Genomic DNA, 44,379 nt, shown 5'->3' on the forward strand with positions numbered 1-44,379 from the left:
ACGGTCGTGACCGAATTGGCGATGAAGCAGGCCTCGTGCGCCTTGTGGTGCAGGTCCACCAGCAGCGCCGCATCCGCCACGACATCGACGGCGGGCCGCAGCGTGACTTTGAGGATGGCCATGCGCCCCTCGGCATTCTTGCCCAGCTCGCCCACGGCGCTATCCCGGTAGGACTGAACGTCGAGCCCGGCGCGCCGTGCGAAATCGAGAAACCAGAGCATGTGGCAGGAGGCCAGCGAGGCGACGAACATCTCCTCGGGGTCGACCGCCATTTCCGACGAGAACTGCGCCGGCACGTTCTGCGGCGCGCCCGACGCCTGGATCGTCGTGCCGCCGTCGAAGGCGATCTCGTGCACGCGGGTGTAGCGGCCCAGCGTGAAGTGGTCGTCCTCGTCCTGCTTCCATCTGATCGTGGCGGTGTGCTCGGACATGACGCTTACAGCCCCCGCGCGATCAAAAGCTTCATTATCTCGTTGGTGCCGCCATAGATGCGCTGCACCCGGGCGTCGCGCCACATGCGCGCGATGGCGTACTCGTTCATGAAGCCGTAGCCGCCATGCAGCTGCACGCACTCGTCCATCACCTTGCCCTGGAGGTCCGACAGCCAGTACTTGGCCATCGAGGCGGTCGACGGGTCGAGGCCGCCGGCGACGTGGCGGGCCACGCAGTCATTGTAGAAGACGCGGCCGACGGTCGCCTCGGTCTTCAGCTCGGCGAGCTTGAACTGGGTGTTCTGGAAGTCGATGACCGCCTTGCCGAAGGCCTTGCGCTCCTTGACGTAGTCGATGGTCAGCGCCAGCGCCTTCTCGACCGCCGCGATCGCCGTGCCGCCGATCTGGAGGCGCTCCTGCGGCAATTGCTGCATCAGCTGGACGAAGCCCTGCCCTTCCTCGGTACCGAGCAGGTTCGAGGTCGGCACGCGCACGTCGTCGAAGAACAGTTCCGACGTGTCGTTCGACTTCAGCCCGACCTTGTCGAGGTTGCGGCCGCGGCGGAAGCCCTCGACCTCGTCGGTTTCGATGACGATCAGCGAGGTCCCCTTGGCGCCCCGGGCTGGGTCGGTCTTGGTGACGACGACGATCAGGTTGGCGAGCTGACCGTTGGTGATGAAGGTCTTGGAGCCGTTGATGCGATAGTGGTTGCCGTCCTTCTCCGCCCGGGTCTTGATGCCCTGGAGATCGGAGCCCGCGCCCGGCTCGGTCATGGCGATGGCGCCGATGAGTTCGCCGGTCGCCATCCTCGGCAGCCACTTCCTCTTCTGCTCTTCCGAGCCGTAGTGGAGGATGTAGGGCGCCACGATCGAGTTGTGCAGCGCGATCCCGAAGCCGTCGACGCCGACATGGCTGATCGCCTCGATGATCGCGCTCTCATGCGCATAGGTGCCGCCCGACCCACCATACTCTTCCGGCATCGAGGCGCAGAGAAGGCCGTTCTCGCCGGCCTTTTTCCAGCTTTCGCGGTCGAAGATCTCGGCCTTCTCGAATTCCTCGTAGCGGGGCGCGATCTCGGCCTCGAGGAACTTCGTCGCCATGTCGTAGAGCATCGCCACGTCCTCGCCGGCCCAGGCGGGCTGCGGCAAGCCGAGAACGGATGCGGGGCTGGTGGTCATGCAGGTCTCCTCCTCGCGGACGTCGGCGAAAACGTTCAAGTGTGAACATTATCGCTCTTGTGAAGGCCCTGCGCAAGCGGGGCGTTCATCGATACCGCGCCCTGCTACGGCAGGACGCGGTCGCGTCGACCGTTTTAGAACGCCTCGGCCGGCAGCGCCATCATCGTCTCGGCGCCCGTCGACAGGCGGGCAAGATGCGCCGACGTTTCCGGCATCACACGCTCCATGTAGTAGCGCGCCGTCACCAGCTTCGTCTCGTAGAAGGCCGAGGAGCCGTTGGCGCCGGCGGCGAGCTTGGCCTGCGCAGTCTTGGCCATCTGGCCCCACATGTACCCGAGCGCGACGAGACCGAAGAGATGCATGTAGTCGGTCGAGGCCGCACCCGCATTGTCGGGGTTGGACAGGCCGTTCTGCACCAGCCACATGGTCGCCGCCTGCAGGTCGTTGAGGCCCTTCTTGAGCGGCTTGGTCAGCGGCGCCATCTTCTCGTTCGAGCGGTTTTCCTCGCAGAAGTCGCCGACCTCCTTGAAGAAGGCCTGCACCGCGCGGCCGCCATTGGCGCCGAGCTTGCGACCAACGAGATCGAGCGCCTGGATGCCGTTGGCGCCTTCGTAGATCATGGCGATGCGGGCATCGCGCACGAACTGGCTCATGCCCCATTCCTCGATATAGCCGTGGCCGCCATAGACCTGCTGCGCCATCACGGCGTGCTCGAAGCCCTTGTCGGTCAGAACGCCCTTGATGATGGGCGTCATCAGGCCCATGTGGTCGTCCGCCTGCTGGCGCTCCGCCTCATCGCCCGAACGGTGCGCCACGTCCGACTTGATCGCGGTCCACAGGATCAGCGCGCGGCCGGCCTCGTTGAAGGCCTTCATCGTCATCAGCTTGCGGCGGATGTCGGGGTGGACGATGATCGGATCCGCCTTCTTGTCCTTGTCCTTCGCGCCAGTCAGCGACCGGCCCTGGATTCGCTCGCGGGCATAGTTGGCGGCGTTCTGGTAGGCGATTTCGGAAACTGAGAGGCCCTGCAGACCAACGCCGAGGCGAGCCTCGTTCATCATCACGAACATGGCCTTCAGGCCGCCGTTCTCGGCGCCGATCAGATGGCCGATCGCCTCGTCGTAATTCATGACGCAGGTGGCGTTGCCGTGGATGCCCATCTTCTCCTCGATGGAGCCGCAGGACACGCCGTTCCCCTCGCCCGGATTGCCGTCGGCATCGAGCTTGAACTTCGGAACGATGAACAGCGAGATGCCCTTCACGCCTTCCGGCGCGCCCTCGATGCGAGCAAGGACGAGGTGGATGATGTTCTCGGCCATGTCATGGTCGCCGGCCGAGATGAAGATCTTCTGGCCGGAGATCTTGTAGGAACCGTCGCCGGCCGGAACCGCCTTGGTGCGCAGAAGGCCGAGATCGGTGCCGCAATGCGGCTCCGTCAGGTTCATCGTGCCGGTCCACACGCCTTCGGCCATCTTCGGGACGAAGGTCTGCTTCTGCTCTTCCGAACCATGAGCCAGGATGGCAGCGATCGCGCCTTGGGTCAGCCCGGGATACATCATCAGAGCCATGTTGGCCGATGAGAGAAATTCGCCGACCGCCGAATGCACCGTGTATGGAAGGCCCTGCCCACCATACTCGGCCGGAACGGCGAGCGACATCCAGCCGCCCTCGCAATATTGCTGGAAGGCCTCCTTGAAGCCCTTCGGCGTGGTGATGGAACCGTCCTCGTGGCGAACGCAGCCTTCCTGGTCGCCCGAGAGGTTCAGCGGATGCATGACGTTTTCGGCGAGCTTCGCGCCTTCCGCCAGAATTGCCTCCAGCACGTCGGGCGTGGCGTCCGAAAATCCGGGAAGGTTGGAATAGCGCTCGTAGCCGAGCACTTCGTTGAGAACGAACAGCGTGTCCTTTACCGGAGCGCGGTAGCTGGGCATGGTATCCTCCAGAATAGAGTCAGGGGCGCCCACACGCACGGGAAGGCGTCCAATCTCGCTGGGCCGTGACGTATCAAATATTGACGTTTGCGTAAACGTCAATTCCACATCGGCATCTTTATTTTTTCCCACCCGGACGCAAAACGGCGACCCGAAGGCCGCCGTTGGAAGGTCGCAGTAACCAGGAAGACGATGCCGCAAACCGCGACAATCAGGCAGCCGACTGGCGCTGCCGCTCCTCGAGCGTCCCGCGAACCACCTCCATGGCGGCGCGGAGCTGGGAGATGGCATCCTCGATCGACTCGCGCTGCTTCTCCAGGCGCGAAAGCTGCTTCTCCGACTTTTCGAGCGCGACGCGCAGCTGCTTGGCGTTGGTCCCCTGAGGATCGTAGAGGTCCATCATCTGCTTCACCTCGCGCAGCGAGAAGCCGACGTTGCGGCCAAGCAGGATGAGCCGCAGCCGGGCGCGCTCGCGCCGCGAGTACAGGCGCATGCTGCCCTCACGCTTGGGCTGCAGCAGCCCCTTGTCCTCATAGAAGCGCAGGGTCCGCAGCGAGACGTCGAACTCCTTGGCCATGTCCCCGATCCGCATCAGATCGTCGTCGGACTCGCAAAAGGCATCGGATGCATTGGTCATGGCCTCGATGGCCGAGACGGACTTCATCATGATCAGTGGTTCCTTCGGCGTGTCCGGCCCATGGCTCGGCGCACGCAAATCGGGGCCCTTGGGGCCAGTTTTTCTTCTTTGTTCAGATAGCCTGAAACAACGGCCTCAAAGCACGCACAGGCGTATGGCCACTCAGCATGGCGCGCACATAGTAGCCCTTGCGAATGAACGCAATTCAAGTTTGGACACAAACTGTTTCAAACCGAAACAGGGTAGCGCCGCTTTGGGCCGAGCCCACGACCTTCGGTGCGCGAAAACTTAAGGTTGGTTAACGGCTTGTTTACCACGTTGGGGGAATGGTTGGGCGTCGATTTTCCCGTAGGTATCCTGTCTCGCGTTCCTCACGGCCGTTTGCACCGAAAAGAGGGCTGGGCGCGATGTTCACCGAAGCGACTGATGCCTGCGCAGGATCGATGGCGGCGCCGACGCTGCAAGTCGGTCGCTGGACGCCGGGGCAGGTCTCGGGAAATCCATACGAACAGGCGTTTCGATGAGCAACAACCGGTCCTTTCTCGATACTTTGAATGCGGGTCGACAGCGCCGGACGCACGCGTCGCTGGACGACCTGAATCGCACCCTGGAGGACCTCGAAAACCGCTTCGGTTCCATGCAGCAGGGCCGTGCCGGCCCCGATGGCGCGGATCGGCGCGCCCGTCGCCTGGCAGACACGGTGCCCGCGCGCGAGCCACGAGCCGACCGCGTCTTGACGTCGCCCCCCCCTGAACGGCGCTCGGCCGAAGCGTCGACGCTTGCCAGGAAGGCGGACGACAACGCTGCGGCGATCGGCTCGCTGCGGCGCGAGATCGAACGCTCAAGGCAGCAGGCAGCAGGCGTGGGTTCACTCTCGGGCCTGTCCGAAGAGCTGAAGGCCCTGCGCGAGGACATGCGGCTGCATATGTCCACCGGCATGCGCCAGGAGTTCGACGCGTTGCGCGACGATCTCGGCCGCACCGCCGTCCAGCCGCAAACGGCTGCCGAAGGCCGAGAACTCGCGGCGGAGATGGAGCGTCTTTCGAGCGCCATCAACTCGATGGCGAGCCGCAGCGATGATCGCGGCCTGGAGATGCTTCGTTCCGAAATGGAGCAGGTGCGCGCAACGCTGGCCGAACTGGCTCGCGAGGATACTGTCCGTTCGATCGACGATCGCTGGTCGCAGTTCGAGAAACGCGCGGGCATTCGAAACGTCCCGGACCCGGCCATCCATGCCCTGACCCAGCGACTGGAGCAGATCGGCGAAGCAATCGGCAATCTGCCTGATTCGCGCGCCTTGCGGTCGCTGGACGAGAAAGTGCGCACGCTGGCCACCGCCGTCGACCACTTTTCGCACCAGTCCACCACCCCGGTCCATTCATTCGAGACCATCGAGCAGCGGCTCGACGAAATCTCGCGGGCGATCGTGGCGTCGACCGTTTCCGGCCGTTCCATGCCGGCAGAGCCCTTCGAGCGCATCGAGGCCCGCATCTCGGCGCTGGCCCAGCAGATCGACGACATGTCGTCCGAGGGCGTCGCCGGAGAGCTTCTCGACCGAATGAGCGGCTTGTCGCAGCGCGTCGAAGACATCGCGATCCAGGCAGCGCTTCCCGAAAAGGCGATCGAGCGCCTCGGGCGCCAGATCGGCATCATCTACGACCGGCTGGAGAACGAATCGTCCGGCGCCGAGCGCGAGCGAATCCTCGACAGCCTGGAGCGGCGCTTTGCCGAGATCGCGGCGCTGTTCGAGGAACGGCAGGAGCGCGCCACCGTGCAGGGCCAAGCGCTGATGCGTGACCTGGATCGCCGTCTGGAAGAGATGGCCGACCGTTTCCAGGCAGGCGGCGGCGGTTTGGATGTCGCCTTGCTTCACGCCCTGGACGAAAAATTCGCCGATCTGTCCAATCGGATCGACAGCGCTCGGGGCGAGAGGACCGATGCCCGACTGCTCGACGCGTTCGAGAGCCGTCTCGAGAGCATCGCCAGCCGCCTCGACGAGTCCGTCCGTCGCGCCGGTGATCCCGACCCGATCCTGTTACAGGCGCTCGACGAGCGGTTCGCAGATCTGTCCGATCGCATTGACGGCCGCGCCGACGCGGGAAACGTCTCCGCGCTTCGCGCGCTGGAAGAGCGGCTGGAGACCATTGCCGCCCGGATGGAGGACACGTCGAGGCAGGTCGCCGACATCGATCCGCATTTGATCCTGGGGCTCGAGAAGCAGTTGGCCGGGCTGACCGCCCATTTGTCGCGGCCAAATGCCAACGCGGCCGAGCTGGAGGATATCGCGCCTCGCCTCGATAGCATCGAGCGTTCGCTCTTCGACCAACGCGACGCGATCGTGGCGGCCGCGCAGGACGCGGCGCAGCGCGCCGTGGTCTCTCTGCGCGCCAGCGGCATCGACGACGAGGACGCGGGCGCGCTCGCGGAGGAACTGCGCACGCTGGAGACGCTCGCCCGGAAGTCCGACGAACGCAACAGCCGCACCTTCGAGGCTATCCACGACACGCTGCTGAAAGTCGTCGACCGGCTCGCCTCGCTGGAAATCCGCAACGCCGACATCGCCACGGCCTATCGCAGCCGCATCGACGCGGACGCCGTGCCGTCTCTCGCGCCGCATTCGGACGAGATGCCGCTGGCCATGTCTTCGGCTGCGTTATCGGCTTCCACCACCCTGTCGGGTGTGGCGTCCGCCATCGCTCCAGCGCTCCGCCAGCAACCGCCGCACGTCGCCGCCAAGGCTGCAGCGCAGGCCGCCGCGGCATCCTCCGGTGAAGCGGACCAGCCCGCATCGCCGAAGAAATCTCTCCTCGGTGGTTTTGCCCGCGCCTTCTCCGGACGTAAGGAGGCCAAGGCCGACCCGACGACGCAGCAGGAGCCGACACTGCCGGGAATGCCCGAGCCGCGGCTCGACGACCCGCTGGAGAGCGCGGTCATCGATCAGCCGCTGGAGCCGGGATCCGGCGCGCCAGACCTCAACGCCATCATGCGGCGCGTGCGCGACGAACGCGGAACCGCCGCTCCAAGCACCCCGGACGCGGGCGCGACCGGAAAGGCCGACTTCATCGCGGCCGCCCGGCGCGCTGCGCAGGCAGCCGCGGCGGAAGCGCAGAGTTTCCGCCAGTCGGATGGACCGGATGGCGGCAAGCGAAAGTTCAGCGCCTCCGAGTTCCTGCGCGCCAAGCGCAAGCCGATCCTGATGGCCGCCGCGGCGATCATGATGGCGCTCGCCGGCCTGCAACTCGGCAAGGCCTTCTTCAACGACGCCGTGCAGCTTGCCGACAAGTCGGCCGCGCCGGTCGCCTCCGATGCCTCGTTCGTGGCATCGGCACCGCCGGCCGACCTCTCGTTGCAGAGCGACCAGCCCGACGCGTCGGAAACGAGGACGATCCGTGCCGTCGACAAGCCCGCCCAGCCGATCGCGGAAGCATCGGCCGTCGCTGCACCCCTGCCGGCCATGCCGGAGCCAGACGATGTCGCAATGGACGAAACCGGTTCCGGCGATTTCGAGGCGACTGAGGTTGAGAGCGGCGACGACAGCGGCGAGCTTGCCTCGCTCGGCTTCGAGGCCGCTCCGATCGAGGCCGGACCGATCGCGCTCCGCGAGGCCGCCGATGCGGGGGATCCCAGAGCCATCTTCGAGATCGGAAATCGCTACGACGCAGGTCGCGGCGTCACCGCCGACCGGGCCATCGCGGCGACATGGTACGAGCGCGCCGCCGAGCAGGGCTTTGCGCCGGCCCAGTACCGGATCGGCAATTTTTACGAGAAGGGGATCGGCGTCGCGCGCGACGTCTCGAAAGCCAAGACGTGGTACCAGCTCGCGGCAGCCCAGGGCAACGCCAGCGCCATGCACAACCTGGCCGTTCTCTTCGCCATGGGCACCGACGGGGCCGTGGACAATGATTCCGCAGCGCGCTGGTTCGTCAAGGCCGCGGAACTCGGCGTGAAGGACAGCCAGTACAATCTCGGCATCCTGTCGGCGAAAGGTCTCGGCGTCCCGCAGAGCCTGGAGGAGTCCTACAAGTGGTTCGCCCTGCTCGCGAAGGACGGCGACAAGGACGCCGCCGCCAAGCGCGACGAGGTCGCCAACGCGCTGCGTCCAGAACAGCTTGCCAGGGCGCGCGCCGCCACCGAACTGTGGAAGCCGAAGCCGCTCGCCGAAGACGCCAATGTCGTCGACATCCCGGACCCCTGGCAGGAAAGCCAAGGCACGACGGCCAGCATCGACATGACGAAGGCCGTCATGACCATCCAGCTGATCCTGAACAAGAACGGGTATGACGCGGGCTCCGCCGACGGGGTCATGGGCAGCCGGACGAAAAGCGCCATCATGGCCTTCCAGCGGGACAACGGGCTGGCCCCCACCGGGGAAGTGAACGACGAGCTCGTCAGGATCCTGCTTGCCAAAAAGTGAAGCGGGCCGCTCCGCCGCGGCTTTGCCGCCGCCACCGGCAGACATGTCGCAAACAGCACAGCGGCCTGCGCGAATGATGTTTGACTCCGCCATTTTCCGGGCGCAACAAGCCCTTAATGATCCATGTGTTAGGCTCGTTCGGGTCGGGGCCGTTGCCGTGCGCAACATAGTTGAGTTGGACAGGTGGGCATTTATCTTCCCATCGCGGAAATGTCGGTCAATCTGTTCGTTCTCCTTGCGATGGGAGCGGCGGTCGGGTTCCTGTCTGGCATGTTCGGCGTCGGCGGCGGCTTCCTGATCACGCCCCTGCTGATCTTCTACAATATCCCCCCCGCAATTGCCGTCGCCACGGGCGCGAACCAGGTCATCGCCTCGTCCTTTTCCGGCGCGCTCGCTCACTTCAAGCGCGGAACCATCGACTTCAAGCTCGGGACTGTGCTGCTCGTCGGCGGCATTTTCGGTTCCTCGTTCGGCGTCTGGGTGTTCAAGCTGCTGCGCCAGCTGGGCCAGCTCGATCTCTTCGTCTCCCTTCTCTATGTCGGCCTGCTCGGCACGGTCGGCGCGCTGATGCTCATCGAAAGCGTCAACGCGCTTCGCGCCGCGCGCAAGGGCGACACGACCGGCCTGCGCAGGCCTGGCCAGCACAACTGGATTCACAAGCTGCCGCTGAAGATGCGTTTCCGCGCGTCCAAGCTCTTCGTCAGCGTCATCCCCGTGCTGGTGCTCGGCGCCGCCATCGGCTTCCTGGCGTCGATCATGGGCGTCGGCGGCGGCTTCATCATGGTTCCCGCCATGATCTACCTGCTCAAGGTTCCGACCAACGTCGTCATCGGCACCTCGCTGTTCCAGATCATCTTCACCTCGGCCTATACGACCATCATCCACTCGGCCACGAACCACACCGTCGACGTCGTGCTGGCGCTCGCCTTGATGGTCGGCGGGGTGGCCGGCGCGCAATATGGCGCGAAGGCGGGGCAGAAGCTTCGCGGCGAACAGTTGCGTGCGCTGCTGGCCCTGCTGGTCCTGGCCGTGGCCGTGCGCCTGGCGCTCGATCTCTTCATCCAGCCGCCGAGCGTCTATTCGCTCTCGCCCCTCGTGGTGTTCTGAGCCATGGCGATGCGGCGAACCGCACTCGCGGCAACCCTCTTCCTCTTCGGCAGCCTTGCCGCAGCAGCCCAGGGACCGGTTCCAGGACCGGCGGCGCCGACCGCGCCCACGCCCGGGACCCCCGCCCCGCAGCAAACGCCCGCGACCATCACGGAAAGCATCCAGATCGGCCTTTCCACCGATCGCATCTCGATCACCTCGGATTTTTCCGGCGCCGACCTGACGATCTTCGGTGCACTCGACAACGCCGACCCGTTGGTTTACCGGCAAGGCCGTTACGATGTCATCGTGGTGCTCGAGGGCCCGATGCGTCCCGCGGTGGTACGCAAGAAGAAGCGCATCCTCGGCGTCTGGCTCAATGCCGATTCCGAAACCTTTGCCAGCGCGCCGGCCTCCTATTCGGTCGCCACGACCCGCGCCCTCCAGGACATCACCGACCAGAACAACTTCCGCCAGTTGGCGCTCGGCACCGAGAACATCTACATCGCCCCGATGGACCGGACCGGCGACCGGGCCAAGATCGCCGAGTTCGAGGCCGCGCTTCGCAGCCTCAAGCGCACCAGCGGCCTGTACTCCGAAAACATCGGCGGGGTGCATTTTTTGACGCAGAGCCTTTTCCGCGCCTCGCTGAGGCTGGCGCCGAACGTACCCGTCGGAACGCACAAGGCGCGCGCCTTCCTGTTCAAGAACGGCATCTTCATGAAGGAGAATTCGGCCCAGCTTGCGATCCAGAAGGCCGGTTTCGAACAGACGCTGTTCCGCTTCGCCAACAATCATGGCTTCGCCTACGGCGTGCTCTCGGTGCTTCTCGCCATCGTGACCGGCTGGCTGGGCCGGGTGATCTTCAGGCGCGACTGAGATGGACGAGCGATCCGCCAAACATGTCGAGCAGGAGGCGCGCACCGAAAGCACGGCCCGCTTCCTTGCGCTGTTCGGCTTCGTGCCCATCCTCGTCCTCGTGCTGTGGCTGACGGGGATCGACGCCGAGCACGAAGCGAGAGACGCCACGCTGGCGCTTCTGAAGAGCTACTGCGCCATCATCCTGTCCTTCCTGGGCGGAATCCGCTGGGGGCTGGGCATGGTCTTCGGCAAGGGCGGCACCCCCCGCGATCTGGTGGCAAGCTGCATACCGCCGCTCGTCGGCTGGGGCGCGTTCTTCGCGCCAGAGCCCTACACCTTCGGCCTGTTCGCGGCCGCCTTCGCCGCACAGGGCGCCTGGGACAATTTCGCCGTCCACGCCAGGGTGGCGCCGCGCTGGTACGGCCGGCTGCGGATCCTGCTCACCGTCCTGGTCGCGGCATCCATGATGCTGGCCTTCGTCGCGACCGCCTGAGCCTCAGCCAGGTGACAGCATCTTCCCGTCGACTGGATAGACCTTTCCAGTGCCGAGCATGTAGGCCCGGAATGCATTCCATTCGAAGAGCCGCAGAAAGGCGCGATCGCGCACGTTGAGCACGCCGGTGAGCGCCCCGAAGGCCGGCATGACGAGCCTGCGGCCGTCGGTCGCGAAGCAGGGCCGGCGCACCGAGCGCCCCCGACGGACGATGCGGGCGCCAGGGTGCAGGTGTCCGGCGACCTCGCCGTCGCAGGCGCGCGCGGCCGGCTCGTGCCGGAACAGCAGGTTGCCGACGGCGATTTCGCTCACGGTGCGGCCGGGCAGCCCGGCGGGAGGCTCGGGATCGTGATTGCCCACGATCCAGAACCAGTCGCGGCCGCTCATGATCGCGCCGAGCCGCTGGCGGAACGGCTCGGGCATGTGGCGGGCCCCGACGACGTCATGAAAGGAATCGCCGAGGCTGATGACCGCCGCCGGATCATAAGCCTCGACCACGCGAGCCAGCCGGTCGAGCGTCGCGGCCGTATCGTAGGGCGGCATCATGACGCCGCGCCGCGCGAACGCCGCCCCCTTCTCCAGATGCAGGTCCGAGACCACGAGTAGACCATGGGCAGGAAGAAACAGCGCGCCTGCGGGATCGCAAAGTGCGGCCTCGCCTGCGACGGACACATACGCCGCGCCGCCTTCGATGCGTGTCGCGATGGTCATGGCGTCTCGCCGGTCATCGTTGGCCCGCAGCCTCCTCGATCAATTCGTCGGCCACTTCGGCCAGCAGCATGTCGCTCGTCTCGCCGTTCACCGACTCCTTGCCGATCTCCAGCATGATCGGAACGGCGAGCGGGGAAATCCGATCGAGGGCCTTATGTCTGATTCGCCCCTTGATCCGCGACAACATATCCGACAGCCGCGCCACGTCGAGCAGCCCGGTCGCCGCGTCCGCGCGCGTCGCCTGCATGAGGATGTGGTCGGGCTCGTGGCTGCGCAGGACATCGTAGATCAGGTCGGCCGAGACCGTCACCTGCCGGCCCGTCTTCTCCTGACCCGGGTACCGCTTCTCGATCAGCCCGGCAATCACCGCGCAGTTGCGGAAGGTGCGCTTGAGGAGCCAGCTTTCGGCCAGCCACGCGTCGAGATCGTCGCCCAGCATGTCCTCGTCGAAGAGCGCGGCAAGCGGCGCCGCGCCCGATGTCGCCATGGCGCCCATGTCGCTCAGACCCCAGATCGCCAGCGCATAGTCGCTCGCCACGAAGCCGAGCGGCCGCGCCCCGGCCCGTTCCAGTCGCCGTGTCAGCAGCATGCCGAGGGTCTGATGCGCAAGCCGTCCCTCGAATGGATAGGCGACCATGTAGAAGCGCTGCCCGCGCGGGAAGGTCTCGACCAGCAACTGGTCGCGTTTCGGCAAGGCCGACACGTCGCGCTGCAGCCGCAGCCAGTCCGATACCTGGTCGGGCAGCGCCTGCCAGCGCGCGGGATCCGCCAGCATCGCCCGCACCTGCTCGGCGAGATAGGTCGACAGCGGGAACTTGCCGCCCGCGTAGGAGGGCACCATCGCGTCGGTTCCGGCCGCGTTCGACACGAAGGCCTCGCTCTCGCGGATTCCCTCGAAGCGCAACACCCGGCCGGAGAACATGAAGGTGTCGCCCGGCGCGAGCGTCTCGAGGAAATACTCCTCGACCTTGCCCAGCACCGCGCCGCCGCGCCCCCCTGCCGACCCGCGACCCGACCGGACGTAACGCACGTTGAGCATCGGCGCCTCGATGATGGTTCCGACGTTGAGCCTGTACTGCTGCGCAACCCGCGGATGGCTGACGCGCCACAGCCCCTCCTTCGTCTGCCTTATGCGGGCATAGCGCTCGTAGGTCTTGAGCGCGTAGCCGCCGGTCGCGACGAACTGGACGATCCGGTCGAATATCTCGCGATCGAGCAGCGCGTAGGGTGCGGCCGTACGCACCTCATCGTAGAGTGCGTCGGCGGCGAACGGCTCGGCGCAGGCGCAGCCCAGCACGTGCTGGGCCAGCACGTCGAGCGCCCCGTCGAGAAGCGGCGGCGTGTCCTGCGCGCCGAGATAGTTGGCCTCGATCGCGGCGCGGCACTCCATGACCTCGAAGCGGTTGGCCGGCACGAGGATCGCTTTCGAAGGCTCGTCCATGCGGTGGTTGGAGCGGCCGATGCGCTGGGCGAGACGGCTTGCTCCCTTCGGCGCGCCGACGTGAACCACGAGGTCGACGTCGCCCCAGTCGATGCCGAGATCGAGCGTCGAGGTCGCCACGATGGCCCGGAGCGCATTGCTCTCCATCGCCTTTTCGACCCGGCGCCGCTGAGCCACGTCGAGCGAGCCGTGGTGCAACGCGATCGGCAGGTTGTCCTCGTTGATGCGCCACAGTTCCTGGAACAGCAGTTCGGCCTGGCTTCGCGTGTTGACGAAGAGGAGCGTCGTCTTGTGCTTGCGGATCTCCTCGTAGACCTCGGGCATGGCGTGGCGCGCCGAATGGCCGGCCCAGGGCACGCGCTCGCGCGATTCCAGGATCGAGATCTGCGGCTTTGCGCCGCCAGCCACCGTAATCAGGTCGGCCATCGCGCCCGGCGGGTTCTGGGGCACCAGCCAGCGGCGCAGCGCGTCGGGTTCGGCGACCGTGGCCGACAGGCCGATCGACTGAAGACCCGGCACCAGCGCACGCAGCCTTGCCAGCCCGAGCGAGAGCAGGTGTCCGCGCTTCGAGGTCACCAGCGAATGCAGCTCGTCGAGCACGACGTAGCGCAGCCCCGAGAAGAACCGCGCGGCATCCTTTGAAGCGATCAGCAATGCCAGTTGCTCGGGCGTCGTCAGCAGGATGTCGGGCGGCGACAGCTTCTGGCGCTGGCGCTTGTGGGCGGGCGTGTCACCGGTGCGGGTCTCCATCGTCACCGGCAGGCCGATGCCCTCGACGGGCTTGGTCAAATTGCGCTCGATGTCGACCGCCAAAGCTTTCAGCGGCGAGATGTAGAGCGTGTGAACGCCCCGCTGCGCCTCGCCCGGCCGTCGCTTGCCGCGCAGGGCGAGGTCGACCAGCGACGGAAGGAACCCCGCGAGCGTCTTGCCGGCGCCGGTCGGCGCGATCAGCAGCACCGAGGCACCGCCTTGCGCCAGCGCGAGCAGATCGAGTTGATGCGCGCGCGGTGCCCAGCCGCGCTCGGCAAACCAGCGCAGGAACGGCTCTGGCAGGCGCGGGCCGGCGGGGTCCGGCGAAAAGGCGGGCTGGTCTGTCACGACGGACAGAACTAAAGCAGAACAGGAGTGGAGGGAAGAGCTACGATGCCAACGGCAACATGGTCTCTGACGGGGCGCGGACGCTCGCCTGGGATGCGGCCAACCGGCTGGCGGAGGTCACGGCCGGAGGCGCAGCAGGTCCCGCACGGACGGGCAACCACGGCGGAGGGGACGTCAGCGAAACCGGCCTCACGACCTCGAAAGCCCCGGTGTGGTCCTTCCCGCCGGCTGCCGGGACGGGTCCGTCGGGTTCCATGATCTCGCGCGGACCTCGCCGCATTAACCAGTCTCGTCGCTGTTCTGCCTTGCTTCTTTACGCTCTCCGATCGGCGGCGCTATGGGAGTTCGTCGAAGGAGAATTTTCGATGCACGTTCGCGCTTTTGTTGCAGCTCTGTCGCTCGCCTGTCTGACCGCCACTCCAGCACTGTCCGCCGATCGGGAGGGGTGGCATGACATGACGCAATCGAGCGCACTCGATGCGACCAAGGACATCATGCTCGAGAAGCTGGTTGGCGACACGCTGGATGTCGAAGCAATCAAATCCCATCCCAATGGCTACAACCTGTTCGTCACAGAGATCGATCTGAACGGCGACGGTGCATATGAATATGTCTGGAAGCTGATGTCCGAAGTCTACTGCGACCAGGCAAACTGCCTCCTGCATGGTGTATCGGATCCAGACTTTCGCATGCTCACGGCAGGGCCCATCAGGGAATCTCTGATCGCCTATCGCAATGACGGGTCGGGCGGCTGGCGCGATCTGCTGTCCTGGGGTTCGAAGGTCCATCGCTGGAACGGGACGAGCTATGAAGTGGCTGGACAATTCGCGTTCAAAACGCCCGCCACGCGAGAAGATCACCTGACGGAGAAAACCGAACTCCAGGGGCCTTGGTGGACGGGAGAGTTCAAGGTGCCCGGCTTCTCCGTCGCCGATGCCAGCGGCATCACGGCCACTCGCAACGCCTTCATCTTCTATTGCCGCGAGGATCGCCCCCGCGTCCTGATAATGGGGCAGGTCGCGCCGCGCGAAAACCAGTTGGCGTATCTCACGACCGGTTTGCGGTCATTTTATTCTCGTTATGAAAGAACAGAGGAGGGTGACCTCGAGATCGATCTGAGCGCTGATGCCGGAAGAGCGATCCTGGACCTGCAATATCCGATCTACATTCAACTCGGACGGTCGACCTGGTCGCTGTCTGTAGAGGGCGCGCGCAACGCGCTTTCATCGGCGATCGAAGGATGCTCGTCCCCGGCTTCGCCGCCTATCATGGCAGAGGTCACCACCCTCGTCATCAATGCATCCCGCAGCTTGATCGAGACGATCGATCGATCGATCGCCCTGGGCGGCCAGGGGTTGACGCGGGATCAGGCAGCGGCAACCATCCTCGCGGAATGGGCTGCCGCGCAGCGGGTCGCTGCCTCGCCATTGCCAGGTCAGGCGCCCAACGCCACGACCGGGCAGCCAACAGTCGCGCCGGACGCTCGATAGGCGAGCTTTTCGCGGCGGGCCGACGAGCCCGTACGCAAGACATGTGGCGGCAGCGGCGAAATCGACGCGTCGGACCTTGCCGAGGTCCCTCACGAAGGACGAGCACGCTGTCCAGAAACGTGCGTCAGTTCGGCAGCGCAGCCAGCCCCTCGTCCGGCAATGCCGCATCCTCGCTGACCGGCGTCGAGAGAACGTCCCCCCTGCCCTTCCGCGCCACCACGATCAGTCCCTCGATCGGCTCGCCGCGATCCATGCGGATCGTATGAGCGCGGAGGGAGATGATCGTGAAGCCGGCGGCGGCGAGCAGATCGCGCAGGGGGGCTTCGGAATGGGCGTAGCGGCGCGAAGCGAGCAGGACCATCGGCTCGGGACCATCATGTCGCTCGACCGAGAAGGCGAACAGGCCGGATTCCGGGAGCATTGTGGCGACGGCGGCGACGATGCGCTCCAGCGCCCCCACGTACAGAAAAACGTCGGCCGCCACCACGAGGTCGGCGCGCGCCGCGCCCGGCGCGCCGCCCTGCAACGCCTTTCCAAAGGCCTCCGGATCGAAGGTCTGCAGATCCTGGCGCGAAAGCCGATCGTAGATCCGCTTGCCTTCGGCCTTCTTCAGCATGCCGGCCGAAATGTCGATACCGTCGAGAAAGCTTGCCGCGTGGCGCAGCCGCTCCCCCATCAGGCCGGTGCCGCAGCCAAGGTCGACCACGTGGGCGAAGGCGCGTGCGCCAGCCGCTTCGAGCGCCTCGGCGATGAGGTCCGGGACGCGATAGGCAAGACGCTCCACCAGCGACTTGTCGAACCGGTCGGCATACTGGTCGAACAAGGTCTCGACGAAAGCGCTGGGGGGCGCGTCGATGGCGTGGGCAGCGCCCAGCAGTCCGAGTTTCAGGCTGGCGCCAAGCCGGTCGGCCGGATCGAGCCGCAGCGCCTCGGCAAAGGCATCGGCCGCCGCCGCCCGCTCGCCGGCCGCCTCGCGCATCTCGCCCAATCGAAACCAACCGGCCGCCCAGGTCGGCACGAGGCCGAGCGTATCCGCCAGGAGGTCGGCGGCCGCGGCCATCGCACCATCCGCAAACACCATTTCGGCATAGTCGGCACGCCGATCCGCCGTCAGGTCGCCCGAGGACAATTGTATCGATGCCATGAGAGTTATCCACAGCCCGCGAAAAACGGGCGGGCGGCGGCTTATCCATCAACACGGCCCGGGTTGCAAGGGACCGCGTGACGCGATCACGACGTTCCCAATTCGGATGCACACAAACCAATAGTTGCAGACCAGCCACAAGCGATTTTATTCCCTTGCGGAAGCCGGCGCCCGCTATCGGCCTGTCATCAGCACGGATATGTCAAATGATAACAACTGGTCAGCGTGATTCTGCGCGTACCGGAATGGGTTTAGGGGCAACGAACCACATGATCGACATGACAGTCGGGTCCACTCTCTTTCGTCCGTCGGAAGGTAGAGTGGATCAGAGGCGGACGACGCGTGCGCTGTTGAGCGGGGCCGCCCTTGGAACCGTTTTTCTCGCCCTCGGCATGCCGGCTCCGGCGGAGGCAGCCTGCCTTGCCGACGGGACCACCCTGACCTGCACCGGCGACCTCGGCGCGGGCGTCATCGTGGCCGATCCGATCGAGCGGCTCGAGATCAACGGCGTGACGGCCATGATCGCACCTGCGGAGGGCGTCAGCGGCATCGACTTCCAATCGTCGGGAGTCATCGCGATCGTCAGTGATACGGGCGCCTACCAGATCCTTGCCACCGATGCCGATGGCATTCATGCCGACAGCTGGAATGGCTCCATCACCATAGAACACACGGGCGACATCAGGTCGGTCGGGGGCTATGGCGTTCGCACGATCTCGCTCGCCGGAACGAGCGTGACGGTCGATGGCGACATCGAGGCTTCGCTGGGCGGCATCGTCGTCAACAACGACGACGCGGGCACGACGACCGAAATCAGCCACACGGGCGACATCCTCGTCACCGAAGGTGCGGGCATCTCGGCCGTAACGTCGAGCACACCCCTCGTCGTCGTCAACGAGGGCTCCATCAATGCGTCCGGCGATGGCATCAGCGCCGTCAACACTTCCGAGAGCGGCAGTGTCACGGTCACGCAGACCGGAAACGTCATTGCCGGGGATCGTGGCATCCATGCGGATGCGGCCTTCGGAAGCGTGACGCTCACGAGTGCGGGGAACATCTCGTCCGTCGGCGACGGCATCCAGCTCCTGTCGACCGGTTCCGACGTGACCGCCACACACACCGGCAACGTCACCTCGACGGAAGGCCGCGGCATTTTCCTCGACGCGCCGACGGCCGGTGCAAGCCTGAGCGGCTCCGGCACCATCCAGTCGTACGGTGACGGCATCTTCGCGCAGTCGACCGGTGTCGCCCACTCCACGTCGGTAACCTGGACCGGCAATATCACGTCGGAGATCGGCAAAGGCATCTACGCCTATGCGGCCAACGGCGCCGTCACGGTCCTCTCGGCGGGCGACATCGTTTCGTCAGGCGATTCGATCTTCGCCATGAATGTGAGCACCGATGGGACGGCCGAGGATGTTTCGGTCACCCACACCGGTGACCTCACCTCCAATGCCGGCAATGGCGTCTACGCCTACACCGCAGGCGGCCAGGTCGACGTCACCGTCAACAACAGCATTCTCACCGCATCCGGCTATGGCATCTTCGCCCAGACCAAGGGCACTGCCGTCGACGATGACGTCACCGTCGAATTCAACGGCACCATCGCGCAGAGCTGGATCGGCATCCTGGCCGAGGCGAACACGGGCACCGTTCTGGTGACGAGCAGCGGCGAGATCGCCGCCTGGGACCACGGCATCTGGGCCGCCAACACCGGAGGGGGGAACGTCACCGTCAGCCAGACCGGCGGCATCGACGCTGGCACCGGCCACGCCATCTATGCGTACTCTCCTCACGGCGCGGTGTCGGTCACGGCGACGGGCGACATGTTCCGCTCCGGGATGACCGCCTTCTACGTGGAGACCAAGAGCGGCAACGCCGCCACTGTCAACGTCACCGGCGACATCGTCTCCGGTGACGGCGGCATCACGGCCCTGTCGGCGCAGGGCACCGTGACGGTGACCATGCGCGGCGACATCGATGCGGGCGCCGATGGCATCTATGCCGAGAGCAAGGACAACGACCTCGTGAAGGTCGACACCATCGGCGACATCACGGCCGGCGGCAGCGCGATCTTCGCCGCCTCCTCGCAGGGCGTCGTCGACGTCGACTCGATCGGCAACCTGTCGGCCGGCGGTTATGGCATCTACGCAGCCAATCTCGGCGACAACGTCGTCACGGTGAACAGCACCGGCAACATCGACGCCGGCAACCGCGGCATTCATGCCCAGTCGGCAACGCAAGCCGTCACCATCGTCACCAGCGGCGCCGTGACCTCCGGCTCGGATGCCGTCTTCGCCGAGAGCCTCGGCGGCAACATCGTGTCGATTACAAGCATCGGTAACCTCGTCGCAGGGACCGATGGCGACGGCATCTATGCCTTTTCTGCGACCGGCACCGTGACGGTGACCAGCACCGGCGACATCGACGCTGGCGATGACGGCATCTTCGCGCGCTCGACCGGCGGCCAGGACGTCTCCGTAACCAGCCTCGGCGACATCGGCGCGGGCACCGGTTATGGCATCTACGGATACTCGGCCACCGGCGCCGTGACCATCGGTTCCACCGGCGAGATCGTATCCGGTGACCACGGCATCTACGCGCTCAACCTCGGCTACGGCACGGTGGGCGTCACGCAGGTCGGCGACATCGACGCAGGCGGCAGCGGCATTCGCGCAACGTCGACCGCCGGCATCGTCTCGGTGAGCAACAAGGGCAACATCGACGCGGGTGGCGACGGCATCTACGCGCTGACGCTCGGCTACGAGGCGGCAACGGTCACCAACGAAGGCTACATCGACGCCAATGGCTACGGCATCCACGGCCATTCGGACGCGGGGTCCGTCACCATCGACAACAAGGGCGCCATCTGGTCGGGCAGCGACGGCATCCGAGCCACGACGCTGTCCAGCAGCCTCGTGAAGGTGACACAGCTCGGCGACATCGACTCCGGCGGCTACGGCGTCTTCGTCAATGCGGAGGCCGGCGATGCCGACATCGACACGACCGGCGACATCACCTCCGTCAACCACGGCATCTACGTCCTGACCAATGGCAACACGCTGATCGACATCGACCATCGGGGCAGCATCACCTCCACCAGCGGCAACGGCATCACAGCCACGTCGGTCGCACAGGCGACGATCGACGTCTCCGTGAGCGGCGGAACCGTTTCGGGCGCGCTCGACGGCATCCGCCTGGCGAGCGAACGCGAAATGACGGTGACGGTCGGCGCGGACGCTTCGGTCATCGGCGGGGCCGGCAATGCCGGCGTTCGCTTCGTCGAAGGTCTCGGCATCCAGCTGACGAACCGCGGCTCCATCTCCAACGCCGGCGGCATCGACGAATGGGCGATCGTTTCGGCCCAGAACGACACCACCGTCGACAACTACGGCACCATTGCCGGCAACGTCCTGCTTGGCCCGTGGAGCAATCCGTTCAACAATTTCGCGGGCGCCCTGTTCAACATGGGCAGCACGGTGAACATCGGTGCCGACAGCACTCTCTCCAACCACGGCACGCTTTCGCCGGGCGGGGAAGGCGTTGTCCAGACCACGACGCTGACCGGCATCCTGGTCAACGAGGCGACCGGCACACTGTTGTTCGACGTCGACATCGAGAACGCGACGACCGACCGCTTGAACGTGACCAACACGGCCGCGCTCGATGGAAACCTGCGCCTGAACTTCGTCAGCGCGACTGGCACGCCGGGCTCATACACCATCGTCACGACCGGCGAAGGCGTCACCTCGCAGTCGCTGACGCTTCTGAACCCGTTCGTGCTCGCCGACATTGCCACGGTCAACAACGGTAACGACGTCGAACTGTCGATCCATGGCTTCGACTTCAGCCCGGCCGGCATGAGCGAGAATGCGAGCTCGATCGGCAACGCCATCCAGACCAGCATCCAGGGCAACGGCGCACTGGAGCCGATCGCGGTCGCGCTGCTCAACCTGCAGACGCCGGAGGAAGCCGAGGACGCTTTCGAACAGTTGTCGCCGAACACCTACGTCGCCGACCAGATCGGATCGGTGGATTCGATCGCAACCTTCTCGAACAGCATGCTCAGCTGCCGCATGGCCAGCGGTGAGAACGCCTTCGGCGCCGAGGGCGAATGCGCCTGGGGCCGTGCGGTCTACAGCGCCTACGATCTCGCCGCGAATGGCGATAATTCGGGCTTCAACAGCCGTTCGGTGGAGATGATGGGCGGCGTGCAGGTGGCGGTCCCGGACACGGCCTGGCGTCTGGGCGGATCGGTCGGGTTCCAGGCGTCCGAACAGGACGGCAACAATGGCTCGTCGAGCGAGGGCAGCAGCTTCACCGTCGGCGCGGTGGCGAAGTACGCGCCCGGCCCCTATCTGTTTGCGGCCTCCGTCGCCGCGTCTCGCGGCAACTACGACACGCTGCGGCCGATCGACATCGGCAACTTCACCGACCTGCTGTCCGGCGAGACCGACGTGACGACCGTGAGCGGTCGCCTGCGCGCGGCCTACACCATGGAACAGGGTGCCTTCTACCTGCGCCCGATGGTCGATGCGTCGGCGACCTATGTCAGGACCGGCGCCTTCACCGAGACGGGCGGCGTTGCCTCGTTGAGCGTCGGCGCGGTCGAAAACACCGTTCTGGCGCTGATGCCCGCCATCGAGATCGGCGGCCAGGTCTCGGTTGGGGAGGACATGCTGCTGCGACCCTACCTGCGTGGCGGCGCAAGCGTCTATTCGGGCAACGAGTATTCGCTGACCGGCAGCTTCACCGCCGATGGCAATGCGGCAGCGCCGTTTACCGTGACGTCATCGTCCGAAGACGTTCTCTGGACCGTGTCGACCGGCGTCGATCTCCTCAGGGGAGACGTCGGAACCCTGCAGATTTTCTACGAAGGGGCCTTTGGCGAACACACCACGATCAATTCGGGCGGCGCCAAATTCAGCGTCAACTTCTGATCGGCAGGCACCATCTCATGACGATAGGTACTGAAGTTGACCCTGGCGGCACGGTAGCGGTACCCACCGCCGTCGGGCGTGCTTTCGGCCGGATCAGGACGGCGAAGGAGAAACTCCGCCAAGCCTTGCGGTCTTGGGTAGCGGAACAGCGCCGCACCATCGGGTCGACCGGCATCAAGGTGGCGATCGCCAGCTCGATCGCCATGTTCGCCGGGTTTGCGGCCTTCCATTTCGGCACCCTGGGCATGACCGGGTCCGACATCGTCTTCTACTATGCCATGCTGAGCGCGCTGCTTTATTGCAGCCTCGCCTATCAGTTGAACCGCTTCGGCGCATCGCGGCGCCGGGAGGAGCTTGCCGGCCTCCTGGACGTGGACGTGCCCTGGCGGGAACCAGCGAACGCGCCATCGGTCTCGATCCTGATACCGACCTATCGCGAAGAGCGTCGGGTTCTGATCGGCACGATCGTCTCGGCCGCGCTCGCCGAATACGCCAATCGACGGATCGTCGTCCTCGTCGATGATTCACCGGCCGACCAGAAGGCGTTGAAGGCCACGCTCTCCACGATCGAGGAGACGGCAGGCTGGCTGAAAGACCAGGCGGATCGCCTGCGCGCTGCAAACGCGGCCTGGCAAACGCGCAAGTCCACCCAGCCGTTCGACCCGGCCGCCGAGTCGCGGCATCTGGTCGAGGCTTACCGTGATCTGGTGAACTGGCTGAATTCGCTTGCGGCGCGCCTGGATGCCGAGTCCTCGGAAGAATTCAGCCACGTCGATGGGTTCGTCATCGAGAAGATCGTCCGCGACGCAGCCGCGCGTTACCGGAGCCGCGGCGACCGGCTGGCGTCGGCGGACCTGACATGGGCGGAGGCGGATACCGAACATGCCCGCCTGGCGGTTCTCCTGTGTGACGACATCGGCCACTTCCAGCGCAAGACGTTCGACAACCTTTCGCATGCCCCCAACAAGGCGATGAACCTGAACGCCTATATCGGTCTGATGGGCGGTCGGTACGTGAGGGTTCACCGAAACGGGGTCACCGGCCTGGAGCCGGCGAACGGATCCAACGTCGACATGGACATCCCGCGGCCCGACTACGTCCTGACGCTCGACGCTGACAGCGTGATCCTCAACCGCTACGTCGCCACGCTGGTCGAAGTGCTCGAGAGCGATCCGACCGCGGGGGTGGCGCAGACGCCCTACCTGACCTTCCCGAACGGCGATTCCCCGGTGGAACGCATCGCGGGAGCCACGACCGACATCCAGTATCTGGTCCACCAGGGTTCCAGCTGGTTCGACGCGGCCTATTGGGTCGGCGCGAATGCGTTGATCCGCTTCTCGGCCCTCGAGGCCATCGCCAAGACCCAGGTCGAAGCCGGAAAGCCGGTCAAGGTCTTCATCCAGGACAAGACCGTCATCGAGGATACCGGCTCGACAATCGACCTGCTGCAACGCGGCTGGCGCGTGCAGAATCATTTCGTTCCTCTCGCCTACAGCGCCACGCCGGCGGATTTCGGCGCGCTCGCCATCCAGCGCAAGCGCTGGGCCAATGGTGGCCTGATCATCCTGCCGGAATTGTTGCGCGAATACATGCGATCCCCGGAGCGCATGAACCGCTTTCCGGAACTCGTACTGCGCACGCACTATCTGCTGTCGCCCGTGATCGGCAACGTTGCCGTGTTCATGCTGATGATCTGGGCCGGAGCGGAGGCCAGCGGCATCCTGTGGACGCCGGTGATCATGCTCCCCTATTTCGCGCTCTACATGCTCGATCTGAGGCGCCTGGGCTACCGGGCGCGCGACCTGTTCGGCGTCTGCGCGCTCAACCTGATGCTTCTGCCTGTCAACTTCGCCGGCATCCTGGCGTCCATCGTCCAGATGGTAACGGGGCGGAAAGGCAGCTTCAACCGAACCCCCAAGGTATCCAGCCGGACCTACGTTCCACCCTATGCGCTCCTGTTCAACCTCGGCGTCCTGATGCTCATGCTCGCCTATGCGACCAGGGCGGTGATGTACGGGGAGTATTCGGGAGCGGTGATTCCGATCGTGAACATCCTGCTCTACAGCTACGGGCTGATCCGTTTCGTCGGCATTCTCGACAGCATCGGCGACATGTTTCCCGCATTGCGGCGCATGGCGCTTGCCTGCACGGACGCTCTCACCCGCCTGTCCAGGCTCAGCGTTCCGTTCCTCCCGCCCATGGGCAACCGCTACGTGACCGTGCCCGGGCTGGCAGCCGCGCTGATCCTGCTGACACCGGCGCCATCGGGATCGCGAATCCCGGCCGCTCCGGAATCACCTGCGCCGGCTGCATCCACATCGGCTGCTCCCGTTCATCGACTGCCGATGACCATGACGCCGCCTGCCCATCCGGTGGTTGACGGCGTTGCTTTCAACGGTTCCCGCCTTGGCGATCCCGCCCCGCAGGAAGGCACCACCGTGGACGCGCCGAGCGTCGACCCAGAAGCCCCCAGGCCCTAGGCGGAGCACCGGACAGATGCTACGAGACGCGATCATGACCGTCACCGGGCCGGCATACAGGATGACGATACGATGAAACGGAGACGGATACGCATAATCGACGTGCTGCTGCTGAGCGTGCTCACGGCCTGCACCATCGATGCGGCGACCAAGATGGACGACGACAGCAGCCTTGCCGCTCGCCAGGCGTTCCAGGCCGGCGACACGCTGTTGAAACAGGGTGGCGCCAAGAATGAGGTGCTTGCGGCGCGCTATTACAAGCGAGCCGCCGACATGGGCAGCCACTGGGGTCATTACAAATACGGCACCATGCTTCTCGAGGGAAAAGGCGTCGCCAAGGACGTTCCGGCAGCCGCGCAGGCGTTCAGCACGGCCGCCGAGCAGGGCAATGGCTGGGCGCAGTATCAGCTCGGCGTGCTGTATCTCGATGGAAACGGCGTGCCGCAGGACGTGCCCCGCGGCACAGCCCTCCTCGGCAAGGCTGCGGACCAGAACATTTCCTGGGCGCAGTACCGGCTCGGCGACATGTACGCCACCGGCACCGGCGTGCCGCAGGATCTGACGAAGGCCCGCGCCTACCTGGAGAAATCAGCCGCGCAGGACATCTCCTACGCCCAGTTCGCCCTTGCCAACCTGATCATGGACAAGGAGCCCCAGCGCGCGAAGACGCTGCTGCAGACGGCCGCCGCTGCGGGCAACCAGCTGGCCGCCAAGCGGCTGGCCCAGATCGCCGGCTAGATTCGTCCCGATACGACCGAAGCCCTTGCGGCCGCCGCGACAGGGGACCATGCACATAGACCTGTCTCCTGGGTCTGCGCGGACAGGGGCCCCTCACCCTCCGATGCCTGGAAACGCGTCCTGCCGATCGAGCAGGGCCTCGGCCGTGCGCCAGGCGACCTTCTCCTTGTCGCTGTCGGAGATCGCCGCCTCCCGGATCGCATCGAGCGGACTGTCGTGGAAGATCGGGTAATCCGATCCGGCCATGATCCGATCGGCGCCGTAGAGCTTGACTGCCGCCTCCAGAGCGCGCGGCCCCAGCGAGGCGGCGTCGTACCAGATCCGCTTCAGCCGTTCGGCCGGGAACGGCTGGTCGGCATTGCGATGGCGACCGATGCTTTCCATGCGTTCGACGATGAAGGGGATCGTCCCGCCGAGATTGATCGCCTGAAAGGCGATGTCGGGAAACGCGTCGAGCAGATCCGACAGGATCAGCGTCAGGACGACCTGTGAGGCCTGCGCCTGCAGCGCCACGGCAGAGGTGCGGTACTGCGGATGGTCGGCCGCAAGCGCCGGCGCGTCCTCGCCAACCATGAGGCCCGGATGCAGCATCAGGAGCGCGCCGGTCTCGTTGGCCGCTCTCAGCACTGGCTCGAGCGCACGGGCTTGGGCGATCGTGTTGAAATAGTTCGACGGCAGGATCGCGCCAGGCAGCCTCAATTCGCGACGAACGCGGACCAACTCGAGCGCCGCTTCCTCCATGTCGGCGAGCGGCAATCCGGCCAGCGCCGTCAGCCGCCCACCGGTCCGCGCTCGCAACTCCGCCATGTGGTCGTTGAAGGCGCGGATGGCGGGCAGCGATTCGGCAAGGGGCAGGACGTCCGCGCACAGCGCGCCGGGAAAGGTCAGCATGCGCCGCGTCACCCCCTGCGCCGCCATTTTCGCCAGGCCGATGGTATGGTCATGATGGGATGGCGTGAACGGAAACTCGCCATTCATGGCGAGCATGACCGGGCCGTCGATGGTCTCGCGAAGGCAGGGCCTCGAAGCGCGCCGCGCCAGCATTTCGGCCAGCCCGCCGCCGTAGAAATGGGCATGCATGTCGGTGCAGCGCGAGAGGTCCATGCGGGCGTATCCGATCCCAAAGCCGTACTTCAGTTTCACTAAACCCCATGCTAATGTCGGCGGCAAGTCGCGCCACCGGAGAATCCGATGCAGCCTTCAGCTTTCATCCGCAACACCTGGTATGTCGCCGGCCGCAGCGAGGATTTCGGCCGCGACCTCAAGCCGATGACGCTGCTCGGCGAAGCGATGGTGTTCTTCCGGAGGCTGGACGGCTCCGTCGCTGTGCTGGAGGACGCCTGCCCCCACCGCAAGCTTCCGCTCTCGAAAGGCGCCTTGAAGGGCGACACCGTCGTTTGCGGCTACCATGGCCTGACCTTCGACGGCTCGGGCCGATGCGTGGCGGCGCCGACGCAGGAGCACATGATTCCGAAGCGCGCGCGCGTCGCTTCGTGGCCGGTAATCGAGCGCTACGGCTTCGTCTGGGTCTGGCCGGGCGAACCGACGCTTGCGGATCCGTCTGCCCTGATCGACATCCCGCATTTCGACGACCCCAGTTGGGGCCGCACGGCGCGCGGCGCGCTGCCGATCGCTTGCAACTACCTCTGGATCACCGACAATCTGCTCGACCCCTCGCACGTCGCCTGGGTGCACGTGACGTCGTTTGCCGGCGCGGGCTCCGACACGCTGCCTTTGGAGATGACGGAGGACGATGATGGCGTGGTCGTCTACCGCTGGATCCACGACAAGCCCGCGCCGCCCTACTATGCCCCCTTCCTCGCCTTCGCCGACAATTGCGACCGCAAGCAGCATTACGAGATGCGGCTCCCGGCGATCGCGCTCAACATGTCGGTCTACGCGCCGGGGGGCTCCGGCGCGTCGGGAAACGACATCCCGGAAGGATCCTTCGTCAACGTCTCCTACAATTTCATCACGCCGGTGGACGAGGACAACTCGCTCTATTTCTGGTTCCAGCACCGCAACCAGCGGGCCGACGATACCGCCATGTCGGAGCGCATGTTCGCGGGCGCGACCATGGCGTTCAACGAGGACAAGGACGTGCTGGAATCGGTCCATCGCGGCATGAAGAACCCGCGCTCGCCCAGCATCAATCTGGGGCTCGATGCCGGCGCGCTGCGCTTCCGGCGCAAGGTCGAGCGGCGCATCGCCGCCGAGGCGTCTCAGGAAGCCGCAAGCGAGGCGTCGGTGATGGCCGGCTGACGTTCGACCTCGTGATGCAGCCAGTCGCGAAACACCTGGATGCGTTCGGTTCGCAGCGATCCTGCCGGACACACGAACCAGTAGGAAAATTGCGACGGGACGAGTTCGGGAAAGGGCCGGACCAGCCGCCCATCGGTCAAGGCGTCGATGACCAGTGGCTCACGGCCAAGCGCCACGCCATAGCCGTTGATCGCCGCCTGAACGACCATGTTGGACTGTCCGAAACGTCGCGCACGCTGCGGCTTGGGCAGCTTGCGGCCCGTCTCCTCGGCCCAGTACTGCCAGGTAGGCGGGCGCCCGCCGATGTCGGCGATCTCGTCGTAGAGCAGCGTGTGATGGGCGAGATCGTCCACCGAGCGGATCGGCGGCCCCTTCTCGATGAGCTTTGGCGCGCAGACCGGGAACAACCGTTCGGTCAGCAGACGCTCGACGTGAAGGCCCGGATAGCTGCCCAGACCATAACGGATCGCCACGTCGACCTCGTCGTCGGCGAAGTTGGCGAGCGACCCCGACGTCAGGATGGAGACGGGAAAATCGGGATAGCGCTGGTCGAACTCGATCAGGCGCGGAATGAGCCAGATGAAGGCGAAGCCGGGAAGGCAGGATATGCCGATGGTCAGGCTCTCACCGGGCTTCACGCGCAACGCGTTGCAGGCCTGCGCGACCTCGCCGAAACCCTGTGCGACGGCCGCGGCCAGTTTCAACCCGTCCTCGTTGGCCGTGGCGCGACCGCCGCCCCGGATTACCAGCCGGCGGCCGAGCCAGTCTTCCAGCGTGCGCACATGCTGGCTCACCGCACTTTGCGTGACGCCCAGTTCCTCGGCCGCACGGCCGAAGCCCTGCAGCCGCACGACGGATTCGAAGGTTCTCAATGCCGCGAAAGGAAGGTTCGCCTTCATATAAGTGCTGCTAATGAAGCATTTAATCGAAGTCAAATCGGCGGCCGATGGCCAGCACGTTTCGGTGCCCACGAGACGGCGCGAGGAGGCCTCGGATGAGCCAGCCAGGCGCAACCAACGACGCAGCCGTGCTGGATGGCGCGCGAAACCTGCTGGCCGATTGCGCCGGGATGCGGGCCGGCGAGACGCTGCTCGTCCTGCACGAGGATCCGACGCTCGGTTATTACGGACCAGGGCTGGCGGAAGCTGTGCTGGAAGCCGCCGCGACGATGGGCATTCGGGCGACCGCACGCGCCATCCCCTTCGACCCCGACATCGATGTGCCGCCGGCGGACCTACGCCACGCGATGCTGGCCGCGGACCGGACACTGTTTCTCGCCCGCATGGGCGACCAGTTGCGCTTCAACGCCGAACTTGCCGCGGTCCGGCCGATCGTCTGCTATGCGCTCAACCGGGACATGCTGGGCTCCGTCTTCGGCCGGGCCCCCTATCGCGCCTTCGTCGCGCTGAAGGCCAGCGTCGATGCGGTCCTTGCCGGCGCGACCTCCATCCGCGTGACCTGCCCTCTCGGCACCGATTTTTCCGGCCCGGGCGTGGCCTTTCCGGGTGCGAAAGGTGATGTCACGGTGGCGCGTTTTCCGATGTCGGTCTTCACGCCGGCGCCGGCGGCGGCCTATCGCGGCCGGGTGGCGCAGGCGGGGTTCCTCGTCGGCACCGGCTCGAAATACTACCAGCCCTACGGAGCGGCGCTGCGGGACGTCCTGTTCATCGCCTTCGAGGGCAACCACATCACCGGCTTCGAGGGCGATGCCGCCGATGTGGACACGGCGCGGCGGCACTACGCCTTCGTCGCCGACCGGTTCGGCATCGACCGCGATTTCGTCCACTCCTGGCACGCCGGCATCCATCCGGGCTGCGCCTTTCCAGGCCAGGCCGGCGAAAACCTGGAGCGCTGGAGCGGCGCAGCTTTCGGTAACCCTCGCCTGCTGCATTTTCACACCTGCGGGGCCTATGCGCCGGGCGAGATTTGCTGGAACGTCGTCGATCCGACCGTGCTGGTCGACGGGGTCGCGGTCTGGGAGAACGGCCGGCTGCATCCCGAACGCGTGCCGGGCGGCAGCGAAATCCTCGCCGCCCATCCGCAAGTCGCCGCAGCCTTCGCCGCTCCGGCGCAGGCGGTCGGCCTCGCGCCCCACGGACGCCTGTCGGCGGTCAGGACACCATGAAAGCGCGATAATCCTCGGCGACCGCGTTCGCCGCCGCCTCGATCAGGTCGGCCCCCTGCTGCGGCGTCGCGAGCGCCGAGTGCGAACCGACCCGGCCATCGGGGAAGTCGCGCCGGTGCTCGTCGGGCGGGCCGTGCCGGTCTCCGACATGGGCGCGCATATAGTCGGCCGACAGGGCGCGCGGCGGCGTGAGGGCCTCCGGAGGAACCGGCGGCTGCCGATGCGCGGCCATGGTGATCGCGACCTCCGAAGGCGTCGCGTGCATGCCCTCCCAGTCGCCATACCACGCTCGGCGGAGCACGTTGACCGGTTCGAAGTCCCACCAGCTCTTCAGCTGGATGCGATGCCCCGGCCGGGCCGCGATCACTTCGCGCAAAGGCGCAAGATTGGCGCCATGGCCGTTGAGCACATAGACATGGGCAAAGCCCTGCGCGGCGAGGCTGTCGAACACCTCGCCCGCCAGCGCCGCGAAGAGCGGGACGGAAATCGAGATCGTGCCGGGAAAAGCTGTGTTGAACGGCGCTGGCGTGAGTGCCAGCGTCGGTGCCACGATCGCCTCGCAGCGCTCGGCCGCGCGTTCGGCGATCGTCGTGGCGCAGAGCGCGTCGGTGCCGATCAGGCCCATCGGCCCGTGCTGTTCGGTGGAGCCAACCGGCACGATGATGCCGCCCGACGCCGCCAGGTGGGCGTCGACCTCTGGCCAGGTCATCAGGTCGAGCCTCATGCCGACGAACCCGTCGTCCTGTCCACCCAGCCACGCAGGATCGGACGATAGCTGTCCAGTTCCGCCGCAACGGCGGGCTCGACTTCGATGCGGGCGCGATAGGCTGCGACCCCTTCGGGCCACGCGATGGCCAACGACAGCGGCGGCGTCAGCGCGTCGATCCAGGCGAAGGTGATCGGATAGCCGCAATCGCCGAGGCCGAAACCCAGGTCAGGCCCGGCCTGAAGCATCCGCCCCAGTTGGCCAAGCCTTTCGGAAAGGATGGCCGACTGTCGTGCATTGAGGGCAGCGTCCCGCACGTCGGGCCCGATCGATCCGAACAGCGCTCGAAGGGCAGGCTCCAGCCGCGTGTCGTGGAAGCGACCGCGCTCGCGCATCCTGGCGCGATCCGCCACGGCCTGTGGCAGCAGCGGCGGCTCCGGATACCGCTCTTCCAGATATTCGGCGATCGCCTCGCTGTCAGCGATGAGCAGGTCGCCATCGAGCATGGCCGGCAGGTTGCCGGATGCCACGATCTGCTTGTATGCGGCGGAGCCATAGCCGCCCGGCGGCGGCAACTCGCGCCAGTCGAGGTTCTTGTGCCGCAGCACGATGCGCAGCTTGGCGCAGTAGAGGCTGGGTGGGATGGCGTAGATCGTCAGCATGGACGAGAGGCGAAGCGCCGACGGCGCTCCGCCGATGCCCTGGTCAGTTCTGGAGCTGCCACTTGATGCCGAGCTCGTCGAAGAAGCCGGCTTCCCGCTTCAGCGTGATCCAGGTGTTGACGTAGTTGATCCAGACCTGATCGTCCTGCTTCATCAGCATGGCGACCGGCGTCCGGGCACGCGGCGCCGACACCGGCACGATCATCATTTCCGGATACTGGGCGATGAGCTTGTAGGCCTCGACGTTGGATGTGATGTGCGCCTGGGCGCGGCCGGACAGAACCTCCTGGAAGTCGCGCGCCGGCGCTTCGACGATCTTGTACTGGGCGTTGGGGAAGAACTCCTTCACCTGCTTTTCCTGGGTGGTGCCGAGCGTCGCCGCCACGATCACGTCGGCCTTGTCCAGATCGGCCCAGTCCTTGAAGCGGTCGGCGTCCTTCTTGTTGATCAGCGGCACGGTGGCGAGCGAGAAGTAGCTCGTCGAATACCCGGCCGCCTTGGCGCGCGCAGGCGACATCGAGGCCGATCCGGTGATGTGATAGGTGCCGGCCGAGACGCCGGACACGAGCGTCTTCCAGTCGGTCGGAACGAATTCCACCGTGACGCCGAGATCGGTCGCCAGCTGGTTCATCACGTCGATGTCGTAGCCGGTGTAGCCATTGGTGGCGACATCCTTCATCGTCATCGGGTTCCAGTCGCCCGTCGTGCCGACCTTCAGCACGCCGCCGCTCAGGATGTCGTTCAGCGCCGATTGCGCCAGGGCTGGAACGGACGACAGCGCCAGCGCCGCGGTCAGGACAAGCGATTTCAGCATGCTCATGGGAACCTCCAACCTTCGATCGGCCACGACCGTGGGACGCTTGATCCTTGTCTGAAATCAGTTGCTATGCAAGCGAAACTTATGCCTAAATCTGCGGCAGGGCACTTCGCCCTCCATCGGCCATCGGCGACAATGAGGATCGAAGCAGCGGTGCGAGACGACGAGCCCATCATCCTGTTCGACAATGTTTTCAAGTCCTTCGGGGATTTCCAGGTTCTGAAGGGCATCTCGCTCTCCATCGCCGCCGGGGAGCGCGTGGTGATCTGCGGGCCGTCCGGCTCCGGCAAGTCGACGCTGATCCGCTGTATCAACGGCCTGGAATCCTATGACGCGGGCCACATTCGCGTTGCCGGCCTGGCGCTCGGAACCGACGATGCCAGCCGGCGCGCGGTGCGTGGCAAGGCCGGCATGGTGTTCCAGCAGTTCAACCTCTTCCCGCATCTGACCGTGCTGGAGAACCTGATGCTCGGGCCGATGCGAGCCCGCGGCATGAACCGCGCCGCGGCCGAGGAGATCGCGCGCCGCTATCTGGACCGCGTTCGCATTCCCGAACAGGCAGACAAATATCCGCGCCAGCTGTCTGGCGGGCAGCAGCAGCGCGTGGCGATCGCAAGGTCGCTGTGCATGGAGCCCGGCATCATGCTGTTCGACGAGCCGACCTCGGCGCTCGATCCCGAGATGATCAACGAAGTGCTGGAGGTGATGGCCGAGCTCGCCGGCACGGGCATGACCATGCTCTGCGTCACCCATGAGATGGGATTCGCCCGCCGCGTGGCGGACCGCATCATGTTCATGGATCACGGCGAGATCGTCGAGACCGCGCCGCCCGAGCGCTTTTTCTCGGCGCCGGAAAGCCAGCGCTGCCGCGACTTCCTGCAGAAGATCCTGAACCATTGAGAGGCCCGACCATGCGCAAGGCCTTCATCCTCGCCGCCCTCGCGTTGGTGCTGACGGGTTGTTCCGGCAACTGGGGCTGGTATGTCGTCAACCCGACCACGCCCTCCGGCTACAACAACGTCCGCTTCCTCCTGAGCGGCCTGCAATACACGATCCTGCTTTCCGCCACCGCGATCTCGATCTCGATCGTGGTGGGCCTGCTCGTCGCCCTGCCCGGCCTGTCCAGCAATCGCGGCCTGCGCTGGGCCAGCCGCACCTATGTCGAACTCGTGCGGGCAGTTCCGATCCTGGTGCTCGTGCTCTGGGTCTATTACGGCCTGCCGCAGATCACCGGTCTCACGATCGGCGTGTTCTGGGCAGGCGTCTTCGCGTTGGCGCTTTCCGACAGCGCCTTCCAGGCGGAAATCTTCCGTGCCGGCATCCAGTCCATCGCGCGCGGGCAATACGAGGCAGCCTATTCCATCTCGCTGAACTACCGTGACACGATGCGCTACGTAATCCTGCCGCAGGCGATCAGGCGCATCCTGCCGGCGATCGGCAACCAGATCGTCTACATGCTGAAGATGTCGTCGCTGGTCTCCGTGATCGGCATGCAGGAACTCACCCGAAAGGCCAACGAACTCGTGGTCACCGAGTATCGGCCGCTGGAGATCTACACCTTCCTGGTGCTCGAATACCTCGTCCTGATCCTGATCGTCTCGGCCGGCGTGCGCTGGCTCGAGCGGCGCATGCGCACCGACGAGCGCTGACACGGCAGGCGTGGCTGCGGGCATCGAAGGAACGACGACACCGCCGGATTCATCCTGTCGCAAACGCTCCATTGGCGTAGAGTTGTCCCGAACTGTCGAGCGAGGTGACGGGCAATGCGCACGATCGAGGACCAGGCCTTCCTGTGGCTCCTTGTGGCCACGTCGGCCGCGTTCGGCCTGATCATCTGGCCTTATTATGGCGCCATCCTGTGGGGCGTCATTGCCGCCATCCTGTTTCTGCCGGTTCATCGTCGACTGACGAAGGCCATGCGCGGACGTACCGGGCTCGCCGCCATCACGACCGTCATCCTCACCGTCCTGCTCGTCATTCTGCCGCTGATGCTGGTCGCATCTTCGCTCGCCGTGGAAGCAGCCGCGCTCTACACCAACATCCAGTCCGGCCGGCTGGATCCAGGCCAGTATCTCAGGACGATCGTCGACGCCGCGCCCGAATGGCTGGAGGATCTGTTCGCCACGTTCGAGCTCACGAACCTGGACGCTGTCCGCAACGGGCTCTCCCGCTTTCTCCAGGCGCTGGTGGCGCGCGCCCTTCTGGTCGGGCAGAGCACCTTCGAGTTCTTCGTCAGCCTGGGCGTCATGCTGTACCTGCTGTACTTCCTGCTTCGCGACGGCGCGAAACTGTCGCAGAAGATCAAGAAGGCGATCCCTCTTCGGGAACTCCAGCGGGACGCACTGATCGAAAGATTCGCGATCGTCGCACAGGCGATCATCCGGGGAACGCTTCTGGTGGCTGCGGTGCAGGGCGCGCTGGGCGGGCTGATCTTCTGGGTGCTCGGAATCCACGCCCCCGTGCTCTGGGCCGTCCTGATGGCGTTCCTGTCCCTGCTGCCGGCCGTCGGGTCGAGCATCGTCTGGTTCCCGGTCGCGGTCTATCTGCTCTTGTCCGGTTCGATCTGGGAAGGCCTGGTGCTAATCCTGTTCGGGATGCTGGTGATCGGTCTCGTCGACAATCTTCTGCGGCCGTTCCTGATCGGCAAGTCGACGAGCATTCCCGACTACGTGGTGCTGATATCCACGCTCGGCGGCATTTCCGTCTTCGGCCTCAATGGCTTCGTCGTCGGCCCGATGGTCGCCGCCATGTTTATCGCCGTCTGGGACATCTTCCTCGCCACAGGCCGCGACCTGGAGTCGGAAGCCGGACAGCACGCCGCTGGATCCGCGCTGACCGCGCCCGGCACGGCCAAGCTCGGCCAACGCCGGATGCCGGACTGAAATGAGGCCGGCGCGACCTCGGCCAAGATCCGTCATGACCCTTCCATGCCGTTCGGCGGCGGCCGGTCCAGGTCGTCCCGGGGCACACCGTCGGAACCGGGATGCCCCGCAGCCGCGACGCGCGATGATCCGCTCCCTTGATCGCTGCGATATCCCATCGGTACGGCCCCCGTGGACATCGGCTGGGCGTCCCGGCGCCAGTCAAGTCGGCACTTGCACGAGCTTTCATCATACGTATGATATATGCATGCTGCTGCGGACGCTCCATCAAGAGACCGTCGACCGGATCGCCCACTGGATCGTCGGCGGTCGTTTCGCCGACCGTTCTGCGCTTCCGACCGAAGACGAGATCGGGGGAGAGCTGGGCGTTTCGCGCACTGTGGTCCGCGAAGCCATGCGGACGCTGGTCGCCAAGGGCATGGTCGAGGTTCGCAGACGCCACGGGACGACGGTCAGGCCCATCGATTCCTGGAGCCTCTTTGATCCGCAGGTGGTCGCCTGGCGTGTGACCGGCGGGCTGACGCGCGACTTCGTCGACGATCTGATCCACTTCCGCCTCGGGATCGAGCCGCACGCGGCCGCTCTCGCGGCGCGAAATGAGGGATTCGACGCCCAGGCGCTCGAAGATGCGTATCGACGGATGTCGAATGCGGTGGACGGTGATGGCGACTATCACGCCGCCGACCTCGACTTCCACCAGGCGATCATCCTTGGATCCAACAACCAGTTCCTGCGCCAGCTCGTGCCGCTTCTCGCCAACACGCTGAGCATCTCGTTCAAGCTGTCGGTGATCAGCATGGACACCGCGCGCGCCTCGTTGCCCATGCACCGGGAGGTCGCCGACGCGATCATCGGCCACGACCCCGACGGGGCTCGCAAGGCATTGACAAGACTCATCGAAGCGGCCCGCGAGGACATCCTTGGCGTGCTGCCGGACATGCTCTGGGAGGAGCGATCGGATGTCGAGAGGAATAGACTACCTGTTCAAGGGCCTTGAAGCCCTCCTGGTGGTCCTGCTTGCCGCCATGGCCATCATGGTCTTCGGCAATGTCGTGCTGCGCTATGGCTTCAACTCCGGCATCCTCGTCTCCGAGGAACTGGCCCGCTACTTCTTCGTCTGGCTGACCTTCATCGGCGCGGTCGTCACCTTCCGCGAGAATGCCCATCTGGGCGTCGAGACGCTGGTCCAGCGCTTCGGCCCGCGCGGCCGGCTGCTGTGCATGATCCTCAGCGACGCGATCATTTTCATGTGCATGGCCGCCTTTTTCTGGGGAACCTGGAAACAGTATCCGATCAACGCCTCGATGACGTCGCCAGTGATCGGAATCCGCATGAACTGGATCTACGGCATCGGCTTCTTCACCAGCGTGGGCATCGGGTTGATGGTCGGCCTGCGGCTCGTCCGTGCGCTCGCCGGCCGCATCACCGAAGCGGAACTCCGCGCCTTCGCCGGCGAGAGGACCGAGGCGGCGGTCGTACGGGAGCGCGCGGAATGACCATCGTCGTCTTCCTCGTCTCGCTGCTCGGCGCCATGGCCATCGGCGTGCCGGTGGCGTTCGCGCTCATCTTCTGCGGCATCGCGCTGATGACCTATGGCGGCATCTTCGACACCCAGATCGTGTCGCAACGCATGATTTCGGGGGCCGACACCTTCACGCTGCTCGCCATCCCGTTCTTCCTGCTGGCGGGCGAAATCATGAATGCGGGCGGGCTGTCGCGCCGCATCGTCGAATTCGCCATCGCCTGCGTGGGACACATCCGCGGCGGTCTCGGCATCGTCGCGATCCTGGCCGCCGTCATCATGGCCTCGATCTCCGGCTCGGCCGCTGCCGATACGGCGGCGCTCGCCGCGATCCTGATCCCGATGATGCGCAACGCCGGCTACAACGTGCCCCGCGCAGCCGGGCTGATGGCGGCCGGCGGCATCATCGCGCCGGTCATCCCGCCCTCGATCGCCTACATCATCTTCGGCGTGGCAGCCAACGTCTCGATCACGCAGCTCTTCATCGGCGGGATCGTGCCCGGCCTGATGATGGCGGTCGCGCTCGTGATCACCTGGCTTCTGCTGGCCAAGAAGGAAGACGTCGCCGTGCTTCCGCGCCAGCCGATGGCGGTGAAGCTCAAGGCCACCGGGCGCGCCGGCTGGGCCCTGTTCATGCCCGTCATCGTGCTGGGCGGCATCCGCTTCGGCGTTTTCACGCCCACGGAGGCCGCAGTCGTCGCGGCCGTCTACGCGCTCTTCGTCGGCATGGTGATCTACCGCGAACTGAAGATCGCAGACCTCTATCGCGTCTTCCTCACGGCGGCCAAGACGACCTCGGTGGTCCTGTTCCTGGTCGCCGCCGCGCTCGTCTCGGCCTGGCTCATCACATCGGCCAACATTCCCGCCGAGATCGGCGGCATCATCCAGCCGCTGATCGATCGGCCGACCCTGCTGCTCGCCGTCATCATGCTGCTCGTGCTCATCGTCGGCACCGCGCTCGATCTCGCGCCGACCATCCTCATCCTCACACCAGTGTTGATGCCCATCATCCGCGAGGCCGGCATCAACCCGACCTATTTCGGCGTCCTGTTCGTCATGAACTGCTGCATCGGCCTGCTGACGCCGCCGGTCGGCGTGGTGCTCAACGTCGTCAGCGGCGTGGCAAAAGTACCGCTCGGACAGGTCATCGCGGGGGTCTGGCCGTTCCTTCTGGCCCAGGTCGCCGTGCTGTTCCTGCTCGTCCTGTTTCCAGAGCTCGTCCTCGTGCCGCTCAACTGGTTGCGATAGCCAGGATGCGTCGCGGGTCTATCGAGAAAGTAGAACGTAGAACGTCAACAAGGGAGGAATAAGAAATGAAATCGACCATTCTCAGAGGCCTGGCGCTCGCGCTTGGCACGTGCGTGTTTGCCGGCTCGGCCATGGCCGAGTTCAAGGACCGCACGATCCGCATTTCCAATGGTGTCGCCGAGACCCATCCCGTCGGAAGCGGCGTGACGGCCATGAAGGAGTGCCTCACCGAAAAATCGGGCGGCAAGATGAAGGTGAACGCGTTCTGGAGCGGCGCGCTCGGCGGCGATCTCGACGCCACCCAGGCGCTGCGTTCAGGCACCCAGGAAATGGTGGTCACGTCCAGCTCGCCCCTCGTCGGCATCCTGCCGGCGCTCGGCGTGTTCGACCTGCCGTTTCTCTTCGCCGACGAGACCGAGGCCGACACCATCCTCGACGGCGATTTCGGCGCCTATGTTTCCGACATGATGCCGGGCGTCGGCCTCATCAACCTGGCCTATTGGGAGAACGGCTTTCGCAATCTGACCAATTCGCAGCGCCCCGTCGCCGGTGTCGACGACATCAAGGGTCTGAAGGTTCGGGTGATGCAGAACAACATCTTCCTGGACTCCTTCCTCAACCTGGGCGCAAACGCGGTGCCGATGTCGTTCGGCGAGGTCTTCACTGCGCTCGAGACCGGCGCCATCGACGGCCAGGAGAATCCCGTCGTGACGATCGACACGTCGAAGTTCTCGGAGGTGCAGAAGCACCTGACGATGTCGCGCCACGCCTACACGCCGTTCATGGTGCTCTACTCCAAGCCGCTCTGGGACCAGCTGTCGGCGGACGAGCAGGCGGCCCTGCAGGAATGCGCGATCGTCGGCCGTGACGCGCAGCGCAAGGCCAGCCGCGATCTCGGCGCCCAGTCGCTCGAGAACGTCAAGGCAGCCGGCATGGAGGTGGTGGACCTGACCCCCGAGGCCCAGGCCGCGATGCGCGAGGCGGTCGCCCCGGTCTACGAGAAGCATGCGGCGACGATCGGTCAGGAAGTCGTCGACAAGATGATGGCCGAACTGAAGAAGATGCGCGGCGAGTAGCAACGGTTAGGCGCGGAAGGCGGCAACGGCTTCCGCACCCCTCACCCGGCCGATCAATGCGACGGCCGGGTGACGAAATTCCCCTGCAGGCATGAAGTCTTGAAGATCACATCCCTCGAAACCATCCGACTGGCCGAGTTCGCCAACCTGGTCTGGGTGCGGCTGCACACAGACGAGGGTCTGGTCGGCCTTGGCGAAACCTTCATGGGCGCCGCCGCCGTCGAGGCCTATCTGCACGAAACCGTGGCGCCGAAGATCATCGGCCGCGACCCGATGCAGATCGAAGCGATCAACCGCGACCTCATCGGGTATCTGGGGTGGCGCGGCGCAGGTGTAGAGACACGCGGCAATTCGGCGGTCGACATCGCGCTATGGGACCTGTTCGGCAAGGCCCTGGGCGTGCCGGTCTCGGTGGCGCTCGGCGGGCGCAGCCGCGAGAGTGTCCGCACCTACAACACCTGCGCGGGCTATCGTTACGTGCGCGATGCTCGTGCGCAGGCCGTCGCGAACTGGGGCGTCGGCCAGAGCCAGGGCCCCTACGAGGATCTCGGGGCCTTTCTCAATTCGGCGGACGAGCTTGCCCACTCGCTGCTGGAACAGGGCATCACCGGCATGAAGATCTGGCCGTTCGACATCGCCGCCGAGCGCACCGGCGGGCTCGACATTTCGCCGGACGAACTGCGCACCGCCCTGAAACCCTTCGAGAAGATCCGCAAGGCCGTCGGCGACAGGATGGACATCATGGTCGAGTTTCACTCGCTGTGGAAACTGCCGGCCGCCCAGCGCATCGCGGGCGCGCTCGCCGAGTTCGACACCTACTGGCACGAGGATCCCGTGCGCATGGACTCGCTGGAAACGCTCAAGGCCTACGCGCCGCATTCGCGCGCCATGATCTGCGCTTCCGAGACGCTGGCCTATCCGCACGCCTTTCGCGACTATCTCGCGACCGGAGTGGCGGGTGTGGCGATGCTCGACCTGTCCTGGTGCGGCGGCTTGTCCGAGGCCCGCAAGATCGCCGGCTTGGCCGAGGCGCACCACATTCCCGTCGCGCCGCACGACTGCACCGGCCCGGTGGTCTTCATGGCTTCGTGCCATTTTTCGCTTCATGCCCGGAACACCCTGATTCAGGAATCCGTCAGAGCCTTCTACACCGGCTGGTACCGGGAACTCGTGACCGAACTCCCGGTCGTGGCGGCGGGCGAGATCACGATTGGGGAGGCGCCGGGGCTGGGCATCGACCTGCTTCCCGACGTCGACCGGCGCGCGGACGCGATCGTCAGGACGAGCGGAGCACGATGAGTTCAGAACCGGCAACCAGCGGAACCGGGAGCGTCCCCGGGTCCAGCAGCACGTCGATCGGCATCGCGATCATGCTGCTGGCCATGTTCATGTTCACGCTGAACGACGTGATGGGCAAATGGCTCGTGGCCACCTATTCGGTCGGACAGGTGCTGCTGATCCGCAGCGCCGCCGCGATGCTCGTGCTGCTGCCTTTCCTGTGGCGCGACGGGCTGAAGCCCCTGATCGTCGTCGAGCGGCCGGGCATGCAGGTCCTTCGCGTGCTGCTGTCGTCGGCGGAGGTGTATTGCTTCTATTTCGCCGTCATCACCCTCCCCCTGGCCGACGTGATGACCTACTGGCTCGCAGCGCCGATCTATGTCGCGGCGATGTCGCCCTTCCTGCTCGGCGAGCGGGTCGGATGGCGGCGCTGGGTGGCGATCATGGTGGGCTTCGTCGGCGTCGTCGTCGCGCTCGAACCATCCGCGGCAAGCCTCACGGCGCCCGCCCTGGTCTCCATCGCCGGCTCGTTCTGCTTCGCCTTCATGATGCTGTCCGGCCGCGCACTGCGCGGCACGCCGGGCAGGACGCTGGTGTTCTGGCAGATCGTCGGCGCGGGCCTGTTCGGCATCGTCACCGCGCCCTTCGGCTGGGTGACGCCGAACGCCTTCGACCTGTCGCTTCTGGCCCTGCTCGGCGTGGTCGCCATGCTCGCCCATGTCTGCGTCAACCGGGCGCTCAAGCTCGCCGACGCTTCCGTCGTGGCGCCCTTTCAGTACACGCTGCTCTTCTGGGCGGTCATCTTCGGTTTCATCGTCTTTGGCGACGTCCCGCGTCCAGCCATGCTGGTCGGCGCGGCGATCATCGTGGCGGCGGGCTTGTTCATTCTCGCGCGCGAGCGGGCCACCGGCCGATAGTCCGCTTCGCCCGGCGGAGTTCCTGCGTCCTCACCCGAACAGATCGACCACATGGCGGTGGACGCTGCGAAAGGCGTCGCGCGCGCCGGCAACCACGCGATGCTCGTCTTCGGCCGCGACATCGGCAGCGTCGAGTGCAGCGACGAATGTCTTCCAGTGCCTTCCGCGCCCTTCCGGCGCCGCCGCCAGGTGGCGCGCGCCGAACGTCTCCGACAGGCCGAGGGTGGCCGCCTCCTTGAGCAGGAATGCGGCGCCGAGGCTGGAGCCTTCCGCCACATAGAGCCAGCCGAGGCCGGTCGCGACGTCGACCGGTCCATGCGCGGCGTCCTCGGCAGGCGGCACGCCAAGACCGAGGTCGAGGCGGTCCCTGGCGATCAGGTCGAAGCGTTGCCGGCTCTCCAGACCGGGGATCAGCGCCCGCAGCGCAGGATCTCGATAGAAGAGTGCGAGTTCTCGGTGGAACCGCAACTGGACGTCAAGCAGCCGCCCGTAGGCCTCGCGGCTGGCAAAGGGCTGTCGCCGCAGGATGGTCCGGTCCAGTCGCTCGTGCGTCGCCTGCGTCGCGGCTTTCAGGCGTCCGGCGCGCCCGATGAGCCCGGACTTCGAAACCAGCGCCTCGACATCCATCTGTTCCACCCCTTCGCGGACCTCGCGCCCCTGCCGCGGCCGGCGCGACCGGACACGCGTGATATCGCGCGTGCACCGATTGGTAAGCCGAGGACGAGCGGATGGAAACCGGAATCGCGCTAAGAGACGGCTGCCCCTGACGTGACTATCGCTCGAAATAGCCGAGGATGCGCTCGACCTCGTCGCGATCGCCCATGGTGACCCCCACGCGCTGGTGGAGGGCGTGCGGCTGGATGTCGAGGATCGTGTGGTCCTCTTCCATCGCCAGGCCCCCGGCCTGCTCGATCAGGAAGCCCATCGGATTCGCTTCATACATCAGCCGAAGCTTGCCCGCCGCGTTGGGGTTGCGGCTGTCCCATGGATACATGAACACGCCGCCACGCTTCAGGATGCGGTGGATGTCTGCCACCATCGACCCCGTCCAGCGCATGCCGTAGTCCCGCCCGAGCGGGCCGTCCTTGCCGGCCATGCAATCGTCGATGTAGCGACGGACCGGCTCCGACCAGTGGCGCCGGTTCGACATGTTGATCGCGAACTCGCGCGAGCCGGAGGGAATCCGCAGGTTTTCGCCCGTCAGTTCCCATGCCCCCATGCCTCGATCGAGCGTGAACTCGTAGACGCCCGTGCCGACCGACAGAACCAGCAGCGTCTGCGGGCCATAGAGCGCATAGCCCGCCGCCACCTGCCGGCGCCCCGGCAGCAGGAAGTCGGCCTCCGTCGGTTCGCGGCCGGAGATGTCGCACGGTGCCTCGACCACCGAGAAGATGGTGCCCACCGACAGTGCGACATCGACGTTGCTCGACCCGTCGATAGGATCGAACATCATCAGATACTCGCCCATCGGGTAGCGGTTGGGCACGGGATGGATGGTGTGCATTTCCTCGGATGCCATCGCGGCCAGGTGGCCGCCCCACTCGTTGGCCTCCAGGAGGATTTCATTGGCCATCACGTCGAGCCGCTTCTGTGCCTCGCCCTGGATGTTGATGGCGCCCGCATCGCCCAGCAGGCCTTCGGTGCCCGCCTGGTTCACGGTGTAGCCGATCCGCTTGCAGGCCCGCGCCACGACCTCGAGCAGAAGCCGCAGCTCGGCAGGAAAGGCGTTATGCGTGCGCTGCTGCTCGACGAGGAACTGCGTGAGGCTCTTTCTGGACATGTCTCTTCTCGACTCGAGGCAGTTTGGATGCGATGGGCGACGGCACCCGCCAGGGTTACCGCCAGCTTCGACCTGTTTGCCCGGCGCTGCCGCCGCCGTAAAGGGCCTTGCCGGCCCAGGCCACGCCACGCGTCGTCCCGACACGGCGAAACGTGACGGCCGATCGCAACGACCCGCCCGCGTCGATCGTTGATGGCTATGCTCCCCTGCCTTCCAGAACACAGCCCGGCCATCCTGGCGCAACCATGAACGAGATCTGAATTTGAGCCGATACCTGCCGTTTGCCTCCGTCCTCCTGCTCACCGCCGTCCTTCTCCTGGCAGGCCATCTCGGGTCTCCACGCTTCTGGTGGCCGCTCGTCCTCCTCGTCCCGCTGGCCGGCGTCGGGATCTGGAATTTGGCGCAGCCGACGCACTCCATCATGCGTCTCTATCCGCTGAGCGCGCACGTCCGCTGGTTCTTCGAGTGGCTTCGCCCCTATATGCGCGAATACCTGCTCGACAGCGATCACGAGGGTCGCCCCTTCACGCATTCGCAGCGGCGTCTGGTCTACCAGCGGTCGAAGGACATCGAAGGCGTGAAGTCTTTCGGCGCCGACGTCGACATGTACGAACCGGGCTTCGAGTGGATCAACCATTCGCTCCACGCGGTCGACGATAGCCCGCGCGACCATCGAGTTCTCGTCGGCGGCGCCGACTGCCAGCGCCCCTACGAAGCTTCGGTCCTCAACATCTCCGCCATGAGCTTCGGCTCGCTCAGCGGACGGGCCATCGAGGCGCTCAATCTGGGTGCCAAGCTCGGAAACTTCTACCACGACACCGGTGAAGGCGGGATCTCGAGACATCATCACAGCCATGGCGGCGACCTCGTGTGGGAGATCGGGACGGGTTATTTCGGCTGCCGCACCCGCGACGGCCGCTTCGACGCGGCGGCCTTCGCCGACAGGGCCGCACACGACCAGGTCAGGATGATCGAGATCAAGCTGAGCCAGGGGGCGAAGCCCGGCAAGGGCGGCATGCTGCCGGGTTCCAAGGTCTCGCGCGAGATCGCCGAGGCCAGGGGCGTGGACATGGGCCGGGACGTCCTGTCGCCGGCACGCCATTCCGCCTTCTCCACGCCGCTGGAGATGATGGAGTGGATAGCCGAACTGCGCAGGCTGTCGGGCGGCAAGCCGGTCGGCTTCAAGCTCTGCATCGGCCATCGCTGGGAGTTCCTCGGCCTCGTTAAGGCCATGCTCCAGACCGGCACGACGCCCGACTTCATCGTCGTGGACGGCGCAGAAGGCGGCACGGGCGCGGCGCCTGCCGAACTGTCGAACCATGTCGGGACACCGTTGCGCGAGGCCTTGATCTTCACCCAGAACGCCCTGGTCGGGACGGGCCTGCGGGACCGGGTCCGGGTGGCTGCGGCCGGGAAGATCTTCGATGGTCACACCATGGCGGCAAGTCTGTCGTTGGGCGCCGACTGGTGCAATTCCGGACGCGCCTTCATGTTCGCGCTCGGATGCGTGCAGACGAAAAAATGCCAGACCGACCGATGCCCCACCGGGGTCGCCACCCAGGATCGCCTTCGGCAGAGCGGTCTCGTGGTGTCGGACAAGGGTCCGCGCGTCGCGAATTTTCACCGCAACACCGTGGCCGCCCTGTCGCAATATGTCGCCGCGGCCGGGCTGCGGAGCCCTTCGGAACTGCGGCCGCACCATCTTCGCATCCGCGTCGGCGAGACCGAGGTCCACTCCGCCGACCGGGTCTACGAGTTCCTCGAGCCGGGCGCCCTCATCGACGCGCCGGAAGACACGCCCTACGATCGCTGGTGGGCAATGGCCGACGCATCGAGCTTCCTGCCTCGAAGCTGACGGTCGCTCGGAGCCGCATGGCGCATCCCCTGCCCCCCGATCGCTCCCGCAAACCGCGGCGGAGAGGTTTGCGCTAATGCGTGTCGCGTCCAATACGGTTCATTCTGCCGGGGATGGTTTGGGACAAGGTCGAGGTCTTCGTCGATCGTCGGGCTGGTGGCCCGGCGGAGACGAAG

General features: G+C 65.7%; 34 protein-coding genes (1 of these 34 running past the window's edge). 20 read left to right on the plus strand and 14 right to left on the minus strand.

Annotated elements, in window-relative coordinates; translation table 11 throughout:
* The 4 genes from EJC49_RS08300 to EJC49_RS08315 all read right to left on the minus strand — a co-directional run.
* A protein-coding gene (locus tag EJC49_RS08300; protein ID WP_126699162.1) for an OsmC family protein crosses the window boundary here: on the minus strand, positions 1-431 show its 5' portion. 25 nt of this gene lie to the left of the window's left edge; 431 of the gene's 456 nt are visible here — the first part of the coding sequence; its start codon is at positions 429-431; its stop codon lies off the left edge, out of view.
* 5 nt (positions 432-436) lie between these two features.
* A complete protein-coding gene (locus tag EJC49_RS08305; protein ID WP_126699164.1) occupies positions 437-1,609 on the minus strand; it encodes an acyl-CoA dehydrogenase family protein in 1,173 nt (390 codons plus the stop codon).
* Between the two features lie 134 nt (positions 1,610-1,743).
* Positions 1,744-3,540 carry an acyl-CoA dehydrogenase C-terminal domain-containing protein gene (locus EJC49_RS08310; RefSeq protein ID WP_126699166.1) on the minus strand — a complete coding sequence of 599 codons (1,797 nt, stop codon included), beginning with the start codon at positions 3,538-3,540 and terminating at the stop codon, positions 1,744-1,746.
* Positions 3,541-3,751: 211 nt separating this feature from the next.
* Complete coding sequence (locus EJC49_RS08315) at positions 3,752-4,204, minus strand: MerR family transcriptional regulator (RefSeq protein ID WP_126699229.1); 453 nt, start codon at positions 4,202-4,204, stop codon at positions 3,752-3,754.
* A gap of 493 nt (positions 4,205-4,697) precedes the next feature.
* Between EJC49_RS08315 and EJC49_RS08320 the strand changes: the two genes are divergently transcribed.
* The 4 genes from EJC49_RS08320 to EJC49_RS08335 all read left to right on the plus strand — a co-directional run bounded on the left by EJC49_RS08320 (position 4,698) and on the right by EJC49_RS08335 (position 11,031).
* Positions 4,698-8,591: a peptidoglycan-binding protein gene (locus tag EJC49_RS08320; RefSeq protein ID WP_126699168.1), complete on the plus strand. Its 3,894-nt coding sequence runs from the start codon at positions 4,698-4,700 to the stop codon at positions 8,589-8,591.
* Positions 8,592-8,774: 183 nt separating this feature from the next.
* Positions 8,775-9,698, plus strand: coding sequence for a sulfite exporter TauE/SafE family protein (locus EJC49_RS08325; RefSeq protein ID WP_126699170.1), 924 nt, complete (start codon positions 8,775-8,777; stop codon positions 9,696-9,698).
* A 3-nt stretch (positions 9,699-9,701) separates the two neighbouring features.
* A complete protein-coding gene (locus EJC49_RS08330) occupies positions 9,702-10,556 on the plus strand; it encodes a TIGR02186 family protein (protein ID WP_126699172.1) in 855 nt (284 codons plus the stop codon).
* 1 nt (position 10,557) lies between these two features.
* On the plus strand, positions 10,558-11,031 hold the full coding sequence (locus EJC49_RS08335; protein ID WP_126699174.1) for a DUF3429 domain-containing protein: 474 nt from the start codon (positions 10,558-10,560) through the stop codon (positions 11,029-11,031).
* 3 nt (positions 11,032-11,034) lie between these two features.
* On the opposite strand, the gene pdeM is transcribed toward EJC49_RS08335, so the two are convergent.
* Together pdeM and EJC49_RS08345 are read right to left on the minus strand one after the other, a co-directional pair.
* On the minus strand, positions 11,035-11,742 hold the full coding sequence (pdeM, locus tag EJC49_RS08340; protein ID WP_126699176.1) for a ligase-associated DNA damage response endonuclease PdeM: 708 nt from the start codon (positions 11,740-11,742) through the stop codon (positions 11,035-11,037).
* A 13-nt stretch (positions 11,743-11,755) separates the two neighbouring features.
* The gene (locus tag EJC49_RS08345) at positions 11,756-14,290 is read right to left on the minus strand and encodes a ligase-associated DNA damage response DEXH box helicase (protein ID WP_126699178.1); all 2,535 of its coding nucleotides are present in this window, start codon (positions 14,288-14,290) and stop codon (positions 11,756-11,758) included.
* 356 nt (positions 14,291-14,646) lie between these two features.
* Between EJC49_RS08345 and EJC49_RS08350 the strand changes: the two genes are divergently transcribed.
* Positions 14,647-15,771 (plus strand): hypothetical protein, encoded by a 1,125-nt coding sequence (locus EJC49_RS08350; protein WP_126699180.1) that lies wholly within the window; start codon positions 14,647-14,649, stop codon positions 15,769-15,771.
* Between the two features lie 124 nt (positions 15,772-15,895).
* On the opposite strand, the gene EJC49_RS08355 is transcribed toward EJC49_RS08350, so the two are convergent.
* Positions 15,896-16,915 (minus strand): class I SAM-dependent DNA methyltransferase, encoded by a 1,020-nt coding sequence (locus EJC49_RS08355; RefSeq protein WP_126699182.1) that lies wholly within the window; start codon positions 16,913-16,915, stop codon positions 15,896-15,898.
* Between the two features lie 320 nt (positions 16,916-17,235).
* Here EJC49_RS08355 and EJC49_RS08360 point away from each other — a divergent pair, with 320 nt between their 5' ends.
* The 3 genes from EJC49_RS08360 (at position 17,236) to EJC49_RS08370 (ending at position 25,073) form a co-directional block, all read left to right on the plus strand.
* On the plus strand, positions 17,236-21,855 hold the full coding sequence (locus EJC49_RS08360) for an autotransporter domain-containing protein (protein WP_126699184.1): 4,620 nt from the start codon (positions 17,236-17,238) through the stop codon (positions 21,853-21,855).
* A gap of 125 nt (positions 21,856-21,980) precedes the next feature.
* Positions 21,981-24,335 carry a glycosyltransferase family 2 protein gene (locus EJC49_RS08365; RefSeq protein WP_170314655.1) on the plus strand — a complete coding sequence of 785 codons (2,355 nt, stop codon included), beginning with the start codon at positions 21,981-21,983 and terminating at the stop codon, positions 24,333-24,335.
* Positions 24,336-24,437: 102 nt separating this feature from the next.
* Positions 24,438-25,073, plus strand: coding sequence for a tetratricopeptide repeat protein (locus tag EJC49_RS08370; protein ID WP_170314656.1), 636 nt, complete (start codon positions 24,438-24,440; stop codon positions 25,071-25,073).
* A gap of 93 nt (positions 25,074-25,166) precedes the next feature.
* Here the strand turns inward: EJC49_RS08370 and EJC49_RS08375 are convergent, their stop codons facing one another.
* Complete coding sequence (locus EJC49_RS08375; RefSeq protein WP_126699190.1) at positions 25,167-26,177, minus strand: amidohydrolase family protein; 1,011 nt, start codon at positions 26,175-26,177, stop codon at positions 25,167-25,169.
* Between the two features lie 87 nt (positions 26,178-26,264).
* Here EJC49_RS08375 and EJC49_RS08380 point away from each other — a divergent pair, with 87 nt between their 5' ends.
* Positions 26,265-27,335 carry an aromatic ring-hydroxylating dioxygenase subunit alpha gene (locus EJC49_RS08380; RefSeq protein ID WP_126699192.1) on the plus strand — a complete coding sequence of 357 codons (1,071 nt, stop codon included), beginning with the start codon at positions 26,265-26,267 and terminating at the stop codon, positions 27,333-27,335.
* Here the strand turns inward: EJC49_RS08380 and EJC49_RS08385 are convergent.
* The gene (locus EJC49_RS08385; protein ID WP_126699194.1) at positions 27,296-28,234 is read right to left on the minus strand and encodes a LysR substrate-binding domain-containing protein; all 939 of its coding nucleotides are present in this window, start codon (positions 28,232-28,234) and stop codon (positions 27,296-27,298) included. The two genes, EJC49_RS08380 and EJC49_RS08385, sit on opposite strands and share 40 nt — an antisense overlap.
* A gap of 95 nt (positions 28,235-28,329) precedes the next feature.
* Here EJC49_RS08385 and EJC49_RS08390 point away from each other — a divergent pair, with 95 nt between their 5' ends.
* Positions 28,330-29,460 (plus strand): hypothetical protein, encoded by a 1,131-nt coding sequence (locus tag EJC49_RS08390; RefSeq protein WP_126699196.1) that lies wholly within the window; start codon positions 28,330-28,332, stop codon positions 29,458-29,460.
* On the opposite strand, the gene EJC49_RS08395 is transcribed toward EJC49_RS08390, so the two are convergent.
* The 3 genes from EJC49_RS08395 to EJC49_RS08405 are packed head-to-tail and all read right to left on the minus strand — an operon-like array spanning position 29,447 to position 31,648.
* Entirely contained in the window at positions 29,447-30,169 is a 723-nt protein-coding gene (locus EJC49_RS08395) for a creatininase family protein (RefSeq protein ID WP_210211774.1), read from the minus strand. The genes EJC49_RS08390 and EJC49_RS08395 overlap by 14 nt on opposite strands.
* A gap of 11 nt (positions 30,170-30,180) precedes the next feature.
* Positions 30,181-30,828: a glutathione S-transferase family protein gene (locus tag EJC49_RS08400; protein WP_126699200.1), complete on the minus strand. Its 648-nt coding sequence runs from the start codon at positions 30,826-30,828 to the stop codon at positions 30,181-30,183.
* 43 nt (positions 30,829-30,871) lie between these two features.
* Entirely contained in the window at positions 30,872-31,648 is a 777-nt protein-coding gene (locus tag EJC49_RS08405) for a transporter substrate-binding domain-containing protein (RefSeq protein WP_210211775.1), read from the minus strand.
* 132 nt (positions 31,649-31,780) lie between these two features.
* On the opposite strand from EJC49_RS08405, the gene EJC49_RS08410 reads away from it, so the two are divergent.
* The 9 genes from EJC49_RS08410 to EJC49_RS08450 all read left to right on the plus strand — a co-directional run bounded on the left by EJC49_RS08410 (position 31,781) and on the right by EJC49_RS08450 (position 40,568).
* Complete coding sequence (locus EJC49_RS08410; RefSeq protein ID WP_126699202.1) at positions 31,781-32,545, plus strand: amino acid ABC transporter ATP-binding protein; 765 nt, start codon at positions 31,781-31,783, stop codon at positions 32,543-32,545.
* Positions 32,546-32,556: 11 nt separating this feature from the next.
* Positions 32,557-33,294: an amino acid ABC transporter permease gene (locus EJC49_RS08415; RefSeq protein WP_126699204.1), complete on the plus strand. Its 738-nt coding sequence runs from the start codon at positions 32,557-32,559 to the stop codon at positions 33,292-33,294.
* Positions 33,295-33,408: 114 nt separating this feature from the next.
* Positions 33,409-34,527 (plus strand): AI-2E family transporter, encoded by a 1,119-nt coding sequence (locus EJC49_RS08420; protein WP_126699206.1) that lies wholly within the window; start codon positions 33,409-33,411, stop codon positions 34,525-34,527.
* Positions 34,528-34,651: 124 nt separating this feature from the next.
* Positions 34,652-35,524: a FadR/GntR family transcriptional regulator gene (locus EJC49_RS08425; protein WP_245453316.1), complete on the plus strand. Its 873-nt coding sequence runs from the start codon at positions 34,652-34,654 to the stop codon at positions 35,522-35,524.
* On the plus strand, positions 35,487-36,023 hold the full coding sequence (locus EJC49_RS08430; RefSeq protein WP_126699208.1) for a TRAP transporter small permease: 537 nt from the start codon (positions 35,487-35,489) through the stop codon (positions 36,021-36,023). Before EJC49_RS08425 ends, EJC49_RS08430 begins: the two co-directional genes overlap by 38 nt.
* Positions 36,020-37,297, plus strand: coding sequence for a TRAP transporter large permease (locus EJC49_RS08435; RefSeq protein ID WP_126699210.1), 1,278 nt, complete (start codon positions 36,020-36,022; stop codon positions 37,295-37,297). Before EJC49_RS08430 ends, EJC49_RS08435 begins: the two co-directional genes overlap by 4 nt.
* 65 nt (positions 37,298-37,362) lie before the next feature.
* Positions 37,363-38,373: a TRAP transporter substrate-binding protein gene (locus EJC49_RS08440; protein WP_126699212.1), complete on the plus strand. Its 1,011-nt coding sequence runs from the start codon at positions 37,363-37,365 to the stop codon at positions 38,371-38,373.
* Between the two features lie 99 nt (positions 38,374-38,472).
* Positions 38,473-39,672, plus strand: a complete 1,200-nt coding sequence (locus tag EJC49_RS08445) for a mandelate racemase/muconate lactonizing enzyme family protein (RefSeq protein ID WP_126699214.1) — start codon at positions 38,473-38,475, stop codon at positions 39,670-39,672.
* Positions 39,669-40,568, plus strand: a complete 900-nt coding sequence (locus EJC49_RS08450) for a DMT family transporter (protein ID WP_126699216.1) — start codon at positions 39,669-39,671, stop codon at positions 40,566-40,568. The genes EJC49_RS08445 and EJC49_RS08450 overlap by 4 nt, the downstream gene beginning before the upstream one ends.
* A 30-nt stretch (positions 40,569-40,598) precedes the next feature.
* Here EJC49_RS08450 and EJC49_RS08455 read toward each other — a convergent pair whose 3' ends face one another.
* Together EJC49_RS08455 and EJC49_RS08460 are read right to left on the minus strand one after the other, a co-directional pair.
* Positions 40,599-41,195, minus strand: a complete 597-nt coding sequence (locus EJC49_RS08455) for a biliverdin-producing heme oxygenase (RefSeq protein WP_126699234.1) — start codon at positions 41,193-41,195, stop codon at positions 40,599-40,601.
* 145 nt (positions 41,196-41,340) lie between these two features.
* Positions 41,341-42,348, minus strand: coding sequence for a class 1 fructose-bisphosphatase (locus EJC49_RS08460; RefSeq protein WP_126699218.1), 1,008 nt, complete (start codon positions 42,346-42,348; stop codon positions 41,341-41,343).
* 262 nt (positions 42,349-42,610) lie between these two features.
* Here EJC49_RS08460 and EJC49_RS08465 point away from each other — a divergent pair, with 262 nt between their 5' ends.
* Positions 42,611-44,203 carry an FMN-binding glutamate synthase family protein gene (locus tag EJC49_RS08465; RefSeq protein WP_245453317.1) on the plus strand — a complete coding sequence of 531 codons (1,593 nt, stop codon included), beginning with the start codon at positions 42,611-42,613 and terminating at the stop codon, positions 44,201-44,203.
* Positions 44,204-44,379: the final 176 nt, after the last annotated feature.

Source organism: Aquibium carbonis (genome assembly GCF_003970795.1).
In the GTDB taxonomy this organism is placed as follows: domain Bacteria; phylum Pseudomonadota; class Alphaproteobacteria; order Rhizobiales; family Rhizobiaceae; genus Aquibium; species Aquibium carbonis.

What these genes read in the sequence shown, in the direction of transcription:
- EJC49_RS08460 (WP_126699218.1), bottom strand. Translation starts at nt 42,348, where the DNA reads ATGTCCAGAAAGAGCCTCACGCAGTTCCTCGTCGAGCAGCAGCGCACG.
- EJC49_RS08355 (WP_126699182.1), bottom strand. Translation starts at nt 16,915, where the DNA reads ATGGCATCGATACAATTGTCCTCGGGCGACCTGACGGCGGATCGGCGT.
- EJC49_RS08375 (WP_126699190.1), bottom strand. Translation starts at nt 26,177, where the DNA reads ATGGACCTCTCGCGCTGCACCGACATGCATGCCCATTTCTACGGCGGC.
- EJC49_RS08310 (WP_126699166.1), bottom strand. Translation starts at nt 3,540, where the DNA reads ATGCCCAGCTACCGCGCTCCGGTAAAGGACACGCTGTTCGTTCTCAAC.
- EJC49_RS08305 (WP_126699164.1), bottom strand. Translation starts at nt 1,609, where the DNA reads ATGACCACCAGCCCCGCATCCGTTCTCGGCTTGCCGCAGCCCGCCTGG.
- EJC49_RS08315 (WP_126699229.1), bottom strand. Translation starts at nt 4,204, where the DNA reads ATGAAGTCCGTCTCGGCCATCGAGGCCATGACCAATGCATCCGATGCC.
- EJC49_RS08410 (WP_126699202.1), top strand. Translation starts at nt 31,781, where the DNA reads ATGAGGATCGAAGCAGCGGTGCGAGACGACGAGCCCATCATCCTGTTC.
- EJC49_RS08440 (WP_126699212.1), top strand. Translation starts at nt 37,363, where the DNA reads ATGAAATCGACCATTCTCAGAGGCCTGGCGCTCGCGCTTGGCACGTGC.
- EJC49_RS08385 (WP_126699194.1), bottom strand. Translation starts at nt 28,234, where the DNA reads ATGAAGGCGAACCTTCCTTTCGCGGCATTGAGAACCTTCGAATCCGTC.
- EJC49_RS08420 (WP_126699206.1), top strand. Translation starts at nt 33,409, where the DNA reads ATGCGCACGATCGAGGACCAGGCCTTCCTGTGGCTCCTTGTGGCCACG.
- EJC49_RS08350 (WP_126699180.1), top strand. Translation starts at nt 14,647, where the DNA reads ATGCACGTTCGCGCTTTTGTTGCAGCTCTGTCGCTCGCCTGTCTGACC.
- EJC49_RS08425 (WP_245453316.1), top strand. Translation starts at nt 34,652, where the DNA reads ATGATCCGCTCCCTTGATCGCTGCGATATCCCATCGGTACGGCCCCCG.
- EJC49_RS08435 (WP_126699210.1), top strand. Translation starts at nt 36,020, where the DNA reads ATGACCATCGTCGTCTTCCTCGTCTCGCTGCTCGGCGCCATGGCCATC.
- EJC49_RS08320 (WP_126699168.1), top strand. Translation starts at nt 4,698, where the DNA reads ATGAGCAACAACCGGTCCTTTCTCGATACTTTGAATGCGGGTCGACAG.
- EJC49_RS08450 (WP_126699216.1), top strand. Translation starts at nt 39,669, where the DNA reads ATGAGTTCAGAACCGGCAACCAGCGGAACCGGGAGCGTCCCCGGGTCC.
- EJC49_RS08330 (WP_126699172.1), top strand. Translation starts at nt 9,702, where the DNA reads ATGGCGATGCGGCGAACCGCACTCGCGGCAACCCTCTTCCTCTTCGGC.
- EJC49_RS08405 (WP_210211775.1), bottom strand. Translation starts at nt 31,648, where the DNA reads ATGAGCATGCTGAAATCGCTTGTCCTGACCGCGGCGCTGGCGCTGTCG.
- EJC49_RS08395 (WP_210211774.1), bottom strand. Translation starts at nt 30,169, where the DNA reads ATGACCTGGCCAGAGGTCGACGCCCACCTGGCGGCGTCGGGCGGCATC.
- EJC49_RS08455 (WP_126699234.1), bottom strand. Translation starts at nt 41,195, where the DNA reads ATGGATGTCGAGGCGCTGGTTTCGAAGTCCGGGCTCATCGGGCGCGCC.
- EJC49_RS08335 (WP_126699174.1), top strand. Translation starts at nt 10,558, where the DNA reads ATGGACGAGCGATCCGCCAAACATGTCGAGCAGGAGGCGCGCACCGAA.
- EJC49_RS08390 (WP_126699196.1), top strand. Translation starts at nt 28,330, where the DNA reads ATGAGCCAGCCAGGCGCAACCAACGACGCAGCCGTGCTGGATGGCGCG.
- EJC49_RS08415 (WP_126699204.1), top strand. Translation starts at nt 32,557, where the DNA reads ATGCGCAAGGCCTTCATCCTCGCCGCCCTCGCGTTGGTGCTGACGGGT.
- EJC49_RS08380 (WP_126699192.1), top strand. Translation starts at nt 26,265, where the DNA reads ATGCAGCCTTCAGCTTTCATCCGCAACACCTGGTATGTCGCCGGCCGC.
- EJC49_RS08400 (WP_126699200.1), bottom strand. Translation starts at nt 30,828, where the DNA reads ATGCTGACGATCTACGCCATCCCACCCAGCCTCTACTGCGCCAAGCTG.
- pdeM (WP_126699176.1), bottom strand. Translation starts at nt 11,742, where the DNA reads ATGACCATCGCGACACGCATCGAAGGCGGCGCGGCGTATGTGTCCGTC.
- EJC49_RS08430 (WP_126699208.1), top strand. Translation starts at nt 35,487, where the DNA reads ATGTCGAGAGGAATAGACTACCTGTTCAAGGGCCTTGAAGCCCTCCTG.